This is a genomic window from Prescottella sp. GW823-FHT02E09 (assembly GCF_058797375.1).
Map to the genome: position 1 here is coordinate 1 of NZ_JBXAJP010000013.1, position 57,179 is coordinate 57,179.

General features: G+C 68.1%; 53 protein-coding genes, 1 tRNA gene and 1 pseudogene (1 of these 55 running past the window's edge). 18 read left to right on the forward strand and 37 right to left on the reverse strand.

Translation table 11 applies throughout. From position 1 onward, the window contains the following. Window positions 1-419 precede the first annotated feature (419 nt). Window positions 420-1,682 carry a UDP-N-acetylglucosamine 1-carboxyvinyltransferase gene (gene murA, locus AC1RIF_RS24705; protein ID WP_492604024.1) on the reverse strand — a complete coding sequence of 421 codons (1,263 nt, stop codon included), beginning with the start codon at window positions 1,680-1,682 and terminating at the stop codon, window positions 420-422. 55 nt (window positions 1,683-1,737) lie between these two features. Here murA and AC1RIF_RS24710 point away from each other — a divergent pair, with 55 nt between their 5' ends. After that, a complete protein-coding gene (locus AC1RIF_RS24710; RefSeq protein WP_492604025.1) occupies window positions 1,738-2,316 on the forward strand; it encodes a cob(I)yrinic acid a,c-diamide adenosyltransferase in 579 nt (192 codons plus the stop codon). A gap of 97 nt (window positions 2,317-2,413) precedes the next feature. Here the strand turns inward: AC1RIF_RS24710 and AC1RIF_RS24715 are convergent, their stop codons facing one another. From AC1RIF_RS24715 to prmC, 13 genes are all read right to left on the reverse strand, one after another. Beyond that, window positions 2,414-2,836, reverse strand: a complete 423-nt coding sequence (locus AC1RIF_RS24715) for a DUF2550 domain-containing protein (RefSeq protein WP_492604159.1) — start codon at window positions 2,834-2,836, stop codon at window positions 2,414-2,416. Window positions 2,837-2,884: 48 nt separating this feature from the next. After that, window positions 2,885-3,253 carry a F0F1 ATP synthase subunit epsilon gene (locus AC1RIF_RS24720; RefSeq protein ID WP_420164554.1) on the reverse strand — a complete coding sequence of 123 codons (369 nt, stop codon included), beginning with the start codon at window positions 3,251-3,253 and terminating at the stop codon, window positions 2,885-2,887. A gap of 6 nt (window positions 3,254-3,259) precedes the next feature. After that, window positions 3,260-4,708, reverse strand: a complete 1,449-nt coding sequence (gene atpD, locus AC1RIF_RS24725) for a F0F1 ATP synthase subunit beta (RefSeq protein WP_225023291.1) — start codon at window positions 4,706-4,708, stop codon at window positions 3,260-3,262. Window positions 4,709-4,711: 3 nt separating this feature from the next. Then, the gene (locus AC1RIF_RS24730; protein WP_492604026.1) at window positions 4,712-5,692 is read right to left on the reverse strand and encodes a F0F1 ATP synthase subunit gamma; all 981 of its coding nucleotides are present in this window, start codon (window positions 5,690-5,692) and stop codon (window positions 4,712-4,714) included. Between the two features lie 48 nt (window positions 5,693-5,740). Further along, entirely contained in the window at window positions 5,741-7,384 is a 1,644-nt protein-coding gene (atpA, locus tag AC1RIF_RS24735; protein WP_492604027.1) for a F0F1 ATP synthase subunit alpha, read from the reverse strand. Between the two features lie 61 nt (window positions 7,385-7,445). Continuing rightward, window positions 7,446-8,270, reverse strand: a complete 825-nt coding sequence (locus AC1RIF_RS24740; protein WP_492604028.1) for a F0F1 ATP synthase subunit delta — start codon at window positions 8,268-8,270, stop codon at window positions 7,446-7,448. A 5-nt stretch (window positions 8,271-8,275) separates the two neighbouring features. Beyond that, complete coding sequence (locus tag AC1RIF_RS24745; protein WP_492604029.1) at window positions 8,276-8,833, reverse strand: F0F1 ATP synthase subunit B; 558 nt, start codon at window positions 8,831-8,833, stop codon at window positions 8,276-8,278. A 6-nt stretch (window positions 8,834-8,839) separates the two neighbouring features. Continuing rightward, complete coding sequence (locus AC1RIF_RS24750; RefSeq protein WP_131580124.1) at window positions 8,840-9,082, reverse strand: ATP synthase F0 subunit C; 243 nt, start codon at window positions 9,080-9,082, stop codon at window positions 8,840-8,842. A 70-nt stretch (window positions 9,083-9,152) separates the two neighbouring features. Continuing rightward, entirely contained in the window at window positions 9,153-10,001 is an 849-nt protein-coding gene (gene atpB / locus AC1RIF_RS24755; protein WP_492604030.1) for a F0F1 ATP synthase subunit A, read from the reverse strand. Between the two features lie 342 nt (window positions 10,002-10,343). Next, window positions 10,344-10,808, reverse strand: a complete 465-nt coding sequence (locus AC1RIF_RS24760; protein ID WP_492604160.1) for a Cg1360 family ATP-synthase-associated protein — start codon at window positions 10,806-10,808, stop codon at window positions 10,344-10,346. Window positions 10,809-10,848: 40 nt separating this feature from the next. Further along, the gene (locus tag AC1RIF_RS24765; RefSeq protein ID WP_492604031.1) at window positions 10,849-12,027 is read right to left on the reverse strand and encodes a glycosyltransferase family 4 protein; all 1,179 of its coding nucleotides are present in this window, start codon (window positions 12,025-12,027) and stop codon (window positions 10,849-10,851) included. Window positions 12,028-12,090: 63 nt separating this feature from the next. Then, complete coding sequence (locus AC1RIF_RS24770) at window positions 12,091-12,753, reverse strand: L-threonylcarbamoyladenylate synthase (RefSeq protein WP_492604032.1); 663 nt, start codon at window positions 12,751-12,753, stop codon at window positions 12,091-12,093. A gap of 33 nt (window positions 12,754-12,786) precedes the next feature. After that, entirely contained in the window at window positions 12,787-13,677 is an 891-nt protein-coding gene (gene prmC, locus AC1RIF_RS24775) for a peptide chain release factor N(5)-glutamine methyltransferase (protein WP_492604033.1), read from the reverse strand. Between the two features lie 141 nt (window positions 13,678-13,818). Here prmC and AC1RIF_RS24780 point away from each other — a divergent pair, with 141 nt between their 5' ends. Continuing rightward, entirely contained in the window at window positions 13,819-14,226 is a 408-nt protein-coding gene (locus tag AC1RIF_RS24780; RefSeq protein WP_492604034.1) for an amidohydrolase, read from the forward strand. 9 nt (window positions 14,227-14,235) lie between these two features. Here the strand turns inward: AC1RIF_RS24780 and prfA are convergent, their stop codons facing one another. The 8 genes from prfA to argS form a co-directional block, all read right to left on the reverse strand. Next, a complete protein-coding gene (prfA, locus tag AC1RIF_RS24785; protein WP_492604035.1) occupies window positions 14,236-15,315 on the reverse strand; it encodes a peptide chain release factor 1 in 1,080 nt (359 codons plus the stop codon). A gap of 162 nt (window positions 15,316-15,477) precedes the next feature. Beyond that, complete coding sequence (gene rpmE / locus AC1RIF_RS24790) at window positions 15,478-15,711, reverse strand: 50S ribosomal protein L31 (RefSeq protein ID WP_031938367.1); 234 nt, start codon at window positions 15,709-15,711, stop codon at window positions 15,478-15,480. Between the two features lie 215 nt (window positions 15,712-15,926). Then, a complete protein-coding gene (rho, locus tag AC1RIF_RS24795; RefSeq protein WP_492604036.1) occupies window positions 15,927-17,936 on the reverse strand; it encodes a transcription termination factor Rho in 2,010 nt (669 codons plus the stop codon). Between the two features lie 332 nt (window positions 17,937-18,268). Beyond that, window positions 18,269-19,198, reverse strand: a complete 930-nt coding sequence (thrB, locus tag AC1RIF_RS24800; protein ID WP_492604037.1) for a homoserine kinase — start codon at window positions 19,196-19,198, stop codon at window positions 18,269-18,271. A 77-nt stretch (window positions 19,199-19,275) separates the two neighbouring features. Next, a complete protein-coding gene (gene thrC, locus AC1RIF_RS24805; protein WP_114722186.1) occupies window positions 19,276-20,379 on the reverse strand; it encodes a threonine synthase in 1,104 nt (367 codons plus the stop codon). Continuing rightward, entirely contained in the window at window positions 20,376-21,689 is a 1,314-nt protein-coding gene (locus AC1RIF_RS24810; RefSeq protein WP_492604038.1) for a homoserine dehydrogenase, read from the reverse strand. Before AC1RIF_RS24810 ends, thrC begins: the two co-directional genes overlap by 4 nt. Continuing rightward, window positions 21,686-23,107, reverse strand: a complete 1,422-nt coding sequence (lysA, locus tag AC1RIF_RS24815; RefSeq protein WP_492604039.1) for a diaminopimelate decarboxylase — start codon at window positions 23,105-23,107, stop codon at window positions 21,686-21,688. Before lysA ends, AC1RIF_RS24810 begins: the two co-directional genes overlap by 4 nt. Further along, window positions 23,104-24,756 (reverse strand): arginine--tRNA ligase, encoded by a 1,653-nt coding sequence (gene argS, locus AC1RIF_RS24820; protein ID WP_492604040.1) that lies wholly within the window; start codon window positions 24,754-24,756, stop codon window positions 23,104-23,106. Before argS ends, lysA begins: the two co-directional genes overlap by 4 nt. Before the next feature lie 166 nt (window positions 24,757-24,922). Here argS and AC1RIF_RS24825 point away from each other — a divergent pair, with 166 nt between their 5' ends. The 3 genes from AC1RIF_RS24825 (at window position 24,923) to AC1RIF_RS24835 (ending at window position 26,787) form a co-directional block, all read left to right on the forward strand. Beyond that, the gene (locus tag AC1RIF_RS24825) at window positions 24,923-25,825 is read left to right on the forward strand and encodes a thioredoxin-like domain-containing protein (RefSeq protein ID WP_492604041.1); all 903 of its coding nucleotides are present in this window, start codon (window positions 24,923-24,925) and stop codon (window positions 25,823-25,825) included. An 8-nt stretch (window positions 25,826-25,833) separates the two neighbouring features. Then, window positions 25,834-26,553, forward strand: a complete 720-nt coding sequence (locus AC1RIF_RS24830; RefSeq protein ID WP_492604042.1) for a DUF305 domain-containing protein — start codon at window positions 25,834-25,836, stop codon at window positions 26,551-26,553. 161 nt (window positions 26,554-26,714) lie between these two features. After that, a tRNA-Arg gene (locus AC1RIF_RS24835) sits at window positions 26,715-26,787 on the forward strand. A gap of 63 nt (window positions 26,788-26,850) precedes the next feature. On the opposite strand, the gene AC1RIF_RS24840 is transcribed toward AC1RIF_RS24835, so the two are convergent. Both AC1RIF_RS24840 and AC1RIF_RS24845 read right to left on the reverse strand, forming a co-directional pair. Further along, window positions 26,851-28,140 carry a hypothetical protein gene (locus AC1RIF_RS24840; RefSeq protein ID WP_492604043.1) on the reverse strand — a complete coding sequence of 430 codons (1,290 nt, stop codon included), beginning with the start codon at window positions 28,138-28,140 and terminating at the stop codon, window positions 26,851-26,853. Between the two features lie 36 nt (window positions 28,141-28,176). Then, window positions 28,177-29,202: a TIGR03617 family F420-dependent LLM class oxidoreductase gene (locus AC1RIF_RS24845; RefSeq protein ID WP_492604044.1), complete on the reverse strand. Its 1,026-nt coding sequence runs from the start codon at window positions 29,200-29,202 to the stop codon at window positions 28,177-28,179. A gap of 90 nt (window positions 29,203-29,292) precedes the next feature. Between AC1RIF_RS24845 and AC1RIF_RS24850 the strand changes: the two genes are divergently transcribed. Next, window positions 29,293-32,586 (forward strand): arabinosyltransferase domain-containing protein, encoded by a 3,294-nt coding sequence (locus AC1RIF_RS24850; RefSeq protein WP_492604045.1) that lies wholly within the window; start codon window positions 29,293-29,295, stop codon window positions 32,584-32,586. A gap of 12 nt (window positions 32,587-32,598) precedes the next feature. Here the strand turns inward: AC1RIF_RS24850 and AC1RIF_RS24855 are convergent, their stop codons facing one another. The 5 genes from AC1RIF_RS24855 to AC1RIF_RS24875 form a co-directional block, all read right to left on the reverse strand. Next, window positions 32,599-32,838 (reverse strand): Rossmann-fold NAD(P)-binding domain-containing protein, encoded by a 240-nt coding sequence (locus AC1RIF_RS24855; RefSeq protein WP_492604046.1) that lies wholly within the window; start codon window positions 32,836-32,838, stop codon window positions 32,599-32,601. Between the two features lie 29 nt (window positions 32,839-32,867). Continuing rightward, window positions 32,868-33,983 (reverse strand): 3'(2'),5'-bisphosphate nucleotidase CysQ, encoded by a 1,116-nt coding sequence (locus tag AC1RIF_RS24860; protein WP_492604047.1) that lies wholly within the window; start codon window positions 33,981-33,983, stop codon window positions 32,868-32,870. Beyond that, window positions 33,980-35,833 (reverse strand): adenylyl-sulfate kinase, encoded by a 1,854-nt coding sequence (gene cysC / locus AC1RIF_RS24865; protein WP_492604048.1) that lies wholly within the window; start codon window positions 35,831-35,833, stop codon window positions 33,980-33,982. Before cysC ends, AC1RIF_RS24860 begins: the two co-directional genes overlap by 4 nt. Beyond that, window positions 35,833-36,759: a sulfate adenylyltransferase subunit CysD gene (gene cysD, locus AC1RIF_RS24870; protein ID WP_492604049.1), complete on the reverse strand. Its 927-nt coding sequence runs from the start codon at window positions 36,757-36,759 to the stop codon at window positions 35,833-35,835. The genes cysC and cysD overlap by 1 nt, the downstream gene beginning before the upstream one ends. 160 nt (window positions 36,760-36,919) lie before the next feature. Continuing rightward, complete coding sequence (locus AC1RIF_RS24875) at window positions 36,920-37,888, reverse strand: IclR family transcriptional regulator (RefSeq protein ID WP_492604050.1); 969 nt, start codon at window positions 37,886-37,888, stop codon at window positions 36,920-36,922. Between the two features lie 92 nt (window positions 37,889-37,980). Between AC1RIF_RS24875 and AC1RIF_RS24880 the strand changes: the two genes are divergently transcribed. The 5 genes from AC1RIF_RS24880 (at window position 37,981) to AC1RIF_RS24900 (ending at window position 44,366) form a co-directional block, all read left to right on the forward strand. Then, window positions 37,981-39,147: a hypothetical protein gene (locus AC1RIF_RS24880; protein ID WP_492604051.1), complete on the forward strand. Its 1,167-nt coding sequence runs from the start codon at window positions 37,981-37,983 to the stop codon at window positions 39,145-39,147. 3 nt (window positions 39,148-39,150) lie between these two features. Beyond that, on the forward strand, window positions 39,151-39,948 hold the full coding sequence (locus AC1RIF_RS24885) for an SDR family oxidoreductase (protein ID WP_492604052.1): 798 nt from the start codon (window positions 39,151-39,153) through the stop codon (window positions 39,946-39,948). A gap of 16 nt (window positions 39,949-39,964) precedes the next feature. Continuing rightward, complete coding sequence (locus AC1RIF_RS24890) at window positions 39,965-41,113, forward strand: sulfotransferase family protein (RefSeq protein WP_492604053.1); 1,149 nt, start codon at window positions 39,965-39,967, stop codon at window positions 41,111-41,113. 115 nt (window positions 41,114-41,228) lie between these two features. Beyond that, window positions 41,229-42,644, forward strand: a complete 1,416-nt coding sequence (locus tag AC1RIF_RS24895) for an alpha/beta hydrolase domain-containing protein (protein WP_492604054.1) — start codon at window positions 41,229-41,231, stop codon at window positions 42,642-42,644. 471 nt (window positions 42,645-43,115) lie between these two features. Then, window positions 43,116-44,366 carry a multidrug effflux MFS transporter gene (locus AC1RIF_RS24900; RefSeq protein ID WP_492604055.1) on the forward strand — a complete coding sequence of 417 codons (1,251 nt, stop codon included), beginning with the start codon at window positions 43,116-43,118 and terminating at the stop codon, window positions 44,364-44,366. Window positions 44,367-44,383: 17 nt separating this feature from the next. Here AC1RIF_RS24900 and AC1RIF_RS24905 read toward each other — a convergent pair. From AC1RIF_RS24905 to AC1RIF_RS24930, 6 genes and pseudogenes are all read right to left on the reverse strand, one after another. Beyond that, a pseudogene (locus tag AC1RIF_RS24905) lies at window positions 44,384-44,780 on the reverse strand (TerD family protein); the annotation flags it as partial. A gap of 244 nt (window positions 44,781-45,024) precedes the next feature. Continuing rightward, complete coding sequence (locus AC1RIF_RS24910) at window positions 45,025-45,897, reverse strand: HAD family hydrolase (RefSeq protein WP_492604056.1); 873 nt, start codon at window positions 45,895-45,897, stop codon at window positions 45,025-45,027. Continuing rightward, the gene (locus tag AC1RIF_RS24915; protein WP_492604057.1) at window positions 45,894-47,003 is read right to left on the reverse strand and encodes a cysteine protease StiP family protein; all 1,110 of its coding nucleotides are present in this window, start codon (window positions 47,001-47,003) and stop codon (window positions 45,894-45,896) included. Before AC1RIF_RS24915 ends, AC1RIF_RS24910 begins: the two co-directional genes overlap by 4 nt. Next, window positions 47,000-48,307, reverse strand: a complete 1,308-nt coding sequence (locus tag AC1RIF_RS24920; protein WP_492604058.1) for a phosphoribosyltransferase domain-containing protein — start codon at window positions 48,305-48,307, stop codon at window positions 47,000-47,002. The genes AC1RIF_RS24915 and AC1RIF_RS24920 overlap by 4 nt, the downstream gene beginning before the upstream one ends. Beyond that, the gene (locus AC1RIF_RS24925; RefSeq protein ID WP_492604059.1) at window positions 48,304-49,461 is read right to left on the reverse strand and encodes an HpcH/HpaI aldolase/citrate lyase family protein; all 1,158 of its coding nucleotides are present in this window, start codon (window positions 49,459-49,461) and stop codon (window positions 48,304-48,306) included. The genes AC1RIF_RS24920 and AC1RIF_RS24925 overlap by 4 nt, the downstream gene beginning before the upstream one ends. A gap of 29 nt (window positions 49,462-49,490) precedes the next feature. Then, window positions 49,491-50,678: a hypothetical protein gene (locus tag AC1RIF_RS24930; protein ID WP_492604060.1), complete on the reverse strand. Its 1,188-nt coding sequence runs from the start codon at window positions 50,676-50,678 to the stop codon at window positions 49,491-49,493. A 164-nt stretch (window positions 50,679-50,842) separates the two neighbouring features. Here AC1RIF_RS24930 and AC1RIF_RS24935 point away from each other — a divergent pair, with 164 nt between their 5' ends. The 6 genes from AC1RIF_RS24935 (at window position 50,843) to AC1RIF_RS24960 (ending at window position 55,882) form a co-directional block, all read left to right on the forward strand. Beyond that, window positions 50,843-51,418 (forward strand): TerD family protein, encoded by a 576-nt coding sequence (locus AC1RIF_RS24935; protein WP_492604061.1) that lies wholly within the window; start codon window positions 50,843-50,845, stop codon window positions 51,416-51,418. A 186-nt stretch (window positions 51,419-51,604) separates the two neighbouring features. Next, window positions 51,605-52,183 (forward strand): TerD family protein, encoded by a 579-nt coding sequence (locus AC1RIF_RS24940; RefSeq protein WP_492604062.1) that lies wholly within the window; start codon window positions 51,605-51,607, stop codon window positions 52,181-52,183. 61 nt (window positions 52,184-52,244) lie between these two features. Further along, entirely contained in the window at window positions 52,245-53,363 is a 1,119-nt protein-coding gene (locus AC1RIF_RS24945; protein WP_492604063.1) for a DUF475 domain-containing protein, read from the forward strand. 26 nt (window positions 53,364-53,389) lie between these two features. Then, window positions 53,390-54,070, forward strand: a complete 681-nt coding sequence (locus tag AC1RIF_RS24950; RefSeq protein WP_492604064.1) for a TerD family protein — start codon at window positions 53,390-53,392, stop codon at window positions 54,068-54,070. Window positions 54,071-54,189: 119 nt separating this feature from the next. Continuing rightward, window positions 54,190-54,801 carry a TerD family protein gene (locus tag AC1RIF_RS24955; protein WP_492604065.1) on the forward strand — a complete coding sequence of 204 codons (612 nt, stop codon included), beginning with the start codon at window positions 54,190-54,192 and terminating at the stop codon, window positions 54,799-54,801. A 10-nt stretch (window positions 54,802-54,811) separates the two neighbouring features. Further along, window positions 54,812-55,882: a DUF4236 domain-containing protein gene (locus AC1RIF_RS24960; protein ID WP_492604066.1), complete on the forward strand. Its 1,071-nt coding sequence runs from the start codon at window positions 54,812-54,814 to the stop codon at window positions 55,880-55,882. Between the two features lie 63 nt (window positions 55,883-55,945). Here AC1RIF_RS24960 and AC1RIF_RS24965 read toward each other — a convergent pair whose 3' ends face one another. Together AC1RIF_RS24965 and AC1RIF_RS24970 are read right to left on the reverse strand one after the other, a co-directional pair. Then, window positions 55,946-56,104 carry a hypothetical protein gene (locus tag AC1RIF_RS24965; protein ID WP_492604067.1) on the reverse strand — a complete coding sequence of 53 codons (159 nt, stop codon included), beginning with the start codon at window positions 56,102-56,104 and terminating at the stop codon, window positions 55,946-55,948. Window positions 56,105-56,186: 82 nt separating this feature from the next. Continuing rightward, window positions 56,187-56,642 carry a tellurite resistance TerB family protein gene (locus AC1RIF_RS24970; protein ID WP_031938397.1) on the reverse strand — a complete coding sequence of 152 codons (456 nt, stop codon included), beginning with the start codon at window positions 56,640-56,642 and terminating at the stop codon, window positions 56,187-56,189. Between the two features lie 166 nt (window positions 56,643-56,808). Here AC1RIF_RS24970 and AC1RIF_RS24975 point away from each other — a divergent pair, with 166 nt between their 5' ends. Further along, on the forward strand, window positions 56,809-57,179 hold the 5' portion of the coding sequence (locus tag AC1RIF_RS24975; protein ID WP_492604068.1) for a MarR family winged helix-turn-helix transcriptional regulator. 166 nt of this gene lie beyond the right edge of the window; only the first 371 of its 537 coding nucleotides appear in the window; its start codon is at window positions 56,809-56,811; its stop codon lies off the right edge, out of view.

A 57,179-nucleotide genomic window follows, 5' to 3' on the forward strand; every position in this document is an offset into this window, starting at 1 on the left:
GACACACTGTTGAGTTCTCAAAGAACACGCACACACCATCACCAGAAACCCAAAGGCTCCTCGTTCCGGGGCAACCGATCCAGCCTAACCGAACCAAGCCTCGGACGCAAATCCTCAACTTCTCCGGCCACCCGAACGCGCACCACAACCCTACAGGAAGTGCCACACTCGGATTTTCAGGCGCTCTCCGTACAACCTCGTTTTCCCAGTCCCTCAGGTCCGGGTCGGTGTCCGTGTCGCTCTGACCTGGATTAAGTTACGCGAGCCGGCGATGGGCGTCAAACCCCCTGGTCGGAGAAGTGCAGACCGGACTTTCCGCAGGTCACACCGCCCGAATTGTCACACTGACGAACAAACGTCCAGTTGTGACGCCGAGCACAGACCTTGGCGAGGCGCCGGACCACTCCCCTGAGCGGCCCCTACTCGTCGTCCACCACTCGCCGGATGTCGCCACCCAGTCCCGACAGGTCCTCGACGAAGCGCGGATAGCCCCGATCGATGTGGTAGACGTCGTGCACCTCGGTGACGCCGTCCGCGACCAGTCCGGCGAGGACCAGCCCCGCCCCGGCCCGAATGTCCGACGACCACACCGGGGCACTGGACAGCTCGGGAACGCCACGCACCACTGCATGGTGGCCGTCGGTCCGGGCATCGGCGCCGAGCCTGATCATCTCTTCCACGAACCGGAATCGTGCCTCGAAGACATTCTCGGTGATCATCGACGTGCCCTCCGCGATCGCAGCCAGCCCGATAGCCATGGGCTGCAGATCCGTGGGAAAGCCCGGATACGGCAACGTAGCGAAGTTGACTGCCTGCGGACGATCCGCCTGCACCACGCGGAACCCGTCGGCCTCCGCCGTCACCTCGGCGCCGGCCGCCCGCAACTTGTCGAGTACCAGAGTCAGATGCTTCGGATTCACCCCGCGCACCAGGACGTCACCCCGAGTCATGGCCGCCGCGATACCCCACGTCGCCGCTACGATGCGGTCCCCGATCACGCGGTGCGTGGTCGGCTGCAGCTTCTCCACTCCCCGAATGGTCAGTGTCGTCGACCCGGCGCCACTGATCCTCGCGCCCATCCTCGTCAACATGTTGCACAGGTCGACGATCTCGGGCTCTCGCGCCGCATTGTCGATGACGGTTTCGCCCTTCGCGAGGACAGCGGCCATCAAGATGTTCTCGGTCGCACCGACCGACGGGAAAGCCAATCGAATGTTCGCACCGTGCAGGTCGTCTGCCTCCGCGACAACGCATCCGTGCTCGATCTCGCTGTGAGCTCCGAGCAATCGAAGCCCCGACTGATGCATGTCCAGGGGCCGCGAGCCGATCGCATCGCCTCCCGGCAGCGCTACGACCGCCTTGCGGCACCGTGCGACCAACGGACCGAGCACGCACACCGACGCCCGGAACTGGCGCACGGCGGCGAAGTCCGCGTGGTACTTCGGCTGCGCCGGCGTCGTGATGGTCGCGACGGAACCGTCCAGGACGACCTCGCAACCGAGGCCCCGGAGCACCTCGGCCATCAGCGGCACATCGAGGATGTCGGGGCAGTTGCTGATCACGCTGGTTCCCTCGGCCAACAACGCCGCGGCCATCAGCTTCAGGACGCTGTTCTTCGCCCCACCCACCGGCACCTCACCGACAAGTCGGTTTCCACCGGTGACAAGAAAGCGTTCACTCACAGTGGCACAGCCTAGCCAGCACGGTCACAGACCTGCTGAGCGGTACCGTTGGCCCATGGCTGTTCACTTGACGCGGATCTACACCCGGACCGGGGACGACGGCACCACCGGGCTCAGCGATTTCTCTCGCGTGTCGAAGAACGATCCCCGACTGATCGCGTACGCGGATTGCGACGAAACGAACGCGAGCATCGGGGTCGCGCTCGCTCTAGGCGGACCACCGGAGGAGATCGTCGACGTACTTCGACAGATCCAGAACGATCTCTTCGACGCCGGCGCCGACCTCTCGACGCCCGTCGTCCCGGATCCGAAGTACCCGCCTCTGCGCGTGACGCAGCCCTACATCGACCGTGTCGAGGGCTGGTGCGACGAGTTCAACGAGCGCCTCGAACCGCTGCACTCGTTCATCCTCCCCGGTGGTACGCCCCTCGGAGCACTGCTCCACTCCGCCCGAACGATCGCCCGGCGCGCAGAGCGCTCGGCCTGGGCTGCCGTCGAAGCCAGCCCGGAAGACACCAGCGTCCTTCCGGCGAAGTACCTCAACCGACTGTCGGACCTACTGTTCATCGTGAGCCGGCTGGCCAACCCGGGCGGAGACGTGCTCTGGAAGCCCGGTGCGGGTGGCGGCGACTGACAGTCGTCGAACAACGCGAAAGGGAGGCCCGCGGGCCTCCCTTTCGCGTTGACTGTCGTTGCCGTGTCGCGGCCTTGTCCCTGCCGTCTCGGCTCGATCAGGCCGGACGCCCGCGCATCGAGCGCCCCGACGGCCTCGATTCGACCCATGAGAGGAAGGCGGTCAACGCGCCCCGGTCCAGCGCGATCTCGTACGTCCGGTCGACGTCCGTCACCTCGAGGATCACGATCTCGTCGGTCATGATGTCGTACTCGTTGCCGACCGGGCCGCGACGAGCACCGACCTCGATGCCCTGACGGCTCATCCGCGTGTCCGGTCCCGGCCGCAGGCTCGACAGCTTGAAGAAAACCAGCGAGCCCTCGCCGTACCGCACCACGCCGTGCCGCCACCCGCTCCCGCCCGGAGCCGGTGTGACACGGAGGATCGCGGCGGTCCCGCCACGACGCAATACCGTCAGCCGATACACGAAAGCCGCGACGAAGACCGCGAGCAGCACAACCAGAATGATGAGAACAACCATCCCGATCGTCACAGCTCGTCGGCTCCGTCGCGGCTCGTCGTGAACTGACTAGGCGCGCTCGACCGCACGCAGCTGACCCTTGGCGACCGCAATCGCCTCGAGGTCTTCGGTGGTCTCGGCCAGGACGGCCTTGGCCGCCTCGACGTCGACATCCTGTGCCATGTCCGCGGACTCGGCCAGGATCGTCACCGTGGTGGCGGTCACCGAGAGGAAGCCACCGTGCACGGCCGCGACCACACGCTCGCCGTCGACGGTCGTGATCGCAACCACGCCGCCCTCCACCAGCTGACCGAGAACCGGCTCATGCCCGGGCATGACACCGATTTCGCCCTCGGTCGTCTGGGCGCTGACGAGCGTCGCCGATCCCGACCAGAGTCGCTGCTCGACGGCAACGAGTTCAACGGTCATCTCAGCCATGTCGGTCTACTTTCCGGCGATCTTCTTGGCAGCGGCCTCGACGTCGTCGAGTCCACCGCAGCTGTTGAACGCCTGCTCCGGCAGGTGGTCGAACTCGCCCTTGCAGACGCGGTCGAACGCCTCGATGGTGTCGCGCAGCGGCACGACCGAGCCCGGCTCACCGGTGAACTTCTCGGCAACGATGAAGTTCTGGCCGAGGAACTTCTGGATACGGCGCGCACGGCCGACCAGGACCTTGTCCTCTTCCTGGAGCTCGTCCATACCGAGGATGGCGATGATGTCCTGCAGCTCCTTGTACTTCTGCAGGATCCGCTTGACCTCGTTCGCGACGCGGAAGTGCTCGGCACCGACGATGCCGGGCTCCAGGATGCGCGAGGTCGACGTCAGCGGGTCCACAGCGGGGTAGATACCCATCTGCGAAATCGGACGCGAGAGCTCGGTGGTCGCATCGAGGTGCGCGAAGGTCGTTGCCGGCGCCGGGTCGGTGTAGTCGTCGGCGGGGACGTAGATCGCCTGCAGCGAGGTGATCGAGCGGCCACGGGTCGAGGTGATGCGCTCCTGGAGCTCACCCATCTCGTCCGCCAGCGTGGGCTGGTAGCCGACGGCCGAAGGCATACGACCCAGCAGGGTCGAGACCTCGGAACCGGCCTGCGTGAAGCGGAAGATGTTGTCGATGAACAGCAGAACGTCCTGGCCCTGGACATCGCGGAAGTACTCCGCCATGGTCAGCGCCGACAGGGCGACGCGCATACGCGTTCCCGGCGGCTCGTCCATCTGGCCGAAGACGAGGGCGGTGTCCTGGAGGACGCCCATCTCTTCCATCTCGAGGTGAAGGTCGGTGCCCTCACGGGTGCGCTCACCGACGCCTGCGAACACCGAAGTTCCGGAGAACTCGCGGGCGATACGGGTGATCATTTCCTGGATCAGAACGGTCTTGCCGACGCCGGCGCCACCGAACAGACCGATCTTGCCGCCCTTGACGTACGGGGTCAGCAGGTCGATGACCTTGATGCCGGTCTCGAGGATCTCGGTCTTGCCCTCGAGCTGATCGAAGGCCGGGGGCTTGCGGTGGATGCCCCACTGCTCGCCGTCGCGACCGGTGCCCGGAGCGTCGAGGCAGTCACCGAGGGCGTTGAACACGTGGCCCTTGACGACGTCGCCGACGGGGACCGAGATCGGCTTGCCCGAGTCGACGACAGCCGCGCCACGGACCAGGCCGTCGGTGGGCTGCATCGATATGGTGCGCACCAGGTTGTCGCCCAGGTGCTGCGCAACCTCGAGGGTCAGCGTCTTGGCCACCGACGGGAGGGTGACCTCCGAGTGCAGGGCGTTGAACAGGTCGGGAACATGGCCGCGCGGGAACTCAACGTCCACAACGGGACCGATGACCCGCACGACCCGGCCGGACGTGGTGTCCGCGCCGTTCGCGTTGGTTTGGGTTACTGCTGCGGTCATGTGCTAGTCACTTCCTGCGCTCGAGGCCAGCGCATTCGCGCCACCGACGATCTCGCTGATTTCCTGGGTGATCTGGGCCTGGCGAGCCTGGTTTGCCTGACGGCTCAGGGTGTTCACCAGTTCGTTCGCATTATCCGTCGCAGCCTTCATGGCCGTACGACGGGCGGCAGACTCCGAGGCGGCGGAGTCCAGCAGAGCCGAGTAGATACGCGTGCTGACGTACTTCGGCAGCAGTGCCGACAGAAGCGTCGACGCCTCGGGCTCGAAGTTGTACACCGCGCTCGGACCCGACTTGCCGTCGTGCTGACCGTTGGACAGCATGTCCTCGCCCAGCTCGATGTGATCATCGGTGTAGTCGACCTCGAGCGGAGCCATCCGCCGGACTTCCGGCTTCTGGGTGAGCATCGAAACGAAGCGGGTGTAGACGATGTGGAGTTCGTCGACGCCCTCGATCGTGCCTTCGCCGTTCGGGGCCTCCACCTCCGCACCAGAGCCGGCCATGAACAGCTCGACCAGGTGACGGCTCGCCTTGGCGGCATCCGCGTAACCGGGCTCCTGGGAGAAGCCGGTCCACGATCCGCCGACCTCACGGCCGCGGAAGGTGTAGTAGCCGAGACCCTTGGCACCGAGCACGTAGATCACCGGCTCCTTGCCCTCGGAGCGCAGCAGCTGGAACAGCTCCTCCGCTTCCTTGAGAGCGTTGGAGTTGTAACCGCCACACATACCGCGGTCACTGGTGACCACCAGAACGGCCGCACGCTTCGGGTTGGTGCGCTCGTTCAGCAGTGGATGATCGAGCGACGCCGAAGCACTCGCCAGCTCGGAGAGCACCTTGGTGATCTCCTCCGCGTACGGCTTGGAAGCCGCGACCCGGGCCTGCGCCTTCGTGATCCGCGAAGTGGCGATCAGTTCCTGCGCCTTGGTGATCTTCTTGGTCGAGTTGGTCGCCTTGATGCGAGAACGCAGTTCGCGAATGCTTGCCATCGGTCGATCACTCTCCCTTCGGGTGACGCTGTGTCATGAGGCCCACGCTCACTTGCTGACAGTGGTGCGCTTGACGGTGACCTTCTCCTGGCCGACCTCGGAAGCGTCGAGAGCCACGGCCTCGGCCTCGTTCACGACACGGCTGCCGTCGGAGGCCAGGAAGCCGGACTTGAACTTGTCGGTCGCAGCCATCAGGGCCGTGATCGAATCCGCGTCGAGAGCCTTGCCGCCCTTGATCGACTCGTAGACGCCGGCCGCGTTGCGGTGCAGGTCCTCGAGGAGTTCGGACTCGAAGCGACGCACGTCACCGACGGGCACCGAGTCGAACACGCCCTCACCGGCGAGGTAGATCGAGATGATCTGGTCCTCGACCGCGATCGGCGAGTACTGGTCCTGCTTGAGCAGCTCGACCAGACGCTGGCCGCGCTCGAGCTGAGCCTTCGAGGCAGCATCCAGGTCCGAGGCGAAGGCCGAGAAGGCCTCGAGCTCACGGAACTGGGCCAGCTCCAGACGCAGCGAACCGGAGACCTTCTTCATGCCCTTGGTCTGCGCGGCGCCACCGACTCGGGAAACCGAGATACCGACGTTGATCGCGGGGCGGATGCCCTTGTTGAACAGGTCGGACTCGAGGAAGACCTGGCCGTCGGTGATCGAGATGACGTTGGTCGGAATGTACGCCGACACGTCGTTGGCCTTGGTCTCGACGATCGGCAGAGCCGTCAGCGAACCGCCACCGAGCTCGTCGGACAGCTTCGCCGAACGCTCCAGCAGACGAGAGTGCAGGTAGAAGACGTCACCCGGGTAGGCCTCACGTCCCGGCGGACGACGCAGCAGCAGCGAGATGGCGCGGTACGCCTCGGCCTGCTTGGTCAGGTCGTCGAACACGATGAGGACGTGCTTGCCCTGGTACATCCAGTGCTGGCCGATGGCCGAACCGGTGTACGGGGCCAGCCACTTGAAGCCGGCGGAATCGGACGCCGGGGCAGCGACGATGGTGGTGTACTCCATCGCGCCCTGCTCCTCGAGCGCCTGCTTGACGCCGGCGATGGTGGAGCCCTTCTGGCCGATCGCGACGTAGATGCAGCGGACCTGCTGCTTCGGGTCGCCGGTCGCCCAGTTTGCCTTCTGGTTCAGGATGGCGTCGACGCAGACCGCGGTCTTGCCGGTCTTGCGGTCGCCGATGACGAGCTGACGCTGGCCGCGGCCGATCGGGGTCATGGCATCGATGGCCTTGATACCCGTCTGCAGCGGCTCCTCGACGGGCTGACGCTCCAGCACCGTGGCGGCCTGCAGCTCGAGCGCGCGGGTCTCGGTGGTCTCGATGTCGCCGAGGCCGTCGATCGGACGACCCAGCGGGTCCACGACACGACCCAGGTAGCCGTCGCCGACCGGCACCGACAGAACGTCGCCGGTCCGCTTGACTTCCTGGCCCTCTTCGATGTGCTCGTAGTCGCCCAGGATGACCGCGCCGATCTCGGTGGCGTCCAAGTTCAGCGCCACGCCGAGCACGCCGCCCGGGAACTCCAGCAGCTCGTTGGCCATCGCCGACGGAAGGCCGGTGATGTGAGCGATGCCGTCGCTGGTGTCGGACACCGTTCCGACCTCCTCGCGGGAGGCCTCCGGTGAGTAGCTCGCGGTGTAGTTCTCGATCGCGCTACGGATCTCGTCGGAGGAGATCGTCAGCTCCGCCATGTTTTTCCTGCTCTCGGTATCTGGTCTTCGAAAAGATCGGGAGTATGTGTTCGGTCGTCGGCTACTTGAAGGTCTTCCGCAGGGCAGCGAGGCGACCGGCCGCGCTCCCGTCGATGACCTCGTGGCCCACCCGGACGACCATGCCGCTGAGGAGGGCGGGTTCGACCTCCACGTGCACGGTGACGGGCTTTCCGTAGGTGCGGGTCAGCGTCGCCGCAAGCCGATCTACCTGCTCGCTCGACAACGCCGAGGCGCTGCGCACGTGCGCAACAGCCTTGTTCCGCTGGGCCGCAGCCAGGGTCGACAGCTCGTCGAACGCGTCAGCGGGAGCGGTCCGAAGGCGACCCACGGCCTGGATGGAGAGGGCCTCCGTGATCGCGGTGACCTTGCCGTACAGCAGCTTCGACAGCAGCTCGCGCTTGCCGGCGACGGGCGTCGAACGATCCGAAAGGACCTGCTCCAGCTGCGGATTACCGGCAACGATGCGGCCGAGGCGGAAAAGCTCGTCCTCGACCGTGTCGCTCTGGTTCTGGTCCGCCGCTGCCCGGAGCAGGGATTCACGTCCAACCGTGACCAGCGAGTTCAGCAGGTCCGCCGAGGTCGACCAGTCCTGGCCCGCGGCGGCCTCGAGGGCTGCCAGCGCCTCGGCGCCGACCTTCCCCGAGAACACCTGGCGGGCCAGGCCCTGTCGACCAGCGGCAGGCGTGGACGCGTCGGCGAGCGCACTCCGCAGAGTGCGCTGGCCGTCGAGAACCTCGACCACCGAGAACAGCTCGGATCCAGCCTGCGCCGCGGCCGCGGTGGCCGCGCCGGGAGAGACGGAATCCAACGCCGCGGTGAGCGCAGCACGGGTCTGCGTCAGGGCTTCACGGCTCGCTGCGTACATGGTGCTCACTTCCCTGCTGCGGAATCGGCGCTGACTGCGTCCAGCTCGTTGAGGAAGCGATCAACCGTTCCGGCGCGCTTGACGTCGTCGGCGAGAGACTCTCCGATGACCTTCTCGGCCAGGTCGACCGCGGTCTTGCCGAGGTCTCCCCGCAGCTCGGCGACGATCTGCTGCCGCTGCGCGACGAGCTGGCTGTGACCTGCGGCGACGATGCGGTCGCTCTCTTCCTGAGCCTGTGCCTTCATCTCGGCGATGATCTGCTGGCCCTGGGTGCGCGCTTCCTCACGGATCTGCGCAGCCTCGGTACGAGCCTCGGCGAGCTGGGCATGGTACTGCTCCAGCGCGGCCTTGGCCTCGGCCTGAGCCTCTTCGGCACGCTTGATGCCGCCGTCGATCTGCTCCGTGCGCTCGGCGAGAACCTTCTGGAACTTAGGAAGGACAAACTTCCAGAAGACGAACCCGACGACCGCCAGCGCGACGATCGACCAAGTGATGTCATATGTCGCGGGTAGGAGGGGGTTGTGCTCCTCCTCGGCCGCGAGCAACGCGATGGTGGCTGACATGGCGTCTTAGAAGATGAAGCCGGCGACGAGGCCGATCAGCGCGAGGGCCTCGGTGAACGCGATACCGAGGAACATCGTGGTACGGACCTGGCCGGCCATCTCGGGCTGACGGACCATACCCTCGATCGCCTTGCCGACAACGATACCCACGCCGATGCCGGGGCCGATCGCCGCAAGACCGTAGCCGATGGCTCCGTAGCCGCGAGCCTTGGTCTCGGCAACTTCCTGAGCGATGTATGCGAGGCTCATGGTTTGTTCGTTCCCTTTCTGTTGCCCACTGCCGGGCGGCACGTGGGTCAGGACTATCGATTTAGGTGGATCAGTGCGAGTCGGCGTGGAGCGCCAAGTCGATGTACACCGCGGTCAGCAGGGCGAAGACGTACGCCTGCAGGAAGATCACCAACAACTCGAAGAAGGTGAAGGCGATGCCGGCGGCCAGCGAGGCCACGCCGAAGATTGCCTGGAACCCTCCCGAGGCGAAGAAGAAGTACTGCGTGGCACTGAAGAACAGCACCAGGAGGATGTGGCCGGCAAGCAGGTTGGCCATGAGTCGCACCATCAGCGTGAACGGCCGGAGCACGAATGTCGAGATGAACTCGATCGGGACCAACAGGAAGTGCAGCGGCAACGGAACGCCGGGCACGACGATGCTGGACTTGACGTACTTGAAGAAGCCGAACTTCTTGATGCCCACATAGTTGAAGACGATGTAGGCCAGCGCGGCGAGCACGAGCGGCATGCCGATTCGTGCGTTCGGCGAGATGTTCAGGAACGGCGTGATGCCGGCGAAGTTGCTGGCGAGCACAAGGAAGAAGATGGTCACGATGATCGGCAGGAAACGCTTTCCCTGCTCCTTGCCGAGGATCTCTTCCGCGATATTGATCCGGACGAAATCGAGAGCGATCTCGCCGATGTTCTGGATACCGCGCGGAACGATCTTCGGGCTACGCATCGCGATGATGAAGAACAAAGCCACCAACGCCGACATCACGATGCGGATGAGCATCAGTCGGTCGAGCTCGAAGGGGGTGCCCTCGAACAGCAGTGCGGGCGGGTAGAAATCATCGAGTGACGGCGGATTGTATTCCTCCGCGGCCATGAAGGTGACGCTCAGCGGTCTCTCCCGTAGTCGGCCGCAGGCATCACTGTCTGCGGTTCGATCGGACATTGACGATCTAACAAGTCGACCAGGTCGGCTCGCGTATTCGTCAGCAGCTGGAGACTCGGGTGAACCGGTCCTGGCGTCTGTCGGTGTCGGCGACGGTCGTCGACTCGGCAACTCGAGGGCAGTTCCACCCGAATCAGAAATTCGGACAACTCCGGCTACCTCTGCTGCCTGCAAGCGCGGGCCGATCCACAGGCTTTATGGACTTTCCCGTAGTCAGCGCACTCGCTTGAGGCAGAGACTATCAAGACATCTACGACGTTGTGTAGATGGGGTACCCATTTGAACTCGGGATGGCCCTCGAGGGGATTCCCGGAAGCCGTCCGAAGGCCACTCGGCAACGGACTAGTCGGTACTCGCGTCGTCGTCGGACTCGGCCGGCGAGACGTACGGGACCTTCGTCTGCAGCACACCGTACGTCTCGGCACCGAGCACGATGACGAGCGACAGGACGATGACGATGACCATGGCCTGGCGGTTGTAGAAGTCCAGCGGGTCCAGGATCGCGAGGACGGTGATCGCCAGGATCATCTTCAGCAGCCAACTGCCCAGCAGCACGGCACCGGCGGTCACGGCCGGAAGCTTCGCCGTCAGCAACACCGCGAGGGCGGTGCACAGGATGAATCCGCCACCGACGGCGGCGCCGAGGAGCGCCCCCCACAGACCCTCGACACCGGCGAACAGGCTAGCGATGATCGCGCCTCCTACAGCGAGGACGAGCAGTCCGAGCAGTCCGAATCGGACGCCTCGGCGGAGGGCAGCGGTGGGATCGTCAGAGTACGGCGCGGGGGTCGAAGTCACGGCACCCAGGTTAGAGGAGTCCGCAGGACGCCCTCTGCCCCTGCCCTCGCTACCGGCGGCGATCCTGCTGTAATCCCCGCCACGACGGCACCGCGGTGACCACCAGCGCGAACACCAAGCCTCCGGCCACCAACAGGACCACCACACGCCGATCGATCAGGGCCGATCCGACCGCCCCGAATGCGAGAATCGCGACCCACAAATAGATCAGCAGCACCACCCGACGGTGGGAGTGACCGATCTGCAGCAACCGGTGGTGCAGGTGCATCTTGTCCGGGCTGAACGGACTGACACCTGCGCGCGTGCGCCGGACGATGGCCAGCAGCAGATCGAGGATCGGAATGAACATGACCGCACCGACCAGCAGGAGCGGTGAGAGCAGGCCGACCAGATCCCGGGACCCGTACGCGCTCAGACTGATCCGGCCGGAAGCGCTTGTCGAGACCGCCGCCAGGGTCAGACCGATCAGCATGGAACCGGAGTCGCCCATGAAGATTCGTGCGGGCTGGAAGTTGTGCGGCAGGAAGCCCAGACAAGCGCCGGCGAGAGCAGCCGCGATCATCGCCGGCGGGTACGCGCTGACATCGCCGCCCTGGTCGTGCAGCAGTCCCACCGAGAACGCGCAGATCGCGAGCGAGGCGATCAGACCGAGGCCCGCAGCGAGACCGTCGAGACCGTCGACGAAGTTCATCGCATTGATCATCACGACCGTCACGGCGACCGTGACGAGTCCCGCCTGGAGCTGGTCGAGGATGACCGTGGTGTCACCGAAGGGCTGATAGATGATGTACCAGCTCACCCCCATCACGGCGAGGATCCCGGCCGCGGTGACCTGGCCGACGAACTTGGTGAGCGCGTCGAGACCCCAGCGATCGTCGATCACACCGACCAGCACGATCACGAATCCGGCGACCAGGACCGCACTGATGTCGGTCGAGAACTCGAAACCGCGTGTCAGCGCCGGCAATTGCTGCGCGAACAGCAGCGCGACGAACATTCCGATGTACATACCGACACCACCGAGTCGTGGTGTGGGCTGCACGTGGACGTCGCGGTCGCGCGGCACTGCGACCGCGCCGAAGCGGATCGCCAGCACCCGGACCCCGCCCGTCCCCAGGAACGTGACGACGGCCGCGGTGAACAGCACCAGGAGTAGCTCACGCAGCGGCACACCCGCCCCGTTGCCACCCTGGGCGAGCGCCAGCAGCGCCGTATCCGCAGGACTCACCTGGACGACGCTACCGGCAGACCGGCCGACGGCCGGGATTGTGCACGACGAGTCCCGTCACGACTACGCCCCTCCCGGCAGCAGACTCTCCGCGGTGACACCGAGCACCTCGGCGACGTCGGCAGTCGATACCGCCCCCTCGCGAAGGATGCGCGGCTCGTCGCCGGTGAGATCGACGATCGTCGACGCGACGGCGTGCTCGGCCGGTCCTCCGTCGAGGTACACACTGGCCGCCCCACCCAGCTGGTCGCGGGCCTCGTCGACGGTGGTCGCCGGCGGACGCCCGGAGATGTTGGCGCTGGAGACCGCGAGCGGCCCCACCTCACGCAGGAGGTCGAGCGCGACCGGGTGCAGCGGCATCCGGAGCATGACCGTCCCCCGGCTGTCGCCGAGATCCCATGCGAGCGAAGGTGCCTGCTGCACAACGAGACTCAGACCACCGGGCCAGAAGGCCTTGATGAGGTCACGTGCCTGCGGGCGCACCGAGTAGACGAGTCCGTCGATCGTGCTCCACGACCCCACCAGTACCGGCACCGGCATGTCCCGACCGCGCCCCTTGGCCCTGAGCAGGCTCGCGACGGCGTCGCCGTCGAACGCGTCGGCGCCCAGGCCGTACAGGGTGTCGGTCGGCAGCACGACCAGTCGGCCGGCCCGCAGTGCGTTCTTGGCGGCGGTCAGTCCCGCTTCTCGGTTGTCGGGTTGCTTGCAGTCGTAGACGGTGCTCACTCCCCCATCCTTTCACTCACGCTCGGAGCGCCGTCATCGTGCCGCCTCGACATCGGTCGCGACACGGTGCGCGACGACGAATCGGGGCCGGCCCGCGAGATCCGGATGTTCGACGACGTGATCGAACACCCTGCGGGAGCGGAACAACTCGGCGACCTGCACACCGTTGGTGTCGTCGTGCTCGACGCCCACCGCGCCGCCGATACGCAGCCACCGGGCGATGTTGTTGACCATAGGCTTGATCACGGACAACCCGTCCACTCCACCGAACAGCGCGGTGTGCGGATCGTGATCGGCCACTTCGGGGTCCAGCACGGCCCCTTCGGGGATGTACGGCGGATTGGAGACGACGAGGTCGACGCCACCCTCGAGTTCGGTGAGCAGTGCCCGATCGGTGACGTCGCCCTGAACGAGGCGGATCGGTGTGTCACCGGCCTCACGCCGGCGATCGGAGTTGCGGCGGGCCCACGCCAACGCGTCCGGTTGGAGTTCCACCGCGTGGACGACGGCATCGGGCCGGGCGTGCGCGATCGCCAGCGCGAGCGCGCCGGACCCGGTGCACAGGTCCATCACGACGGGCGCACGGCGACCGGACGCCTCGAGATGCGCGAGTGCCCACGCCAACAGGAGTTCGGTCTCCGGCCGCGGAACGAACACGCCGGGCCCGACCTCGAGTGAAATGCTGCCCATCGCAGTCGATCCCGTGATGTATTGCAGCGGAATGCGTTCCGCACGGCGCGCCACGAGCTTGCGGTACTCGTCGATCACGGGCGGGTCCACCAGCGGCACCAGGCCGAGTCGCGTCCGTTCGACGCCCAGCAGGTGCGCGGCGAGGAGTTCGGCATCCACCCGCGCCGAGGGGACCCCGGCTCTCTCCAACTCGGCGGCTGCCTCGATGATGGCCAGGCGGATGGGTTGTCTCACGGGTACAGACTGCCACGTCGGTCACGGACGCAGCACGGATAGGTGCCGGACAGCTTGCGGCGGCGCTGCAGCGGCCCTCCCGGCGATAGAATACGACCGGTCTGGACACCGTCAGACCGAGGCCGGACGAAGGTACATCCCATGTTCTCCGCCACAGCGGCGCGCCTACTGACCGCCGCCGCATTCACCACAGTCACCGTCGCGATCGGGCCCGCTCTCGCGCACGCCACCGCGTTCGACGTACAGCCGGCACCGGCGATCTGCCCCAACGGGATGGGCGTCGCGGACGCCACCGCTCTGCCCGGTGGGCGACTCGCAATCAGCGTCGACGAGCCTCCACCGGCCGGCGGGGGCAGAGTTGTATGGGTCAACGACTCCACCGGCGCGAACGGCATCGCCACACTGACGAACACCGGGACCCGCGCCGAATTCGTCGCCGACACCGGCCCCGGTGTCGTCACCACCGTACTCGACGGCGTGTACACCAACGGTGCCGGTCAGCCGTGCGTACTCGCGCAGGGCGGCGTCACCACCACCGTCGTGAGCTGACGCGGGCGACTACTCGGCAGCGAGGCGCGCCTCGCGGTCAGCCTTGCCGAGGGCGTCGAGCAGCGCTTCCATGTCGCCGTCGAGGACCGCGTCGAGGTTGTGCGCCTTGAAGCCGATCCGATGATCGGTGATGCGGTTCTCGGGGAAGTTGTAGGTGCGGATGCGCTCGGAACGGTCCACCGTGCGGACCTGGCTCTGGCGGCCCGCTGACGCCTCGGCGTCCGCCGCCTCCTCCGCGGCAGCCTGCAGACGTGCCGCGAGGACCTGCATCGCACGAGCCTTGTTCTGCAGCTGCGAACGCTCGTTCTGGCAGGTCACGACAATGCCCGTGGGCAGGTGGGTGATCCGCACCGCGGAGTCGGTGGTGTTGACGCCCTGGCCACCCTTGCCGGACGAGCGGTAGACGTCGATGCGCAGATCGGTCTCGTCGATCTGCACTTCCTCGACCTCTTCGGGTTCGGGGTAGATGAGCACACCGGCGGCCGAGGTGTGGACGCGTCCCTGCGACTCGGTCACCGGCACACGCTGCACGCGATGCACACCGCCCTCGAACTTCAGGCGCGACCAGACACCGTCGCGGACATCGCCCTTCGACTTGATCGAAATGGTCGCATCCTTGTATCCGCCGAGGTCGGACACCGTCGCGTCGAGGATCTCGACCTTCCAGCCGGCCCGTTCGGCATGCCGGACGTACATGCGAGCGAGGTCGGAGGCGAACAGAGCCGACTCCTCGCCACCCTCGCCGGACTTGAGCTCGAGGACCACGTCGTCGCCGTCGTGCGGATCCCGTGGGGCCAGCAGGTCGGTGAGTGTCTTGTCGAGCTCGGTCACCGTCTCCTCGAGCGCAGGGATCTCGGCCGCGAACGCGGAATCGTCGGCCGCGAGCTCACGCGCGGCCTCGAGATCGTCCTGGGCCGCCACGAGCTTCGTGTACGTGGCCATGACGGGCGCGAGCTCGGCGAAGCGCTTGCCGGCCTTGCGTGCCGCCGCCGGATCGTTGTGCAGTGCCGGATCCGCCAGCTGCTGCTCCAAACCTGCGTGCTCGGCCAGGATGTCGTCGATCGCCGACGGCTGCGTCGTCCCTGCCATGGTGGGCTCCTGTTATCGCGTCTCGCGCACTTGTCGGGGTTTTCGAAGCCTCCGGACCGCGGCAAGCGCGCCACACGCGGTTCGGGGGACGGCACAACTGTCGGGCCGGAAAAAGACCGACGCCCGGCCTGCAGAATCGCAGGACGGGCGTCGGCGGGACAGCTACTGGTCGGCAGCGGCCTTCTTGTCGGCACGCTTGCCGTAGCGAGCCTCGAAGCGAGCCACGCGGCCGCCGGTGTCGAGGATCTTCTGCTTGCCGGTGTAGAACGGGTGGCACTGCGAGCAGACCTCGACGTTGATACGTCCGCTGGTCGCGGTGCTGTGGGTCTCGAACGTGTTACCGCAACCGCACACGACGGTGGTGGCAACGTACTCGGGGTGGATTCCAGCCTTCATGGTGTCCCTTTCGATGGTCGCCGGGTCGACCTCGCCGTTCGAGGTCGTGAACCGGAACCGGACATGATTGTCACGCGACCGCCCATTCTGCCAGAGGCGGGCGCATCCTCATAAACGCGGCCCCACGCAGATTGATTCCCGCCCGATACGACCTCGTCCCCGCTGCGCGAGGCACACGGGGACGAGGTCGTCGATCAGGTTCGGGCCTGTGGAGGTCAGTCCCCCAGCGCGCCCGGAGCGGTCTTCGAGACCTGCATCAGGAACTCGATGTTGCTCTTGCTCTTCTTGAGGCGGTCGACGAGCAGGTCGATGGCCTGGTGCGAATCGAGACCGGAGAGCACACGCCGCAGCTTGTGTACGACGGCGAACTCGTCGGGGCTCATCAGCAGCTCGTCCTTGCGGGTGCTGGACAGGTTGACGTCCACCGCCGGGAAGACGCGCCGCTCGGCGATCTTGCGGTCGAGCTTGATCTCGGCGTTGCCGGTGCCTTTGAACTCCTCGAAGATCACGGTGTCACCGGTCGAACCGGTCTCCACCAGCGCCGACGCGATGATGGTCAGCGAGCCGCCGTTCTCGATGTTGCGAGCGGCGCCGAGGAATCGCTTCGGCGGGTACAGCGCGGTCGAATCGACACCACCGGACAGGATGCGTCCCGACGCCGGCGACGAGTTGTTGTACGCGCGGCCCAGTCGGGTGATCGAGTCGAGCAGCACCACGACGTCGCGTCCGGCCTCGACGAGGCGCTTCGCGCGCTCGATCGCGAGCTCGGCAACCGAGGTGTGATCGGCCGGCGGACGGTCGAACGTCGAGGCGATGACCTCGCCGTTCACCGAGCGCTGCATGTCGGTGACCTCTTCGGGACGCTCGTCGACGAGGACGACCATGAGGTAGCACTCGGGGTTGTTGACCGTGATCGCGTTCGCAATGTCCTGCAGAACGGTGGTCTTACCGGCCTTCGGCGGCGAGACGATGAGGGCACGCTGACCCTTACCGATCGGCATGATCAGGTCGATGACACGCGTGGTGAGGATGTTCGGCGTGGTCTCGAGGCGCAGCCGCTGGTTCGGGTAGAGCGGCGTGAGCTTGTTGAACTCCGGACGCTTGCGCGCCGCCTCGACGTCGCCGCCGTTGACGGTGTCCAGGCGCACCAGCGGGTTGAACTTCTGCCGCTGGCTGCTCTGCTGCTCGCCTTCACGGGGAACGCGGACCGCACCGGTGATCGCGTCACCGCGACGCAGACCGTTCTTGCGAACCAGGTTCATCGAGACGTAGACGTCGTTCGGGCCGGCGAGGTAGCCGGAGGTGCGCACGAACGCGTAGTTGTCGAGCACGTCCAGGATGCCTGCGACCGGCTGCAGGACGTCGTCCTCGCGGATCTCGGGCTCGCGGCCCTCCCCGGCCTCGCCACGGTCGCGTCCGCGACGGCGCTCACGGAAGCGGCGTCCGCGACGTCCGCGACCGCCCTCTTCGTCGTCACCGTCACGACGTTCGCCGCGACCTTCACCACGAGGTCCGTTGCCGCCCTGGGAGCGATCGCCGCCCTGACCGCGCTCGCCACGCTCGCCACGGTCACCGCCCTGAGCACGCTCGCCGCGCTCACGACGTCCACCGCGCTCGCCGCGCTCGTCGGACTGCTGGTCCCGGCCCTGCTCCGGCTTGGAGTCGGCGGTCTTGGGCTCGGCCACGGCGGTGTCGGTCTGCGTGTTCTCGGCCTCGGCGCCCTCGGGCGAACCCGCACGACGCGACGCGCCGCGACGCTGACGGCCACGACGGCTGCCCTGCTCGGCGTCGGCGCCGTCCTGCTGCGCATCTGCGGCCGCCGGTGCCGACGCCTCGGTGCTCTCCTTCTCCTTGCGGGGCGCGGGCGCCTCCGCGGCGGGAGCAGCATCGGCCGGAGCGGCATCGGCGGGAGCCGCCGCCTTGGCGGGAGCAGCCTTGGCGGCACCCGAGCTGCCCTGACGCTCCTTGATCGCGGCGATCAGGTCACCCTTACGCATACCCGAGGTGCCCTTGATGCCGAGTTCGCCCGCGAGCGAACGAAGCTCGGCGAGCACCATTCCGGAAAGCCCGGCCCCGCGCCGGGCCTCGGCGCGCTTGGTGGACGCGGCGACCGCGCCCTCGCGCGGTGCAGCGTCAGAAGTCTGTGGAGAATGACCCGCCCGGGCACCCGCGGCCTCTGCCGGGGAATCTTGAACAGGCGTGGCAATCAGGTCCGTATCGGTCACGGAGGTCCTTTCCTTCCCTCGCTCGCGCTGCGCAAAGCCGAGGGTTCGTCCCGCAGTTCAGTCGACAACTGAACTCGGATGTGCCGTATCCGCTGGATGGAATGTCGGCCTTGTCCCCCATCACATCACCCGAGAAGGCGGGTGCTGTCGATCGATCCACGCAGAAGAAATCGCGTAGGAATCGCGCCAGGATTACCCCGAGGAAATGGAGTGATTGCCCTGGTGAAGCACCGGCGTCTGAAGCGCACGATGTACGGACACGCTCAGGATAGCGGCGAATGCCCTACTCGGCAAGAACCAGTCCTGAGCGCGTCCCATCGGTCCGTATGGACTCAGTCGACCCGAACGCCGTCGGCGATATCGAGCTCGAGCACCCGCAGGCCCTCACTCTCGGCCTCTCCCCGCAGCGCCTCCGGGAACGGCCGGTCGGACAGCGCCAGCACGGTGGGGCCGGCGCCGGAGACGGTGGCAGCGATCCCCACCTCACGCAACTTCGCAATCCACCGTGTCGTCAGCGGCAGCGCCGGGGCCCGCTGCGTCTGGTGGAGCTTGTCCTCGGTCGCGGTCATCAACAGATCCGGTCGCTGGGTGAGCGCGACGACCGCGAGTGCGCCGCGGCTGACGTTGAACGCCGCATCGCGGTGCGGAACCGTCTCCGGTAGCAGTCCGCGGGTGAGCGCGGTCGACGAGCGCTCGGACGGCACCAGCACGACGACGCGAACGTCGGGGTGCACCGGCAACCGCACCGCGTGGTAGTCACGCTGCGCGTCGTCGCCCGTGCTCTCGCTCCACGACACCACCGCCCCGCCCAGCACGCTGGCGGCAGCATTGTCGGGGTGTCCCTCGAACTCGGACGACAACTGCACCAGCTGCGCGTCGGTCAGCTCGAGTTCGGGAGCGGCCTTGCGGGCGAGCCCGTTGGCCGCGGCCAGGCCACCGACAGCGGCCGAGGCCGACGAACCAAGACCCCGCGAGTGCGGAATGGCGTTCCGGCACACCACATCCAGGCCGTCGGCCCACACGCCCGCCGCTTCGAGACCCCGCTCGATTGCGCGGACGACGAGGTGGGACGGACCCCACGGCACGTCGTCGGCACCCTCACCCTCGACCCGAACGGCCAGGCCCGACTCGGTGGTGGTGACCGTGATCTCGTCGTACAGACCCAGCGCCAGCCCCAGCGTGTCGAATCCCGGACCGAGGTTCGCACTGGACGCGGGGACACGCGCGGTCACCGTGAGTCCGATGGGAAGGGTCTGTGTCATCGTCTGGTTCCGAGTCGTGGTCCGGGTCGTCTCGTCCTGGTTCACCGGCGTCGCTGCCGTGTCCCTGGCCGCGGTCACTACGCCAGCTCGAGGGCGGAGGCGACAGCCACGGGGTCGACCGGGATCGGCTGCACCGCGGGCATGCCCGCGAGCGCGGTGTCGGGATCCTTGAGGCCGTTTCCGGTAACGGTGCAGACCACGGTCAGGCCGGAATCGAGCCAACCCTCCTTGCGCGCGGCGAGCAGACCCGCGACGCTGGCGGCCGACGCCGGCTCCACGAAGACACCTTCGGTGGCGGCGATCAGGCGGTACGCCTCAAGGATCTCCTCGTCGGTGGCGGCACGGAACGCACCGTTCGACTCCTCCTTGGCGGCGACGGCACCGTCCCACGACGCGGGTGCGCCGATGCGGATCGCGGTCGCGATGGTCTCGGGGTCCTTGACCGGGGCGCCATGCACCAGCGGTGCGGCACCGGCGGCCTGGACACCGAGCATGCGCGGGCGCACCGAGGTGATGCCGTCGGCGAAGTACTCCGAGTAGCCGCGCCAGTAGGCGGTGATGTTGCCGGCGTTGCCGACGGGCAGCGCGTGCACGTCGGGGGCCTTGCCGAGGGCGTCGCAGATCTCGAACGCGGCGGTCTTCTGACCCTCGATACGCACCGGGTTGACCGAGTTGACCAGGCCGATCGTCGGGAACTCCGCGGTGGTCTTGCGGGCCAGCTCGAGGCAGTCGTCGAAGTTGCCCTGCACCTGGATGATTCGTGCGCCGTGCATGACGGCCTGCGCGAGCTTGCCCATCGCGATCTTGCCCTGCGGAACCAGGACGGCACATCCCATACCGGCCTTGGCGGCGTACGCGGCGGCGGAGGCGGACGTGTTACCGGTGGAGGCGCACAGCACGGCCTGCTGGCCACGGGCGAGGGCGTCGGTGACGGCCATCGTCATGCCGCGGTCCTTGAAGGAACCGGTCGGGTTGAGACCCTCGACCTTGAGGTACACGTCGCAGCCGGTGAGCTCCGACAGGTGCCCGGCGGGCAGCAGCGGCGTGCCGCCCTCGCGCAACGTGACGGTCTTCCAGTTCGGTCCGATCGCGAGCCGGTCGCGGTAGGCCTCGATCAGTCCCGGCCACGGGGTGTGGACGGGGGTGGTCTTGGTATCGGCCTTGGGGTTGGCGCCGGTCATTCGGAGGTACCTTCCAGTCGGAGCACGCTGGTCACAGCGGTTACAGATTCGAGTTCGGCAAGGGCGGCAACCGTTTCCGAGAGTGCCGCGTCGTTCGCGAGGTGAGTGACGACCACCAGGCGCGCGCCGTCACCGGCACCCTCCTGCCGGACTGTGGAAATACTGACGCCGCGCTTGGCGAACTCGGCGGAGACCGCCGAGAGCACACCGGCACGGTCGGCCACCTGCATGTTCACGTAGTACCGGGTGGGGATGTCGCCCATGGGCGCGATCGGCAGATCCGCGTACTTGGACTCGCGGGGTCCACGCCCGCCGTGCACGCGGTTACGTGCGGCCATGACGAGGTCACCCATGACGGCGGACGCGGTGGGAGCGCCACCGGCGCCCTGGCCGTAGAACATCAGGCGGCCCGCGGCAGCGGACTCGACCACCACGGCGTTGTAGGCACCGTTGACGCCGGCGAGGGGGTGCTCACGCGGGACGAGCGCCGGGTAGACGCGGGCGGAGACACGCTCGCCACCGTCCTCGCCGACGATGCGCTCGCAGATCGACAGCAGCTTGATCGTGCAGTCCAGCGACTTGGCCGCGTCGAGGTCGGCCGAGGTGATCTTCGAGATGCCCTCGCGGTAGACGTCGCCGGCGGTGACGCGGGTGTGGAACGCGATCGACGCGAGGATCGCGGCCTTCGACGCCGCGTCGAAGCCCTCGACATCGGCGGTCGGGTCGGCCTCGGCGTAGCCCAGACGACCGGCCTCGGCGAGCGTGTCGGCGTAGTCCGCACCGGTCTCGTCCATCGCGGACAGGATGAAGTTGGTGGTGCCGTTGACGATGCCGAGGACACGGTCCACCCGATCGCCGGCGAGCGACTGCGTGAGCGGACGGATCACCGGGATCGCGCCGGCCACGGCGGCCTCGAAGTACAGGTCCACGCTCTGCCGCTCCGCCGCCTCGGCGAGCTCACCGGTGTACTCGGCGAGCAGCGCCTTGTTCGCCGTCACCACCGACTTGCCCGCATTGAGCGCTGCGAGCACCAGCTTGCGTGGCAACTCGATTCCACCGATCACCTCGACGACCACGTCGACGTCGTCGCGGGTCACCAGGGACTCCGCGTCGGTGGTCAGCAACTCCTGCGGCACGCCGCGATCACCGTCGATGCGGCGCACCGCGACACCGCGCAGTTCCAGTCGCGCACCGACTCGGGCCTCGAGGTCCGTCGAGTGGTCCCGGATGATCCGAGCCACCTCGCTGCCCACGGTCCCGAGGCCGAGAACAGCCACCCCGATGGCGCGCTGCGCCGATTCGCTGGTCACTCCGAAACCTCCAAGCTGAGCAGATCTTCCACAGTTTCCCTACGCAAGATTAGGCGTGAGGCGCCGTCTCGCACTGCCACCACGGCCGGGCGGGTGAGCAGGTTGTACCGGCTGGACATCGAATAGCAGTATGCGCCCGTCGCCGCGACCGCGAGCAAATCTCCGGGACCCAGGTCGTCCGGCATCCACGCGTCGCGGATGACGATGTCACCACTTTCGCAATGCTTGCCGACGACACGCGCGACGACGGGCTCGCCGTCACTGTCCCGTGAGACCAGGCGGGCATCGTATTCCGCCTGGTACAGCGACGTGCGGATGTTGTCACTCATGCCACCGTCGACGCTGACGTACCGCCGCGTCGCGCCGGCGTCGAGGGTGACGTCCTTGATGGTCCCGACCTCGTACAGCGTGATGGTGCCCGGACCGGCGATCGCGCGACCCGGCTCGACCATGAGGGTCGGGACGGGCAGGCCGGCGGCCGCGGACTCGGTGGCCACGATGTGGGCGAGCTTGGCCGCGAGCTGATCCACGGGCGGCGGGGTGTCGCTGGACAGGTACGAGATACCGAGGCCACCGCCGAGGTCGACGATCGACAGCTGCGTGGTCTTCTCCGGCCCGAAGCGGTCGACGATCTGACGCATCAGCCCGATCACGCGGTGCGCGGCGAGTTCGAAGCCGTCGACCTCGAAGATCTGCGAGCCGATGTGGCTGTGCAGACCGATCAGTCGCAGATTGCCGCTGTCGAGGACCCGGGCAACGGCCTCCATGGCCTTGCCCCCGGACAGCGAGAACCCGAACTTCTGGTCCTCGTGCGCGGTCGCGATGAACTCGTGGGTGTGTGCCTCGACGCCGACGGTGATGCGGATCAGCACGTCCTGCACGACGCCGTGCCGAGCCGCGACCTCGTCGAGGCGGTCGATCTCGATCATCGAGTCGAGCACGATGTGCCCGACACCGGCGGTGACCGCGGTGTCGAGTTCAGCGACGGACTTGTTGTTGCCGTGCATCGTGATGCGCTCGGCGGGGAATCCGGCGTGCAGCGCGACGGCGAGTTCGCCGCCCGACGCGACGTCCATCGACAGCCCCTCGTCACGTACCCAGCGGGCGATCTCGGCGGACAGGAACGCCTTGGACGCATAGTGCACGCGTTCGGCACCGCCGAACGCGCGCGCCATCTCGCGGCAGCGGGACCGGAAGTCGTCCTCGTCGACGACGAACAGCGGGGTGCCGTACTTCGCGGCCAGGTCCGTGACCGGGACACCGGCGATCCGGACGACACCGTCGGAGCCGCGCTCGGCGCCGCGCGGCCAGACCTGTGCCGGCAGCGCGGTCATCGCGGACGCCGTGGCCGGACGCGGGGGCAACCCGGGGGCGTGCTGGATCTCGGCGTGCCGGGGCCCGGCGGGATGCGCGTTCACATGCGCTCCGGTGCGGAGACGCCGAGCAGCTCGAGACCGTTGGCCAGCACCTGACGCGACGCGTCGCACAGCGCCAGACGCGCGGTGTGCAGGTCGCCGGCCTCCTCGTCGCCCTGCGGCAGGATGCGGCAGGCGTCGTAGAAGCGGTGGTAAGTGCCCGCGAGTTCCTCGAGGTAGCGCGCGATGCGGTGCGGCTCGCGCAGATCGGCGGCCTTCGCGACGACGCGCGGGTACTCGCCGATGGTGCGGATGAGGTCGCCCTCGCGGTCGTGCGTGAGCAGACCCAGGTTCGGGTTCGCCGAGCTCAGCCCCAGGTCGGCGGCGTTGCGGGCGATCGAGCACAGCCGCGCGTGTGCGTACTGGACGTAGTACACCGGGTTCTCGTTGGTGGTGCTGGCCCACAGCTCGAGGTCGATGTCGATGCTCTGATCCACCGACGAGCGCACCAGCGAGTAGCGGGCGGCGTCGACACCGATCGACTCGACGAGGTCGTCGAGCGTGATGACGGTGCCGGCGCGCTTGCTCATCTTCACGGCGACGCCGCCGCGGACCAGGTTCACCATCTGGCCGATCATTACCTCGACGGTGTCCGGGTCGTCGCCGAACGCGGCCGCGGCGGCCTTGAGACGGCCGATGTAGCCGTGGTGGTCGGCGCCGAGCATGTAGATGCACAGGTCGAAGCCGCGGGCCCGCTTGTCCTGGAAGTAGGCGATGTCACCCGCGATGTAGGCGGCGTTGCCGTCCGACTTGATGACGACGCGGTCCTTGTCGTCGCCGAAGTCGGTGCTCTTGAGCCACCACGCGCCGTCCTCGTGATAGAGGTTGCCGGAGCTCTTGAGGGTCTCGACGGCCGTCTCCACCGCACCCGACTCGAACAGCGAGTTCTCGTGGAAGTAGACGTCGAAGTCGACGCCGAACTCGTGCAGCGTGCGCTTGATGTGGGTGAACATCAGCTCGACGCCGATGGACCGGAAGGTCTCGTGGCTCTCGGCCTCGGGCAGTTCGAGGACACCCGGTGCCTGCTTCTGGACGTCGGCGGCGATGTCGACGATGTACGCGCCGGCGTAGCCGTCCTCGGGTGCGGGTTCCCCCTTGGCGGCGGCCATCAGCGAGCGCGTGAAACGGTCGATCTGGGCGCCGTGGTCGTTGAAGTAGTACTCGCGGGTCACGTCGGCGCCCTGCGTGGCCAGGATGCGGCCCAGCGCGTCGCCGACCGCGGCCCAGCGCGTTCCACCGAGGTGGATGGGCCCGGTGGGGTTCGCGGAGACGAATTCGAGGTTGATCCGCTTCCCGGCGAGCGCGGCACCCGCGCCGTACGCCGCACCGGCCTCGAGCGCCTTGGCGACGATCGCACCCTGCGCGTCGGCAGCGAGGCGAATGTTGAGGAAGCCGGGTCCCGCGACGTCCGCCGAGTCGATACCGTCGGACGCCGTCAGCGCCTCCGCCAACCACGTGGCCAGATCGCGCGGGTTGGCGCCTGCCTTCTTGGCAACCTGCATCGCCACGTTGGTGGCATAGTCGCCGTGCTCGGGGTTTCGGGGACGCTCGACCGTCAACGTCGCGGGCAGTACGGATACGTCGAGTCCGTGCTCGGCGAGCACCTTCGCGGCGGTCCCTCGGAGCAGTTCGGCAAGGTCGGCTGGAGTCACAGGAGTCCATCTTATTGCCTGGACGAGCACACCGATTACCCAGTATCGCCCTCTCAGAGGTTTCACTCAGGGTCGGAACGTACAGTGGTGAAGCCTGAGGGGGATCTCGGAGGCCACATACTCCTCGGAGATGCCCTATGTCCAATCACCGAAAGAGCACTCATCGATGCCCAGCGGTTCGGAAAGTCGCGGTCCCGGCAACAGAAACACAGGGGCCAAGTCAGCCAAGGCGATCAAGGCAGCCAAGAAGCAGGGCGGGGTACCCGCCGCCAAGCGCGGAGGGGGCGCGCCGCGCCAGATTCCGTGGCTGACCATCGGCGCGGTCATCGCGGTCGTCGCCCTGATCGGCGTGCTCGCGATCAACATCTTCCCGAAGTACCAGGATCAGCAGGCGGTGGCGAAGTTCACGCCGTCGGAGTCCAATCAGGATCCGTCGACAGCGATCGACGGCGTCGTCAAGATCGATTATCCGGCCGGTGTGCACGTCGACACGACACAGCGCGTCGCGTACGACCAGACGCCGCCGTTCGGCGGACCGCACGATGCCGTGTGGGCGACCTGTATGGGGACCGTCTACGAGAACCCGATCCGCAGTGAGAACGCCGTCCACTCGCTCGAGCACGGCGCGGTCTGGATCGCGTACAACCCCGACAAGATCGACGACGCCCAGCGTGAGCGGCTCGAGGATCGCGCGAATTCCCGTGACGGCTACCTGCTGATGTCGCCGTACCCGGGCATGGACTCCCCCATCTCACTGCAGTCCTGGGGCCACCAGCTCGAGGTCGACAACGCCGACGACGAGCGCATCGACCAGTTCATCGCGGCGCTGCGCCTCAACCGCTTCGCATACCCCGAGGTCGGCGCGAGCTGCTCGACGATCCCGGGCTCGTTCGATCCGGCCAACCCGCCGCCGTTCGACGCGAGCGCACCGGGACCGGATGCGGTTCCGATGGACGGTGGCGGCATCGCACCGGATGCCGGCGAGATCGGCGCCACCGGCGCGGGCCTGCCCACCGACATCCAGGTCCCGACCGAGCTGCAGCAGCCTGCGACCGGCGGAAACGGCTGACCGACACGATGACCGACAATCGAAGTCAGGTCGAGGCCGAACCGGCGCCGTCCAGCCGCAGTCAGCGGACGGCACTGGCCGTGATCGGGCTGATCGGCGTCCTGGCCATCGGATTCGCACTGGGATTCTTCGTGAATCTGCCACTGAACGACGACACGACCACCGTCCCGAAGGCCGATTCCGTCGATGTCGGGTTCTCACAGGACATGACGGTCCATCACAACCAGGCCATCGACATGTCCACGATCGCGCTGACGAAGTCCGGCGATCAGGCGGTGAAGAACCTCGCGTACGACATCCTGACCACCCAGCAGAACCAGGTCGGCCAGATGCAGGGCTGGCTGGCGCTGTGGGATCAGGCGCCACTGCCCACCGGCGGCTACATGACCTGGATGACCGAGGGTGAGGGTCACGGCCATTCGGGCAACGCCGCGGCATCCACCGCGGAGCCGACGCACGACAGCAGTTCGATGCCGGGCATGGCGAGCCCGGAGGAGATGGCGGCGCTGGGCCAGGCGACCGGACCGGAGCTCGACGTCATGTTCCTGCAGCTCATGCTGCGCCACCATCAGGGCGGGTTGCCGATGATGGAGTACGCCGCGCAGTACGCGGATGTTCCGGTGGTCCGCAACCTCGCGAAGACGATGGTCGCGACACAGCAGGGCGAGTCGACGCTCATCACGAGCATGCTCGCGGAGCGGAACGCAGCACCGCTGCCGATGAACTAGCCGCACACCGTGGACCGGGCGGCGCATCCTCGAACGGATGCGCCGCCCGGTCTCGTTTCCTCGTCGACCGGCCGAAAAACCCCGATCTACCAGGCGATGTGGATGATCGCCGACAATGCGCTACGCTAACTCCGCCCACTGGCACACCGGATTTCCGGTGCGCCCCCGTAGCTCAGGGGATAGAGCGTTCGCCTCCGGAGCGAAAGGCCGCAGGTTCGAATCCTGCCGGGGGCACCGAGAAGGCCCCACTCTTTCGAGAGTGGGGCCTTCGGCCGTTTCCGGGCATGGTCCGCGACGTCAGTACGCTCCCTGGGCTCCCGATCGCAGATCGAGTCCCCACGCGCCCACACCGCACAGCACGATCGCTGCGAGGGCAACCGCGGCGGCGGGCGCCGAGACCGACACGTGCGGTTCGAAGACCGACGCCGACGCGTAGTCGGCGTACCGTTCGGTGATCGTCCAGGCCGCTGCCGCGATGCCCGGGATCCCGAGGGTGAACGGCACCGAGAGTCCGACCGCCGCCGCCGGCGCGGACGTGGGAAGGCAGGACCCGACCACGTACCCCGCGGCGGCGGGCAGCACGAACATCGAGGCGATCGAGCGGAGATCCCACTCGGGTGCCACCAGGGACGCCGCAGCCACCGCCGCCAGGAGCACGAAGCCGGCCACCGGTACCGGCCACCGGAGCCCCACCACGACACCGGCGACGATCAGCGCGACCGGGATCGCGAGGGGCCACCAGTCGGTGCTCGACCACGGCATTGCCCCGGTTGCCGCAGCGAGGACCGCGGCACCGGCGAACACCACCTGCCCGTCCCGTCCGGGTAGCTGCCACGCGGTCCACGCGACGAGCGCCAGCGCCAGACCCGCGTACGGATACCACCACTCGGGCCGCGACCCCGATTCGACCAGGATCCAGTTGACGACGAAGGCCGCGGCGGGCAGTGCGGCAGCGACCGCGAACCACCGGGGCTCGACCCGCGCGGTCCACGACGTCCTCCGGTCGACCAGCGCCGTCAGGACGACGAGCGCCGCTGCCACGGCAGCGGGCCACGGGCCTACGACGCCCTGCTGTTCCACCGACCCTGCCGACGTGAGCGGGGCGTATCCGGTGTAGGCGGTCCAGCCGAAGTCTCCGGCTCCGAATCGCCGCAGCTCGATGACGGTCCCCGACAGCAGGAAGGCCCCGATGACACCCGCGGCGAGCGCGGCCTGCATGTTCCGCTCGCGGGCGGCGAGAGGCGCGATCCCGCCCAGAACCATCCCTGCGGCAACGGAATTCGAGTACAGGAGCACCGCCCGATCGTCGGGGTACTGCAGCAGCTCCGGCAGCGCGAGCAGCAGCAGCCCGGCCACGGCGGCGGCCGTCACCATTGACAGCGAGCGCCGCCGGGTCAGCGCCACCGTCACCAGCAAGGCCACGACGGCGGCACACGCGACCCCCGCCCCGTTCGTGGAGAGGGCGTCGGGCAGCCTACTCGCGCCCGCGACGTAGGCGTCGGGCAGCGGCGACCACAACACCCGACCGGCGAGCACCCCGCACAGCAGCGCGGCCGGCAAGGGCACGATCCGAGCGATACGACTCATCCCACTCCCCTCCACAATTTTCCGGCCTTCCGGGTCCTACGCGGCCTGCAGCTCGGCCACCACGTCGGCCATCCGCCGATCCTGGTCGGGGTTCTCGGGCAGCGCCAGCGTGACACTGCGGGCGACACCGTCGAGTCGGTTCCGGATCGTGTCGGCGAGCGCGTCGTATCGGGCAGTCGGCACGACGGTGGCGAGGACGTCGTCGGTGACGATGTCGCGCAAGCGATCCCAATCCTCGCGACGGACGAGGTCGGCCAACCGCGATTGGAGGTCGGGGTAGCCGTGGCGCTCGAGGGCGCCGCGGTAGGCCGGGGTCGAGTACAGGAACGCGAACAGCCGCCGACGACGTTCACGTTCGGCGGCGACGTCCGCGTCGGTCGCGCCGGTGATCACCTGCAGTCCGGCGACGACGTCGAAGCCGTCGAGCGAGCGGCCTGCCGTCGCCGCACCTTCGGCCAGCGCCGGCAGGCACTCGTCGACGAGGTAGCGCGGATCGGAGTTGGTGGGATGGGTGACGAGGCCGTCCGTGCACTCCCCCGCGACGCGACACATCCGCTGCCCCACGCCGCCCAGGTAGATCGGCGGGGTCGGGGTGTCCGGGTCCGGGCCCGGATTGAAGTACGGCTGCATCCGCGTGAAGCGGTACCGGTCCCCCTCGTACGCGACGAGTTCTCCGGTGCGGAACGTCGCGAACGCGGCCCGCACGACGCCGACGTATTCCCGCATCGCCGCTGCGGGTGTGCTCCACGGCATCGCGTACCGCTCCTCGATGTTCTGCCGGATCTGGCTGCCCAGGCCGAGGTGGAACCGCCCGCCGGACAGCTTCGCCAGGTCCCACGCGGTGTAGGCGGTGAGCAGCGGACTCCGCACGAACGCGAGCGCCACCGAGGTGCGCACCGTGATCCGTTCGGTGGCTTGCAATGCGAGCAGCGCGAGCAGGAACGGATCGTGCACGGTCTCCGAGACGTGGAGGCCGTCGTAGCCGGCGGCCTCCACCCGTCGGGCGAACTCGGCCACCGAGGACAGGCCGATGGCGGGATCGGTTCCGGTGTAGACCTTCATCCGTCAGTTCTACCCGGCGAATTGCCGGATTTCGCAGCGACGCGGTGCGTATGCCCGCGGTTGGTGTGATTGCGGTTACCATCGCTTCTCGTGGTCGACAGCATGGTGGGGGCGGAGCATGCATCCGCGAAAAGTCAGACACGGACAGACGAACGGGCGGGGTCGAAGTGGGGGCTTCGACGCGCACGCCTGATCGCGATCGTTGCAGCGATCGTCGGCATCGTGTCGGCGCTCGCCATCCCGTTGCTGCCCGTGCATCAGGAGCAGGCGACGCTGTCGTGGCCGCAGAACGGCTCGACGCGCAGTGTCGAGGCACCTCTCGTGTCGTACGCGCCGTTGACCTTCGACGCCCGGATCCCGTGTGCGACGGCAGCGAGCCTCGACAACGGCGGTCTCCTGGTCTCGACGATTCCCGCGGGAGCACCGGGAACCGAGCAGTACGGCCTCATCGCCAAGACCGTGGCAGCGGAGTCCGCGCCGACCCGGCTGGAGGTGATCCTCCGTGACAGGTCCCTGATCTCGATGCCGCTGTCGGGGCTGAACGGAGTCGACTGCGCCATCGTCGTCTCGTCCGATCCGACCCGGACCACGGCGTCGATCTCCGGCCCCGGCGGCGAGTTGACGACGAAGACCGTCGAGGGTGACGTCCGCCCCCAGATGGTCGGCGTGTTCAGCGATCTCGACGGAGCCGCCCCAGCCGGTCTACAGGTGACCGCGCCGCTCGACACCCGGTTCTCGACGACACCGACGCTGATCAAGATCGTCGCGATGGTCGTGACGCTGCTGGCGACATTGCTTGCACTGGTCGCGCTGCATCGCCTCGACCTGACGGACGGCCGCCGGGCACGCAGATTCCTGCCCGCTCGGTGGTGGCGCTTCGGAGTCGTGGACGGTGTCGTCATCGGAACGCTGCTGCTGTGGCACTTCATCGGCGCGACCACGGCCGACGACGGCTACCAGTACACGATGGCGCGATCGGCGCAGTCGTCCGGCTACATGTCGAACTACTTCCGCTATTTCGCTGTGCCGGAGACGCCGTTCGGCACGCCCTACTACTACATCTTCGGCCTGCTCGACGACATCTGGAACGCCAGTCCGTGGGTGCGCCTGCCCGCGTTGCTCGCCGGCATCGTCACGTGGATGGTGCTCAGTCGCGAGGTGGTGCCGCGACTCGGTGCCGCCGCGCGCACGAGCCGGATCGCGTTGTGGACGGGCGCCCTGGGCTTCCTGGCGGTGTGGCTGCCGTACAACAACGGCCTGCGTCCGGAACCGATCGTCGCGGCCGGTGTGCTGCTGACGTGGTGCTCGGTGGAGCGGGCGATCGCGACCCGACGCCTTCTGCCGGCGGCGGTCGCGATTCTCGTCGCCGCCGCGACGCTCTCGGTCGGGCCGTCCGGTGTCATCTGTTTCGCGGCGCTGCTCGCCGGATTGCGACCGTTGCTGCGGATCGTGATCGCGCGCGCCAGGACGGTCGGCTTCGCGGCACTGCTGCTACCGCTCCTGGCCTCCGGCACGGCGATTCTCGTCGCGATCTTCGCCGACCAGACACTCGCGGTCGTCCCGGCCATGCAGGATGCGCACGTCGCCGGTGGCCCGAGCGAGAAGTGGTTCAGCGAGAACCTGCGGTACCAATGGTTGCTCAACGACACCGCCGACGGCTCGCTCTCGCGCAGGTTCGGCATCTTCGTGATGTTCCTGGGGATCGCGGTCTGCGTCCTGGCGATCCTGCGCAAGGGGGGACGCATCCCCGGCACGTCGGCCGGTCCGTCGCGCCGCATCATCGGGGTCACGCTCGGCGCTGTCGCACTCATGATGTTCACGCCCACCAAGTGGACGCACCACCTCGGCGTCTTCGCCGGCCTGGCGGGCGCACTCGCCGTGCTCACCGCCGTCGCGGTCAGCACGGCCGTGCTTCGCTCGCCTCGCAACCGTGCCTTGTTCGCGGCCGCGATGCTGTTCCTGCTGGCGTTCACGTTCATCGGGACGAACAACTACTGGTACGTGTCGGCGTGGGGTGTGCCCTGGTGGGACAAGCCGCCGTCACTCGCCGGTACCGGAGCGGCGACCGTGCTGTTCGGTGGCGCGATCGTGATGGTCGGGGTCGCCGCGTGGTGTCACCTGCGCGAGTCCCGTGTCCCCGCAACGGGTTCCCGCACCCGATGGGTGTGGGCGCTGCCCCCGCTGACGATCGCCGCCGCCGCGATGGTGCTGTTCGAAGTGCTCTCACTCGCGAAGAGCACGGTCACCCAGTACCCGGCGTTCTCGGTCGGCAGGTCGAATTTCGACGCGCTGCGCGGACAGAACTGCGGGCTCGCGAACGACGTATTGCTCGAGACCGATCCGAATGCGTCCATGCTGCAACCGCTCTCGGGCGACGCGGCCACCGCACTCGCGGGCACCGAGTCCACCGGCTTCGGACCCAACGGCGTCGCGTCGGATCTCAGCGCCGATGCGGAGACCGCGGCGTCGGGCACCGCGAACATGGTCAACCCCGACTCGACGACCGCCTCGACCGACACCTCGGCCGGAACGGGCGGCGGCGAGGGTTCGGTGGGCATCAACGGCAGCACCGTCGCACTGCCGTACGGGCTGGACCCCGCCACCACACCGGTGCTCGGTAGCTACCGCACCGGGGAGCAGACCCCGGCGTCGCTGGTGAGCGGCTGGTACGGCCTGCCGGCGGTCGGCGACGACGACACCCGCGGCGACGTCGTCTCGATTGCGGTCGCCGGGCGGATCCGTTCGGTGAATTCCGACGGCATCGCGACCTACGGCCAGGACCTGGAACTCGAGTACGGCGTCCGCCGGCCCGACGGCTCCGTGGACGCCCTGGGCCGGGCGTTGCCCTACGACATCGGGCCGGAGCCGTCGTGGCGGAACGTGCGGGTCCCGCTGGACCAGTTGCCGGCCGAGGCCGACGCGGTTCGTCTGGTCGCCGCCGACGAGGACCGGGACCCGGACCAGTGGCTGGCGGTCACGCCTCCGCGCGTCCCGCAGACGCGGACCCTCCAGGAGGTCGTCGGCTCCGACACCCCGGTCCTCGCGGACTGGGCGGTGGGGCTCCAGTTCCCGTGCCAGCAGCCGTTCTCGCACCTCAACGGCGTCGCAGAGGTGCCCGAGTACCGGATCCTTCCCGATCGTCCCGGCGCGGTCTCGACCAACCGGTGGCAGGACCATTTCGGTGGCGGCCCGCTGGGCTGGACCGATCAGCTGTTGTCCGCCGAGACCATCCCGTCGTACCTGAATCACGACTGGCGACGCGACTGGGGTCAGGTGGAGCTTTTCACGCCGCGCAACGAGTCCGCGGTGCCCGCCGAGCTCACGACGGTGTCCGAACGGCGGTCGGGGTTGTGGAACCCGGGTCCGATGGCGCTGCGCTTCTGAGCGCTGGGCCGGTTACGGTCGATCCTGGTTCGCCCGCTCGAGGACCGCGTCGATCGCCGCCCGGGCCTGCGGGCTGTTGCGCCAACAGGTCGACCCGGTGACCGCGGCCCCCTCATCGAGGATGTCGTCGGCGCGAACGGACCGCAGCGCGGCGAAGCTGTCGTGACCCATGTCTTCGAGTCGTCGCACCACGGTGGGACCGACGCCCTTCAATGCCAGTAGAGCCGCTCGCTGTTCGTCGTCGAATGCCACGGGGGCGACCCTACCGGCCGACCCGGACGTCAGTGTCGCGGCTCGATGATCGCGGTGATCGAGTCGATCTCGGCACTCGGGATCGAGAAGTGCTCGGTGACGGCGACAGTGACGGTGTCGCGTCCGAAGGTCATGTCGAGCAGGAATCGGGCGACCACATCGGTGCCCCATTCCCGGAATCCGAGGTCCCGGACGGCGCTGATCGGCCGGTACTGGTCCCCGGTCTCGAGCATGGCGCGGATCTCGTCGCCGGAATCGCCTGTGCGCTGCCCGTTCTCGTAACGGCGGCAGTGCCGGGCAAGCCGGACCTTGCCGGTGTCGTGGGTGACGAGGGAATCGACGTACTCGCGCGCCATCGCCACCCGCGGGGTGTCGGTGGGCCCACCGGTCTCCTCGGCGATCCCGGCGAGCAGCGAGACCGCGAGGTCACGGCGGCAGATGAGCAGGTCGGGCAGGTACGGATGCGGTTCGTTGTAGCGCAGGGGTGTGCCGTCGATCCGGGAACAGTGCAGACCGGCGGACAGCGCGACCCCCACCGGCGCTGCCGAGTCCCACTCCCACTGCCCGCCTGCGTGCACGTACGCGTCGGCCTCACCGCGCAGTACCGCCATGGCCTTCGCTCCCGCCGACCCCATCGGGGCGACGTCGGCGCCGACCCGCCGGGCCAGCGCCTCGACGAACTGCGGGGGCCTGCTGTCGCTCACCAGGATTCGCAGTCGGTCGCGTCCGGAGTCGACGGCGTGCACCGCGCCGCTGACGTACACCTCACCGCGCGCGGGTTGCGCGACGGCTGCCGCCGTGATGCCGCGGCCCCGCTCCCACAGCGCGACATGCACGGCCCAGTCGGCGCGGCCGGCCAGGCCGTACTCGCGGGAGCCGTCGAGCGGGTCGATGATCCAGACCCGCTCGTTGTCGAGGCGGGCCGCGTCGTCGGCCGATTCCTCGGACAGCACGGCGTCGTCCGGCCGCTGGGCAGCGAGCCGCTCGAGCAGCAGCGCGTCGGCCGCCTTGTCGCCGCGTCGGCCCAGCTCCTTCGCGGCGGCCTTGTCGAGCGGGGTCTCCCCCAGCTCCCGGGCCCGGATCTCCAGCAGCAGGTCCCCCGCGCGGGTGGCGAGGTCGGCGGCGAGTTCGGCGTCGGTGCTCACAGGTTCAGATACTCCATGATCTTCGCGGCCTGCGCGACCGGGTCGCCGTCCTCGGGCCGGAGCACCATCTCGGCGTGTTCGGGTGCCTCGTAGGGATCGTCGACGCCGGTGAATCCGGTGATCTCCCCCGCGCGCGCCTTGGCGTACATGCCCTTGGGGTCGCGGGCCTCGCACTGTTCGATCGGGGTGTCGACGAACACCTCCACGAACGGCAGTCCGGCCTCCTCGTGCCGGCGGCGCACCCGGTCGCGGTCCTCGCGGTACGGGCTGATGAGCGAGGCGACCGCCACCGTGCCGGCGTCGGCCAGCAGTTGCGCGACAGCGCCGACGCGACGGACGTTCTCGGCGCGGTCCGCCGCGCTGAACCCGAGGTCGGAGTTCAGTCCGTGCCGCAGATTGTCGCCGTCCAACCGGTACGCCGGCACTCCGGCGGCGACGAGGCGACGCTCGAGTTCGACCGCGACCGTGGACTTCCCGGACGCCGACAGGCCGGTGAGCCACACCGTCGACCCGCGGGTCGCCCGCTCGTCGCGGGACACCGCGGCCGAGTGCCACACCACCTTCGATTCCTTGAGGGTGGGCCCGGTGATCATGCCGGCGGCGACGGTGTTGCCGGTCGCTTCGTCGACGAGGATGAAGCTGCCGGTCACCCGGTTACGTCGATACGGATCGAACAGCAGCGGCTGCTGGGTCCGCAGTTGGATGCGTCCGATCTCGTTGAGCGTCAACGCCTGTGCCGTCTCGTCCCGGTGCAGGGTGTTGACGTCGAGACGGTAGTCCAGCCGCACGACCTGTCCCTTGGTGGTCCGGGTGGTGTGCAGGACCGTGTACCGCGCGTCGGGGTTCAGCGACGACTGCTCGGTGAGCCAGCAAACCATCGCATCGAGTTCCTGGCCGACGAGCGGCCGGTTGTTCGGCCGGCAGAGCGTGTCGCCGCGGCTGACGTCGAGGTCGTCGGCCAACTGCACGCACACGGCGGACGGCGCGAAAGCCTCCTTCACCTCCTCGCCGCCCGGCCCCCAGATCGCGGAGATCGTCGACGTGAAGCCCGACGGCAGTGCGACCACCTCGTCGCCGGGTTTGAAGACGCCGCTGGCCACGGTGCCCGCGTAACCGCGGAAGTCGTGCAGGTCGGCGTCGGTCTGCCGCTGCGGCCGGATCACGTACTGCACGGGCAGGCGCGCGTCGATGAGGTTGCGGTCGGACGCGATGTGCACGTCCTCGAGGTGGTGCAGCAGCGACGAGCCCTCGTACCACGGCATGTTCTCGGTGCGGGTGACGATGTTGTCGCCCTTGAGCGCCGACACCGGGATGAACGTCAGGTCGTGCACGTCGAGTTTGGTCGCGAACTGCCCGAACTCGTCCTTGATCTCCTCGAACCGCTCCTGCGACCAGTCGACGAGATCCATCTTGTTGACGCACAGCACCAGGTGCGGGATCCCCAGCAGCGTCGACAGGAACGCGTGCCGACGGGTCTGCTCGAGCACACCCTTGCGGGCGTCGACGAGGATCAGCGCGAGGTCCGCGGTCGAGGCCCCGGTGACCATGTTGCGGGTGTACTGCTCGTGTCCGGGGGTGTCGGCGATGATGAACTTGCGGTGCGGGGTGGCGAAGTAGCGGTGCGCGACGTCGATCGTGATGCCCTGCTCGCGCTCGGCGCGGAGGCCGTCGGTGAGCAGCGCCAGGTCGGTGTACTCGGTGCCGCGCTCGCGACTGCTGCGCTCGACGGCCTCGAGCTGGTCCTCGAAGATCGACTTCGAGTCGTACAGCAGGCGTCCGATCAGGGTGGACTTGCCGTCGTCGACGCTGCCGGCGGTCGCGACGCGGAGGAGCTGCTGGGTGTGCGCCATCAGAAGTACCCCTCCTTCTTGCGGTCTTCCATGCCGGCCTCGGAGATCCGGTCGTCGGCGCGGGTGGCGCCGCGCTCGGTGATGCGGCTGGCCGCGACCTCGGTGACGACCTCGGCGGCGGTGGCGGCCGACGACTCGACGCAGCCGGTGCAGGTCGCGTCGCCGACGGTGCGGAACCGCACGAGTTCGTCGCGGGACTCTTCTCGGGGCAGCAGTGTCAGGAACCGCGTGTGTGCCAACAGCATTCCGTCGCGCTCGACGACCGGACGGCGGTGCGCGTAGTAGATCGACGGCAGCTCGATCTCCTCTTCGAGGATGTACTGCCAGATGTCGAGTTCGGTCCAGTTCGACAGCGGGAACACCCGGATGTGCTCACCGCGGCGGTGCCGGCCGTTGTAGAGGTTCCACAGTTCAGGGCGCTGCGCCTTGGGATCCCACTGCCCGAACTCGTCACGGAAGCTGAACACCCGTTCCTTGGCGCGGGCCTTCTCCTCGTCGCGGCGGGCACCGCCGAACACCGCGTCGAAGCCGTTCTCCCGGATGCCGCGCAGCAGCGAGTGCGTCTGCAGGCGGTTGCGGCTGGCCCGAGGGCCGGACTCGTCGACCACCCGTCCGGCCGCGATATCGTCCTCGACGCTCGCGACGACCAGTCGCAGGCCGAGCCGTTCGACGGTCCGGTTCCGGAACTCGATCACTTCGTCGAAGTTGTGGCCGGTGTCGACGTGCATCACCGGGAACGGCAGCGGCGCGGGCCAGAACGCCTTGGCGGCGACGTGCAGCATCACCACCGAGTCCTTGCCGCCGGAGAACAGCAGGACCGGCCGTTCGAACGTCGCGGCGACCTCGCGGAAGATATGGACCGCCTCGGCCTCGAGCGCCCCGAGATGGGAGAGCTCGTAGACCGGCGGGGATTGCAGGCCACTCATCTGCAACTCGCTTTCGATCGGTACGTATTTGTACCTGCCTGGTTCGAAATTGAAGTCTCAGCCGAGAATAGAACGCGTTCCAGGCGCGGTCAACGCCTCCCCGCGCTGACCGAATGTCACATACGTTTCGGGTGGACCGAACCGATGTGACATTCGGCCGTCACGGATGGAGGGCACGGACCGGCCGCCCGCCGCCGACCTCCGCCGTGACGGCGTCCGCGGCCGCCGTCAACGCCGTTGCGCGCCGCTCGATCTCCGCGCGCCCGATCGTCGCGCCGACGTACAGCGTCAGGACCAGTGCCTGATTTCCCTCGGCGTCGTACGTGGGCGCGGCGATGAGATTCACCGGATGCTCGCCGCCGTCGTGATCCTCCCGCTCCAGGTAGACGCGCTCACCGAGGCTCGACACCACCTCCCCGAGCAGTTCTCGGATCTCGGGCGGAAGGTCGCGCGTCGCGACGCCGGCCATCAGCGAGTGCAGTCGCTGCCCCACCGTCGTGAGCGTCTCGACCAGGTAGCCGGTTTCCCGGCACTCGTCGACGACGCGGCGCAGGCGCTCGCGATCCGAGCGGACCGGCAGCGCCGGCTCGCGGCGCAGCCACGCCTCCAGAGCTTCGTCACTGGCCCACAGCACATACATCAACCCGACCGGCGGCGCGAACGGGTACACCTGGCCGACCCGGGCCATGGTGGGCGCACCCGGCGGCGCGGTCACCTCGAGCACCGTGATCTGGTCGCCCACCACGGTCGACGCCGTGCACGTGGTGCCGAACTCCGCGGTGAGCTTGTCCAGTTGCGCCCGCGCAATCGGCCCCATCGCGAAACCGTGCTGCGCCGCCCGGCCCGCGGCGATCAACGCGGGACCGAGGCCGTACACCTTCGACTCCGGATCCCGGGTGAGGTACCCGCCACCGACCAGCGCAGTGAGGATACCGAGGCAGGTCGGCTTCGAAATCGTCAGCGCCCGAGAAAGTTCCGAGAGACCGAACCGCTTGTCCGGACGCGCCACGAGGTAGTCGAGCACCTGGACGACACGCTCGGTCGGCGGCGACCGGCGCCCGGCATCTGCCGAACCTTCGTTCGACCGGCCGGCAGCCGACTCCGCCACGCCGGAATCTCGCGAATTCATTGACCACTCCTTGGAACACGTTCTATGGTCGGAATCACATCAGGTCTACCACATGGGTACATATATGTACCACCACACCGAAGGAGCCACTAGTGCTCACCGATCCCCTGGCCGAGGCCATCGCGGAGGCCGAGAAACTGGTCGAGAGCGCCCCGCACATCCGTAGCGAACGGGACCTGCTCGAGGGAATGCAGTACCTCGCGGGCGGCATCCTCGCCACGGTCCATGCGGCGTGGGCGACGGAGAAGACCCACCCGAACTTCATCCAGGGCACCGGGCCGTACATGAAGATGGGACTCGACAATCCCGACACGCTCTACTTCGGCGCCCGGATCAACGACGACGCCGAGTACATCGTGACCGGCACCCGCGGCACCACCGCCGACCTGAGCTTCCAGGTCCTCAGCGGCAACTACACCAACGCGAACGTGCCCGGCAGCGAGATCGCCTTCGACGACCGGGAACTCCACATCGAGGACGACGGCACCTTCGTCGCCACCTTCGGCCCGGGACCGGCCGACGGACGCCGGAACCACTTCACGCTCGCACCGGACTCGTCGCAGTTGGTGGTTCGCGAGGTCTACAGCGACTGGAGCCAGAAGCGCGGCAGCATCCGGATCGAACGCGCCGACCGCATCGGCGTCCCGCCGCCGCCGCTCACGATGGAAGAGACCGAGAAGCGGTTCGCCCGCGCGGGCAAGGCGCTGGTCGGCCGCGTCAAGACGTGGCTGCAGTTCCCGCAGTGGTTCTACGACAACCTGCCGGTCAATACGATGACCGCGCCGCGGCTGACCCCGGGCGGTCTGGCCACCCAGTACTCCTCGGTGGGCCACTACGAACTGGCCGACGACGAGGCGATGATCATCACCGTGCCGAAATCCGATGCGCCGTACCAGGGTTTCCAGCTGGGCAGCCTGTGGTACATCTCGCTGGACTACATCGATCACCAGACGTCGCTGAACAACACCCAGGCGCAGGTCGATCCGGACGGAATGATCCGGATGGTCCTCAGCGAGCAGAATCCGGGCGTGACCAACTGGCTCGAGGCCCTCGGCCATCCGCGCGGCTACCTGCAGTTCCGGTGGCAGCGGACGTCGCGGGAGTTCACACCCGAGGACGGTCCGACCGTCGAGGTGGTCAAGCTCGATCAGGTCGCCGCGAAACTGCCGTTCCACGAACACAACAAGATCACGCCGGAGGACTTCGCCGCCCGCATCGCGGGGCGCCGGGCCGCCGTCGCCAACCGGATGCTGGGGTAGACAATGACAAAGACGCTGCAGTCCGCGCTTCTCGAAAACAAGGTGATCGTCATCTCCGGCGTGGGCCCGGCGCTCGGCCGGACGCTCGCGCTGCGCTGCGCCGAGGCCGGCGCCGACCTGGTGCTGGCTGCGCGCACCCAGGAACGTCTGGACGAGGTCGCGAAGGAGGTCACCGACCTCGGTCGCCGCGCGGTGACGGTGTCGACCGACATCACCGACGACGCCTCGGCCGCCCACCTGCTGGCCGCCACCACCGACGCCTACGGCCGGGTCGACGGCCTGATCAACAACGCGTTCACAGTGCCGTCGATGAAGCCGTTCGGCCGCACCGACTTCCAGCACATCCGTGACGCGATCGAACTGACCGTGCTCGGCGCACTGCGCCTGACCCAACTGTTCACGCCCGCGCTGGCCGAGTCCAAGGGCACCGTCGTCAACGTCAACTCGATGGTGCTCCGCCACTCGCAGGAGCGGTACGGCAGCTACAAGCTCGCCAAGTCGGCCCTGCTCGCGATGTCGCAGTCCCTCGCGACCGAGCTGGGACCACAGGGCATCCGCGTGAACTCCGTTGCCCCCGGATACATCTGGGGAGACACGTTGAAGAAGTACTTCGAGCACCAGGCCCAGAAGTTCGGCATGTCCGTCGAGCAGATCTACGAGCACACCGCCGCGAACAGCGACCTCAAGCGCCTGCCGACCACCGAGGAGGTCGCCGACGCCGTGATCTTCCTGGCCTCGCCGATGGCGAGCGCGATCACCGGCCAGTGCCTCGATGTCAACTGCGGCGAGTTCCATCACTAGAGAAATCCGGAGCACCATGTCTGAACGCACCACCGTCGGCACCGTCGAGGACCTGCACGCGTCCGCGACCAGGATGACCGGTCTCACCGACTTCGGCGTCGACGACTACACCGAGGCCCTCGGCGTGCTCCTCGACTCGTACGCCCGCGACGAGGACCTGACGCCGTTCGGCAGCAAGATCTCCCGCGTCTTCCTGCGCGGCGCGCTGGTGGCGAGGCTGCTGAGCGAGGCGGCCTGGAAGCAGTTCCCCGAACACGCCGACGTGCAGATCGAGCGTCCGATCTTCGTCACCGGGCTTCCCCGCACCGGCACCACCGCGCTGCACCGCCTCCTGACCGTCGACCCCGCGCATCAGGGTCTGGAGATGTGGCTGACGGAGATGCCGCAGCCGCGCCCGCCGCGCGAGACGTGGGACTCCAACCCGGTGTTCCAGGCGATCGAACAGCAGTTCAGCCAGCACCACGTGGACCACCCCGAGTTCATGGGCGTGCACTACATGTCGGCCGGCGAGGTCGAGGAATGCTGGCAGTTGCTGCGTCAGACGTTCAAGTCGGTGTCGTACGAGTGCCTGGCGAACCTGCCGACGTACTCGACATGGTTGCAGGGACAGGACTGGACCAACGCCTACGCCCGACACAAGAAGAACCTGCAACTCATCGGCCTGCCGGACCGCGACCGGCGGTGGGTGCTCAAGAATCCCAGCCACCTGTTCGCGCTCGACGAACTGATGGCGGTGTACCCGGACGCGCTGATCGTGCAGACCCACCGTCCGCCGAGCACGATCATCCCGTCGGTGTGCAGTCTCGCCGAGCACGCCACCGAGGGCTGGTCGAACACGTTCCGCGGCGAGGTCATCGGCCGCGGCCAGTTGGACCTGTGGGCGCGGGGGCTCGAGGACTTCACCGCGGCGCGGGCCAAGTACGACCCCGCCCAGTTCATCGACGTCGACTACCGGGACTTCGTCGCCGACCCCCTGGGAACGGTCGGGAAGATCTACTCCCATTTCTCGATCCCGATGTCCGAGCAGGCGCACCAGGCGATGGAGGACATGCATTCCGAGAGTCGGTCGGGTAGCCGCAAGCCCGCCCACAAGTACACCCTCGAGGAGTACGGGCTCACCGCCGCGGAAGTCGACGCGCGATTCGGGGACTACGCCGGCGGATGAACCGGGAGAGAGTCCCACACAGCGAGACCCCGGTGTGATCGTCGCCACACAAGAGCGTTAGGTTTCACGGAGGGGGCTGCAACGGCGCAGCCCCTGTCAGAGAGGCTCGATCCGCATGTTCCTGCACGCAAGACGATTCGACACCGACCACGGCCGACTGCCCGACGGGATGCACAGCTCGCCGGGGACTGCGACCTCCGTCGACCTGGCGGCCGCCGGCTACACCGAGCAGGAGTTCTTCCTCAGCGGCACCGCCTCGGCATACCGCGAGGACGGGGCGTGGGAATCCGACGGGCGGTGGGGGGTGGCCGAGGCCGGGCAGGCACCGTACCGGACCCGGCTGCTGGTGCGGGCACCGAAGGATCCGAGCCGCTTCAACGGCACCGTCGTCGTCGAGTGGCTCAACGTCAGCGGGAACGTCGATGTGGACGTCGACTTCGGCTACATGCACTCCGAGCTGCTGCAGGGCTACGCCTGGGTGGGCGTCTCCGCCCAGGCGGCCGGTGTCAACAGCACCGGCGGCAGCCCGCTGGGGCCGGACGTCGTCGGGCTCAAGGCGTGGGATCCGCAGCGGTACGGCCCACTGCATCATCCCGGCGACGCCTACTCGTACGACATCTTCTCTCAGGCAGGGTCGGCACTGCGCGCACCGCGCGGCGCCGACCCGCTCGCTGGACTGGTGGTCGAAAGACTGATCGCGGCAGGCCAGTCGCAGTCCGGATTCCGGATGCTGACGTACGCCAACGCGATCCAGCCACGTGCACGGGTCTTCGACGGTCTCTTCATCCACAGCCGCGCCGGGTTCGGGGCACCACTCGGTTCCGGCTCCGGTGTCGCCGCGCTCGACGGCCCCGACGGCCCCGCGGTCGTCGCGCCGGCTCGGGTGCGCACGGACCTGGACGTCCCGGTGTTCCAGGTCGTCACCGAGACCGAGCTGTTCGAGCTCGGCGGCGGCCCCGGCCCGAAGTCGTTCGTCGCGGCGCGCCAGCCGGACACCGATCACATCCGGACGTGGGAGATCGCGGGCACCGCGCACTCCGATGCACACGCCCTGCGAATCCTCTACCCGCAGTACACCGCCCAGTTCGGCCAGATCCGGGACCTCAGCACCATGTTCGGGATCGTGAACGACGGCCCTCAGGCATTGGTGGTGTCGGCGGCGCTGCGATCGCTGCGCACCTGGATCTCCGACGGCACCGCACCGGCGACCGCCGAACCCATCGAGACCACAGACTCCGGCATCGTCCGTGACCGTTTCGGTAATGCGCGCGGCGGCGTCCGCACTCCGCACGTCGAGGCGCCGGTCGCGGCGCTGACCGGGGAGACGGTGCGGGTGCCGAACAATGGCGCGACCGTGCCCCTCGACTCGGCCACGCTGTCCTCGCTGTATCCGAGCCAGGACGCCTACGTGTCCCGGGTGGCCGAGGCCACCGATCGCTCGGTCGCGGCCGGGTTCTTGCGGTTCGAGGATGGCCGAGCCCTCGTCGCCGCCGCCCGCGCCACCGACGTCAGGGGTGAACAGCCACGCTGATCGACAGCGAGGGTTCGGTAGCCGCGCGCATGCAGCAGCGGTGCCAGGTTGGTCCCACGACCGGGAATCCTGCGGGCCACGGACCCGTCAACGGTCCACACTATTGGACAAACGTCCAAGAGTTTCGGTCAAGTTCACCCATATCCGACAAACGCCTGCTAACTTCTAGACCCAGTGGCGTCGGGCCACATCCACCAGCTACTCCAGAGGACTAACAATGGGTTCTTCCACGCTCAGCGCCGTCATCGACGTCGTCAAGACCATCCTGCCGCTGATCCAGCAGCTCGGCGCGCTCAGCTGATCGTCGTCGGTAAGGAAGGGCCGGGTTCCTCAGGGAGCCCGGCCCTTCCGGCATCTTCGGGCGGCTGATCGGCCGCCGAATCCGGCGCGTCGGCCTCCCGGTGCCGGTCCGAGTTCCACCCCGCGGGAGGGAACTCGCGTGACCGGGCACACATCCGTCATGGTCTGCGTATGACTGCCGACGACTCGCTACGAACCACGCCCGGACCCGATCCGGGCGTCGAGGGCGCCGCCACGAGCGAGGGGCGGGGGCCGCGAGTCGGCACGATCGTGGCACTCGGTTCCATGACCGCCCTGGGGCCCTTCACGATCGACATGTATCTGCCGGCCCTGCCGGACATCGCGTCGGCGCTGGACTCGACACCGTCGGGCGCGCAGCTCACCCTCACCGGGACCCTGATCGGTCTGGCGCTGGGTCAACTCGTGGTGGGTCCGCTGTCGGACAGCCTGGGCCGGAAGCGGCCCCTCGTCGCGGGTATCGCGCTGCACATCGCGAGTTCGCTCCTCGCGGTGTTCGCGACCGGCATCGCGATGCTCGGCGCCCTGCGGGTGTTCCAGGGCATGGGTGCCGCGGCCGCGGCGGTCGTCACGATGGCGATGGTCCGGGACCTGTTCTCCGGCAAGTCCGTCGCCGTCGTGATGTCTCGACTGATGTTGATCCTCGGGGTTGCGCCGGTGCTCGCTCCCAGCGTCGGTGGCGCGCTACTGGTGGCGTTGGATTGGCGTGGGATCTTCGTCGTCCTCGCGCTCATCGGCGTGGCCGTCGCGGCGATCGCGGTCTTCGCACTGCCGGAGACGCTCCCACCCGAGCGGTGGCGGCCCGGAGGTCTCGGATCCGTCCTGGGCACCTACCGGATGCTGCTGCGGGACCACGCATTCGTTGCGTTGACACTCGTCTCGAGTGTCGTGATGGCCTCGCTCTTCGCCTACGTGTCCGGGGCATCCTTCGTGTACCAGGACCAGTTCGGGCTCGACCAGCAGCAGTTCGCGCTCGTGTTCAGCGCCGGCGCCTTCTCGATGATCGGGGCGACCCAGGTCAATGTCCGCCTGCTGCGCCGATGGTCCCCACTGCAGATCGTGCGCGCGTCGCTCACCGTCGCGTTGGGTGTCGGACTGGTTGCGATCGTCGTCGCGCACTTCGAGTTCGGCGGTCTCGCCGGGCTGGTCGCCGCGCTGTGGATCATGCTCGCCGCGATCTGTTTCGTGTTGCCGAACGCTCCCGCTCTCGCGCTGTCCCGGCACGGCGAGGCCGCCGGAAGCGCTGCGGCCCTGCTCGGTTCGATGCAGTACGCGGTCGGCGCCCTCGTCGCACCGGCCGTGGGCCTGCTCGGCAACACCGCCGTGGCACTCGTCCTCAGCATGACCGCGTGCGTCGCGCTCGCCCTCGCCGTAATGATCGGAACCGCGCGCCGACAGCGGTGACGCCCGTCGCCGGCGGGTCAGTCGTTCAGGAAGCGGAGGTGATGCGGAACGGCCTTCTGTGCGGTCTTCGCGTCGAAGCCCTCGCCGATCGCCTGTAGCTTCCACTCGCCGCCGCGCCGGTAGACCTTCGCCATCGCGACCGCGGTGAAGGGCATTCCGCCCTGCAGTGTGAACCGCGCCAGTTCGGTTCCCTGCGGGGCGTCGACCAGTCGGCAGACGGCGTTCGCGATCTGGTCGAAGGTGGGGCCCCGGAAGGAGGTGACGGTGAAGATGCTGACGGAATCCCAGCCCACCCCACCCCCATCCGGATCTGAGTCGGTGCGACGCGCCGTCCTTGCGGAGCGTGACCTTCTGCCCCTTGCTCAGGTTCACCCGCTTCTTCTCGGTGACGCCGACTTCGGTGCGCGGCCGGGGCCGGCGGTGGGGTCGTGTCGTCGACGGCACGCACCTTCCACGAGCCCTGGCGGCTGGTCGAAGTACACGAAGTCGTTGTCGGAGCGGACCTTTCCTTCCCCGGTGACCAGCAGCGCCGACAGGTCCGCCGCCGCGATGAGGACGATCGAGACGACGACGTGTCGTTCCCCGACAGGGCCGCGTTCCGGCCCTTGGTGAGCTGCTGGGGCCCTGCGATCATCCGTCGCTGGTGGACGGGTCTCGGTCAGGTGTGCGGGGCGACGGCGTCCGGCCGAGGGCGCCCGGTCACTGCGGCCGCCCCGACATGGAGGAGGAACCAGCGCAGGATCTCCTCGCCCGCGGCGATCCCACGTCCGGCCGTGACGGTCAGGTGCGGGTGCTGCCAGGCGAGGGATTCGAGCTCGCCGTGCCGGGGCCGGATCGCGGCATCGGCGGCGGCGAGCATGTCGGCGTCGAGCGCGCCGTCCCCGGCCGCGAGCGTCGACGCGTCGGCGGCGATGGAGCCGTCGGCGATCAGACGTCGGCGGACCTCGGCCACCGCGGAACTCTTCGACACCGCGTTCGGCATCGTGTAGACCTTCCGACCCTGGCGGGAGACGTTCCAGCCGCGCGCGCTGCACCACGCACCCCACTCGGCGAGGAAGGTGTCCGGCATCGCGGCGAGATCGACCACCAGGTAGCAGAAGAGCTGGTCCGCGACCCGACAGTTGCGGACCCAGTCGTCGCTGATCCGCGAATGCAGTGCGGCGGTGACCTCGTCGAGGCCGGCCCCCGCGCGTTGCGTGTCGTCGTCGATACCGTTTCGCCACCCCGTATCCGGGATGCCGTCGACGAGGATGTTCCCGCCGTTGCTGGTGATGGCGTATCGCCAGGGGCCGCCGGGCAGAGTGATGCGTCGGAACTGCTCGATCGTGCGGGTCGTGGTCGGGACCAGCACCGCGGTCCGCGCCACGGCCTGCAGGAGCGTCGCACCCGTCTCGGTGACGAACGACAGCGGTGCGCCGTCGTAGTGCTCGACGCACCGCAGGTCCGACTCGGCGGCCGTCGGGTCGAGGTCCATCGCGGCCCGCGAGTAGATCATCGTCCGATCGAGATCGGTGGCGACGAGAACGGTCATGTCACATCCTTGATCAGGCCCATGCAGGAGTACGCGAGGTCGGGCACCACCTCGACCGGGACGCCCCGGGCCGCCGCGAGCAGGCGGATGTGGGCATGTTCGGGCGCGTCGAGATCCCGCACCAGCACCGTCCACGGGACACGACGTAGCAGCACCCGGGTGGTCTCCCCCACGCCGGGCTTGACGTAGTTGACCGTCGAGATGTCGTACCGTGCGCGGATTTCCTCGACGGAGGCCCAGCCGGCCCAGGTCGGCGTGCGGTCGCCGGATCGGAGCGCGGCGACATCCGCCGCGACGCTCGCCTGCACGTCGGTGAACCACGCACCGATCGCGTCGAGCAGATCGTTGGAGACGTCGGCGGCGGCGAGCTCGCGGTAGAACTTGGCGCCGTGGAACTCTCCGGGCGCGATCAGCGCATCGTTGAGGACCGTGCGCGACACGAGTCCGGAGACCGTGGAGTTGAGGCACGCCGACGCGATGAGGAAGTCGTCGCGGGTGCCGTAGGTGCGCGCACACGAACCCGGATCGGCCAGGACCGCGAGATCGGGATCGAACACGGCCCCGCCCGCCGCGGCGTAGGCCGCCAGCGCGGCATCGAGCTCCCGCGTGATGGCACCCTTGCCGGTCCACCCGTCGACGAAAACGACCGACGCCGGATCGTGATGAGCCGCAAGATAGTCCAGCGCCGCGATATCGATCCCGCGGTCACGGACGATCGACACCGCGTAGTGCGGCAGATCGAGGCCGTGCAGGTGCATCGCCCATCGGCGCATGAGGATCCCGATCGGGGTCCCGGCACGCGCGAGGGAGACGAGCGTGATGTCGTGGCCCCGCTCGGCGAGGACGAGTTCGGTGACCACGCCCACCGCTCGGGCCAGGCGCTCGGCACTCTCGACCAGGACCTTGTCGAACAGCTCGCGGTACTGCGCGTCCGGCTGGTACTCGATGGGCAGCGATTCCGCGTAGTGAGCGCGGCCCGACTGGATGCGCCGCTCGCGCTCGGCGACGTCGGCCTCGAGATCCACTCCGGACAGATCCTTGAGCAACCAACGGACGTCGGCCGCCGGATACGAGCCGAAGTGGGGACCGGCCAGCGGCGCGGTCATGCCCGATCCTCTCGCATGCGCGCGAGCACCCGGGGGTCCGATGCCGGCACCACAGCGAGCAGGACGTCGTTGCCCGCGCCGGTCAGCACGTCGAGGAGCCCGCCGGGGCAGCGCAGCCGATCGGTGTCGGCGGGAGAATCGGCGACGACGATCAGCAGCGGGCGCACCGCCGGGTCGTCGGGCCAGTGGGCGTTGTACAGATAGCGGGCCGCGGTGTCGTCCGGTTCGGGCGCGACGAACGTGTAGCCGCGGCGCAGGGGGTACCCGGGCTCGTCGAGCACGTATGCCGGTGAGCGCGTGGTGGTCTGGAACCGCGTCGCCAGGCCGCGCTCCGCGAGCGCCGCCGCCAGTCGCAGCGGAAGGTACATCAGCTCTTCGTGACCGATGACGACGGCCGGGCGGTCGGCGTCGACGTGGCCGGCCAACGCCGTCGCGGCCGCCGCGATCGCCGCGTCGAAGCCCGCGGCATCGGCGTGCAGGAATCCGTGCCGACCGCCGTCCGGCACCGTCGCCGGCCACGGCACCTCGACGCGGTCGACCGTGCCGCGGACGCCGGAGATCGGATTGAGGACCGGGTCGGGTAGGGCGACGACCCGCTCGATCAGCCCTTCCGGCAGTGCTGTGCGACCGCTCGCGAGGCTCACGAAGTCGATGGTGGCCCCGAGGTCGGCCGCGGCCGCCGCCGTCTGGTCACGATGCCGTCCGGTCCGCATGTCGACCAGCGACGCGACGATGTAGCGGCTTCGCGGATGATGCGCGTGCAGGGCCCGAATGGCGTCGACCGCCGTGGCACCGGTGGAGATCTCGTCGTCGACGAGCACCATGGGAGCGTCGTCCGCCAGCAGGTCCGGCGACGTGGGTTGCAGGAGGTGGCTCGTCGCGTGGGAGTGCCCCTCCTCGAATCCGGCGAAGGTCTCTGCCCCCGGGACGTCGCGGCGGGTCGAATGCAGATAGCAGCGGGCCCGCATCCGCGTGGCGACGCAGTGCCCGAGACCGGTGGCCGTCTCGGCGAATCCGAGGACGGTGACATTCACCTCGGACTCGTCACCGGCAGGGATCCCCAGCGCGGCGAGGACCAGGTCGCCGAGGCGGTCGCCGGCGGCGATGACGGCGTCGGGTGCGGTGGGCAGGTGCTTACCGAGCACCGTCGACACCAACAGGTGCGCGCGACGCGGATTGCGGCGCAGCCCCGGCTCGACGAGCTGAGGAACGGTGTAGCCGGCCTCCGAGTCGCGGTGGTCGAGTGCCAGCCCGAACTCGCGTGTCGCCCACGGCTCGGCGACCGGAACCTCCGGAGCCGTCACCGGGTCACCAACGCGGTCAACAGGTCGACGAACGTCACACCCTTGTTGGTGACACCGAACACCCTGGCGCGACGCAGCGTCGCCTCGGCCCAGTTCCGGTGCGGGCGAACCTCGTTCATCTTGTTCCGGTATCCCGACGCCTGTACCCCACCGACCGCCTCGCCACCGAGGATGTCGAGCGCGTCGTGGTACTCCTCGTGCGTCACCGCCGAGAGCGCATGGACCGCCGCGACGTGGGACGGGTGGATGACGGTCTTGCCCTGGATGCCGTTGGCCCGATCCAGCGAGATCTCGCGCAGCAGCCCGTCGAGGTCGCGACTGACCAACTGCTGCCGGAACAGCACCGCGTCGTGCTCGGCGAACGGGGTGGCCCGGAGCATCGGCCGGAACATTCGCTCGTGATCGGCGAAGTACTCCCACACCGGGCCGGTGATGACGAACCCGCTCCCGTCCGCACGACCCAGGTAGTTCACGACGTCCGCGATGACGTCGACGACCACCCGGACGTCGTAGATGGTGAGGTCCCGGTCCCGGCGGATCCCGAACGTGCTGCACATGTCGGTCGCGCCCAGCCTGACCGCGAGGACTCGATCGCGGTGGTGCGCAAGCAGTTCACCGACCGCGTGCAGCTCGACGTCGCGGCTCTGCCGGTGCACCAACTCCGGCGACTCGAGGACCGGCATCACGTACAGATGCTTGCCGAGACGGTCGGACGCCTCCGCGATCTCGTCGAGGAAGGCGCCGCTCGCGCTGGTGAACTTCGGGACCACGAAGCCGGTCAACGCGACGACTCCGGTGGTGAGCGCGTCCGCGATCGCCCGGATGCCGCCCGGCGTGCGGACCCTTACGAACAGCAGCATGTTCGCCGCAACGGTTCCGGCTAGCTCGTCCAGCGTCGCGACCACGTTGGCCATGCCCGCCTCGACCTCGTCGTCCGCGACGGCATCCTCGAGGTCGAGGACCATCGAGCAGACGCCCTCGCCGCCGCGGCGCAGGATGGTCGCGGTGAGATCGTCACGTGTGGCCGGCACATACAGCGTCGCACCGAGGGCGACGGCCAGCAGGTCCCGGTCCGCACTGTCGTCGAACGCCTCGGTCGGATGCAGGAACAGCGCATCGGCGGTCGCTGGGTCGAGATGATGGAAATGCCTCATCGCGCACGACTCGGTAGTGGTCCCCCATGTCATGGTGTGGCGCTCTGCCCTCTCATGCGTTGCACAATTCCAGCGACGAAACTCGACACGGCGTCGAGGTCGGTGATGTAGGCCCAATAGTCCGGATGTGTTCCGGTCAGGCGGTCGGCGGCACGGTCGATCCGGTCCACCTGAGCGTCCAGCGCGGAACCCCACTCCGCGGCCAGCCCCGAATTGACGGCGAGCACCTGGGCGTCTCGAAGCCGAAAGCGTACGGCATCGACCTTCGCACGCGGGTCGGCGCGTACCTCGCGCAGGAGCCGGAGCCGATCGGTGACGGCGTCGACGAGGCCCTCCGCATCCGCCAGCGTTGCACGCACTCTCGCGGTCAGCTCCAATGCGAGGTCGGGGTCACCGGCGGCGAGCGCGGACTCGGCCTCGGAGAACAGCGCCTGGGACTGGTCGATCAGACGCACGCTCTCGCGATCGTTGCCGACCAGGTCGTCCGAGCTCGCGGCATTGAACTCGCGCAGGATCGACGAGTACGCCGGACCGAGGTCGCCGGCCCGGTGCCGCACCGCAGCGATCCGGGTCGTCACCGAGGAAAGCGCATTTCGCGCCTGGCGTTCCCGGTCCGGAGCAGCCGTCAACGCGGATCTCAGCTCGGCCACCGCATCGTTGAGGCGCGCGGCCGCGTCGCGGACCCGACGGATGTCGTCGCCGGTGCCGGCAAGCAGCAGCGACGCCTCGTCGATCGCGGCGACGCCGTCCCGGACCGAGGAGTACCCGGCGAACGGGCCCTCCGCACTCCGGCGTGCAACCTCGGCGGCGGCCTGCGCCTCCCGGGCGATCCGCGGAATCGCGTCGAGCAACGACGCAGCATGCTCGAGATGCGCGCGGTGGGCGTTGTAGAAATCGTCGACCAGACGCGCCGCGTCGATCAGCGCGCGGGTGGTCGCGTCGACGTCTACGACCGCGACCCGGCCGGTGTCGGCAACGTCACACAGTTCCACGTACCGGCCGCCGACGTCGTAACACGCATCACGGACCGGCTGCCACTGCCGAAGTAGTCCGTTCTCCGGAAAGAGGCGATTCGATGCCGCAACCGACGACTCGGCGATACGCTGACGGCCGTCCAGGTCGAGGAACGCGGCGGTCATCGTTTCACGGGCACGGCGGATCGCCTCGTCCTCGTCGCGGGACTCTCCGAACAGTCGTCCCGACCATCTACCGGCCACCGCTGCATCGTACTGGTCTGCCCGAGCTCGTAGCCTGGAGACCGGCGGCGCAACACGATGTCAGGTCCACCGATTATGGTGTTGCTGCACGATCGCTGTAACACGACATATCGGGCACGTGGCCGAAGGTTGGTGCCTGGATCCCACACCGAAAGGACTCCTCGATGGGTGTCAGCTTGACCAAGGGCGGAAACGTCTCCCTCACGAAAGAGGCGCCGAACCTCACGGCGGTTGCAGTCGGTCTCGGCTGGGACGTGCGAAGCACCACCGGCACGGATTTCGACCTCGATGCCAGCGCGATCGCCGCGGGCGCCGACAAGAAGGTCGTCTCCGACCAGCACTTCATCTTCTTCAACAACCTGCGCTCGCCCGACGGCTCGATCGAGCACGCCGGCGACAACACCACGGGTGAGGGCGACGGCGACGACGAGGTCATCAACGTCGACCTCGCTGCCGTTCCGGCGAACATCGAGAGCATCTTCTTCCCGGTCTCGATCTACGATGCCGACACCCGCGCGCAGTCGTTCGGCCAGGTCCGCAACGCATACATCCGCGTCGTCGACCGCGCCAACGGCAACGAGCTGGCTCGCTACGACCTGTCCGAGGACGCCTCGACCGAGACCGCGATGGTCTTCGGCGAGCTGTACCGCCACGGCGCCGAGTGGAAGTTCCGCGCGGTCGGCCAGGGCTACGCCTCCGGCCTGGCCGGCATCGCCCGCGACTACGGCGTCAACGTCTAGTCGTTCCACCGCTTCACCTACGCGTTCGGCCGCGGGATCCTGAGTTCGGATCCCGCGGCCGCACGCGCCGGGAACCCGAACCTCCGACGCACCCCGCGACCGGACCCGTTGCGCTGGAACGCTTTCCGATCCCCGCGGGCGTCCGCATCATCATGCCCGAGATCCGCCGTCACAGAGGAACAGACCATGAGCGTCACGCTCGCCAAGGGGGGCAACGTCTCCCTCTCGAAGCAGACCGACAATCTCACCACGGTCGCTGTCGGCCTCGGCTGGGACGAACGGGCCTCCACCGGAGTCGCCTACGACCTCGACGCCTCGGCTCTGCTGACCGGCGCGACCGGCAAGGTCCTTTCCGACCAGCATTTCGTCTTCTACAACAATCTGCGATCGCCGGACGGTTCGGTCGAGCACACCGGAGACAACCTCACGGGCGACGGTGACGGCGACGACGAGGTCATCAACGTCGACCTCATCGCCCTGTCGGCGGACGTGACCAGCATCTTCTTCCCGGTGTCGATCCACGAGGCCGATGCGCGCGGGCAGTCCTTCGGCCAGGTCCGCAATGCCTACATCCGCGTCGTCGATCGGAACACCGGAATCGAACTCGCCCGCTACGACCTGTCCGAGGACGCCTCGACCGAGACCGCGATGGTCTTCGGCGAGGTCTACCGCCGCGGCGCGGAGTGGAAGTTCCGCGCGATCGGGCAGGGCTACGCCTCCGGCTTGGCCGGCATCGCCCGCGACTACGGCGTCAACCTCGGCTGACCGAGTTACCCAACTCTGACGCCGGCCGCCGCGGTCGGCGACCCTACAGAACGGCCGCACAATGGTTCTCCGCATTTTCGGCGTCTCCTTAGTCGTCACTGTGCTCTCTCTGATCGTGGCTGGGATCTACGGCGGCCCCGAGGCCGTCTTCCTGGTCGCGATCCTGTCGATCCTCGAAATCTCGCTGTCCTTCGACAACGCCGTGATCAACGCCACCGTCCTGCAGAGGATGAGTGAGTTCTGGCAGAAGATCTTCCTCACGATCGGCATCGTGATCGCGGTGTTCGGCATGCGCCTGGTCTTCCCGCTGGTCATCGTCTGGGTCGCATCCGGCCTGGGCCCGGTCGAGGCGATGCGACTGGCTCTCAATCCGCCCGCCGACGGTGCCTCGCACTTCCCGGACGGCAGCGCCAGCTACGAGACGATCCTCACCGATGCACATCCGCAGATCGCCGCGTTCGGTGGCATGTTCCTGCTGATGCTGTTCCTGAACTTCATCTTCGAATCGCGTGAGATCACCTGGCTCAGTTGGCTGGAGCGGCCGCTTGCCAAGATCGGCAAGCTCGATCAGCTCGAGGTCGTCGTCGCCGGCGCCCTGCTGCTGGCCACCGCGTTCCTGTTCACCGACGACGACAACCGCGGCACGGTCATGGTGGCCGGCGTGGCGGGTCTGATCCTCTACATCGTCGTCAACGGCCTCGGCGAGTTGTTCAACCTGCCCGAGGAGGGCGAGGAGTCCGAACCGTCGCGAGGTCCGTCCAAGCTGGCGAAGGCCACCGGTAAGGCCGGCTTCTTCCTGTTCCTCTACCTCGAGGTTCTCGACGCGTCGTTCTCGTTCGACGGTGTGATCGGCGCGTTCGCGATCACCTCGGATCCGATCATCATCGCCCTCGGCCTCGGCTTCGTCGGCGCGATGTTCGTCCGCTCGATCACGGTGTTCCTGGTGCGTAAGGGCACCCTGTCGGAGTACGTCTACCTCGAGCACGGTGCGCACTGGGCCATCGGCGCCCTCGCGGTGATCCTGCTCGTGTCCATCGGCGTACACGTCAACGAGCTGATCACCGGCCTCGTCGGAATCCTCCTCATCGGGGCCGCATTCATCTCCAGCGTCATCCGCAACCGCAAGGCGGGCAAGGACGGCGACGCTGCCGCCGAGCGCACTCCCGCCGCGGTCGGCTGACCCGACTCGAAACCAAGGAGCCAATGATGGCCATCGACTACACCCGTCGCCCCAGCACTCCCCCGGCCGGCGCCGCGCCGCAGGGCGGTGTGAACCTCAGCAAGATCAGCCTGACCAAGAGCGCACCGTCGGTCAGCCTCACGAAGGCCGGTGAGCGCCAGGGCAAGATGCGCGTGAACCTCAACTGGTCGCAGGGCGCCGAGCCCCAGAAGAAGGGCTTCTTCGCCAAGCTGACCGGAGGCGGCGGGGTCGACCTCGATCTGGGCTGCCTCTACGAGCTGACCGACGGATCCAAGGGGGTGATCCAGGCCCTGGGCAACAGCTTCGGCGCACTCGACACCGCACCGTTCATCCAGCTCGACGGCGACGACCGGAGCGGTGCCGTGTCCGGCGGCGAGAACATGCACGTCAATCTGGACCGGCCGGAGATGTTCCGGCGGGTGCTCATCTTCGCGATGATCTACCAGGGCGCCCCCAACTGGGCGGCCGTCGACGGCGTCGTCACGCTGTTCCCGACGGTGGGTCCGCAGGTCGAGGTCCGCCTCGACTCGGCCGACAACAATGCCCGCATCTGCGCGATCGCGATGCTGGAGAACAACGGCAACGGCATCACCGTCAATCGCCTGGTCCGCTACATCAACGGCAGCCAGTCCGACCTGGATGCCGCATACGGCTGGGGCATGCAGTGGCAGGCAGGGCGTAAGTAGCGCCCTCCGCCGAACGGGAGCGGCAGCGCACGTGGCGATTCCACGTGCGCTGCCGCTGTCGTATGCATGTGCGACCATTCGTCACCGAACCGGCACGTGACGCAGCGAGGGAGTTGAGCATGCAGCTGATCAAGGGACAGAACCTGACCCTCGGCACTTCTGACGTGACGATCACTTGTGCGTGGCCGTCACGCCCCGGCCTCGACGCGGATCTGTCCGCGCTGCTTCTCGCCGGCGGCGCAGTCCGCGACGACCTCGATTTCGTCTTCTACAACCAGGCGCTCTCGCGGGACGAGGCCGTCTGCCACGGCGGTAAGGAACTGCTCCCCGACCGGGTGATCGACCGCATCGACTGCCATCTCGCACAACTGGACCCGCAGATCGACACCGTCGCGGTCGCAATCAGTCTGGACGGCCCGACCGGTCATCGGCTCGCCGAACTCGGCGCCATCGACGCCGCTGTCCGCGCCCCCGGTGGAACGCCGATCGCGGAGTTCGTGGTCACCGCGTCGACGACGGAGACCGCTCTCGTCGCCCTCGAACTGTACCGACGCGACGGCGCCTGGAAGGTGCGGGCGGTCGGGCAAGGCTACGACGACGGTCTTGCCGGATTGGCCCGCGACTTCGGTGTCGACGTCGAGGATTCCGCACCCCACCACATTCCCTCGGCCGCAGGTCCCCCGACGGTCGACTGGACGAACCCCCCGGTACCCGCCGGCTACGAACTGTAGGAGTTCCGACATGGGTTTTCGCGTGCGCAAGAGCATCCAGATCGTGCCGGGTGTTCGGATGAACATCAGCCGCAGCGGAATCGGCTACTCCGTGGGCGGCAAAGGGATGCGCATAACCAAGCACGCGAACGGCCGGATCAGCCGTACCCTCTCGGTACCCGGGACGGGTTTGTCGCACCAGAGGACACTCCGGTCCGGTTCCGCGGCCGCCGCCGCCACACGCACCGCCCGCGCCACGGAGTCCGCCGCCCGGCATGTTCCGGCGACCGCTCCGGCACCGACGGCAGCGCCACCGCCGCGCCGCGCCGCACCAGGACTTCTCGCCTCGACATGGGAGAAGGACCTGTACGCGGTCCTCGAATCTCGCGATCCCGCCGACTTCGTGGCCGTCGCACGCAAACACGGCCGGGCCATGCCGACCGTTCGAGTTCTCGCGGCAGCCCTGGAGGGCTTGCTGCACTTCCAGTTCGGAGCGACCGATCCGGGCGCTCGGGAACGATCCCGAGCGCTCCTCGGATGGGTCGTCCCCCAGCACGCCGGGCTGTCCACGCATCCGTTCGTCACCAAGTACCTGGCTGAACGTGCATGGCCCATCGAGCTGGCACATGGTGTCACCGCCCACCTACGACTCTGCGACGACGTGGTTCTGCTCGCCGCAGCCGAACTCCATCAACGCGCCGGTGATCTACCCGCAGCGATCTGGACCGTCGAACATGCGAATCCGACGGCGCACTCCGCCCTGTCGCTCGTCGAGCTCTACAGCGATGCCGGGCGTGCCCAGGACGTGGTGGACATGACGAATGGCCTCGTGAACGAGGACGATGCGACTGCGTTGATCCTGGCCCTGCGCGGTCGGGCGTTCGCGCAACTCGGGTACAACGAGGCCGCCCGTGAGAACTTCCGGGAGGCGCTACGCATGCGCAGTCGTTCCCCGGAAGTTCGTCACCGCGCGCTCCTGGAACGGGCCCAGGTCGACCTCTCACAGAACCGCAACGCGTCGGCCCGCAAGAGCATCGAGAAGGTTCTGGCAGAAGACCCGGGCTATCCCGGCCTGGCCGAGGCGCTCGCCGCGCTGCCCTGATCCGTGGAGCCCGCGATCGTCGAACTCACTCTCCACGAGTGAGGACTCGCTCCCAGGCCGCCGCTAACGTCTCCCGTACCGACGGGAGGACAGCTCATGTTCGAGTTCGTACGGCAGGCTCACCACGACGTCCGGCAGCTGCGGGGGCCTCGACATCATCACCACCGCCACCTCGGCACGAGCCGACGACGGGCGCTGCTGCGTGCCCGGCTCGAGTACCACTGAGGCGTCCGCCGCGCTCCGCGCAGAGCAATGCCCTCGGCGTTCGCCTATCCGCGAACGCCGAGGGCACGAAGTCAGAGGATCAGAGGTCGAACTCGGCCGGATCGATGCCGACCGCGAAGCAGGCTTCCTTGACGGCCGCCTTCTCGTGCTGGTCGAAGTTGCCGTCGGCGCCGCCGATGATGATGCCGATCTGGATGACCGCGCGCGCCTGCTCCGGCTTGGACTTCAGCTTGCCGATGGTCGCGGTGGCCTCGACCTTGCCGAAGTCGAAGTCACCGGCCAGCTTGTCGCAGTACCAGTCGAACTTCTCCCGCAGCTCGGAGGAGTCGAACACCTGCAGCGACTGGTTGTTCATGATGAGCGCCGCGGTCTTCTGACGCTCGGCCGGGTCGATGCTGCCGTCGGCGGCCGCGATCAACGCGCACATCGCCATGGAACCGTTCGCGAATTCCTTGTTCTTGAACTGCGCGGTCTTCGTCTGAAGCTGTCCGCTCATTTCCTGAGTCTTGGCCTTGAGCTGATCCCAAAATCCCATGAGATTCCTCCTCGTTCACGCTCTGTATCCGCAGGACACGGTCCGGGCCAGCCTAGCGGAATCGGACAGACCGGATGCTGCCGCCGTCCACGCGCGGGGCACGTCCGAGCGTGTTTCGGGGAGGGACAACGGTGGATTCGCAGGCGCAGCATGGGATGATCGACCCATGCCGTCACCGTCACCACTGCCGCTGGATCCGATCGAGGAAGCGCACCGTCAGTGGACGCAGCACGGCTGGGGCGCAGTAGCCGACGGTATGGCGGCGGTGACGTCGCTGATGCGGGCGCAGCAGATCATGATGTCCCGCGTCGAGAGAGCTCTGAAACCGTTCGGGCTCACATTCTCCCGCTACGAACTGCTCACGCTGCTGACGTTCACTCGGTCCGGGGCACTGCCGATGGCGAAGGCCAGCGCCCGACTGCAGGTCCACCCGACGAGTGTCACCAACGCCGTCGACCGTCTCGAGGACGCCGGTCTGGTCCGGCGGGTCCCGCACCCGACGGACCGGCGTGCCACGCTGGTCGAGATCTCGGACGA

Bases quoted from the DNA above. Each gene is read 5' to 3' on its own strand.
- AC1RIF_RS24875 (WP_492604050.1), bottom strand. From the start codon at position 37,888: ATGAATTCGCGAGATTCCGGCGTGGCGGAGTCGGCTGCCGGCCGGTCG.
- atpA (WP_492604027.1), bottom strand. From the start codon at position 7,384: ATGGCGGAGCTGACGATCTCCTCCGACGAGATCCGTAGCGCGATCGAG.
- AC1RIF_RS24830 (WP_492604042.1), top strand. From the start codon at position 25,834: ATGACCGACAATCGAAGTCAGGTCGAGGCCGAACCGGCGCCGTCCAGC.
- AC1RIF_RS24915 (WP_492604057.1), bottom strand. From the start codon at position 47,003: ATGACCGCGCCGCTGGCCGGTCCCCACTTCGGCTCGTATCCGGCGGCC.
- AC1RIF_RS24750 (WP_131580124.1), bottom strand. From the start codon at position 9,082: ATGAGCCTCGCATACATCGCTCAGGAAGTTGCCGAGACCAAGGCTCGC.
- AC1RIF_RS24715 (WP_492604159.1), bottom strand. From the start codon at position 2,836: ATGGTTGTTCTCATCATTCTGGTTGTGCTGCTCGCGGTCTTCGTCGCG.
- cysC (WP_492604048.1), bottom strand. From the start codon at position 35,833: ATGGCGCACACCCAGCAGCTCCTCCGCGTCGCGACCGCCGGCAGCGTC.
- AC1RIF_RS24780 (WP_492604034.1), top strand. From the start codon at position 13,819: ATGTTCTCCGCCACAGCGGCGCGCCTACTGACCGCCGCCGCATTCACC.
- AC1RIF_RS24840 (WP_492604043.1), bottom strand. From the start codon at position 28,140: ATGAGTCGTATCGCTCGGATCGTGCCCTTGCCGGCCGCGCTGCTGTGC.
- thrC (WP_114722186.1), bottom strand. From the start codon at position 20,379: ATGACCGGCGCCAACCCCAAGGCCGATACCAAGACCACCCCCGTCCAC.
- rpmE (WP_031938367.1), bottom strand. From the start codon at position 15,711: ATGAAGGCTGGAATCCACCCCGAGTACGTTGCCACCACCGTCGTGTGC.
- AC1RIF_RS24730 (WP_492604026.1), bottom strand. From the start codon at position 5,692: ATGGCAAGCATTCGCGAACTGCGTTCTCGCATCAAGGCGACCAACTCG.
- AC1RIF_RS24970 (WP_031938397.1), bottom strand. From the start codon at position 56,642: ATGGGATTTTGGGATCAGCTCAAGGCCAAGACTCAGGAAATGAGCGGA.
- AC1RIF_RS24945 (WP_492604063.1), top strand. From the start codon at position 52,245: ATGGTTCTCCGCATTTTCGGCGTCTCCTTAGTCGTCACTGTGCTCTCT.
- AC1RIF_RS24935 (WP_492604061.1), top strand. From the start codon at position 50,843: ATGGGTGTCAGCTTGACCAAGGGCGGAAACGTCTCCCTCACGAAAGAG.
- AC1RIF_RS24910 (WP_492604056.1), bottom strand. From the start codon at position 45,897: ATGACCGTTCTCGTCGCCACCGATCTCGATCGGACGATGATCTACTCG.
- AC1RIF_RS24825 (WP_492604041.1), top strand. From the start codon at position 24,923: ATGCCCAGCGGTTCGGAAAGTCGCGGTCCCGGCAACAGAAACACAGGG.
- AC1RIF_RS24940 (WP_492604062.1), top strand. From the start codon at position 51,605: ATGAGCGTCACGCTCGCCAAGGGGGGCAACGTCTCCCTCTCGAAGCAG.
- cysD (WP_492604049.1), bottom strand. From the start codon at position 36,759: ATGAGTGGCCTGCAATCCCCGCCGGTCTACGAGCTCTCCCATCTCGGG.
- AC1RIF_RS24740 (WP_492604028.1), bottom strand. From the start codon at position 8,270: ATGTACGCAGCGAGCCGTGAAGCCCTGACGCAGACCCGTGCTGCGCTC.
- AC1RIF_RS24900 (WP_492604055.1), top strand. From the start codon at position 43,116: ATGACTGCCGACGACTCGCTACGAACCACGCCCGGACCCGATCCGGGC.
- AC1RIF_RS24745 (WP_492604029.1), bottom strand. From the start codon at position 8,833: ATGTCAGCCACCATCGCGTTGCTCGCGGCCGAGGAGGAGCACAACCCC.
- atpB (WP_492604030.1), bottom strand. From the start codon at position 10,001: ATGTCCGATCGAACCGCAGACAGTGATGCCTGCGGCCGACTACGGGAG.
- AC1RIF_RS24925 (WP_492604059.1), bottom strand. From the start codon at position 49,461: ATGAGGCATTTCCATCATCTCGACCCAGCGACCGCCGATGCGCTGTTC.
- AC1RIF_RS24895 (WP_492604054.1), top strand. From the start codon at position 41,229: ATGTTCCTGCACGCAAGACGATTCGACACCGACCACGGCCGACTGCCC.
- AC1RIF_RS24950 (WP_492604064.1), top strand. From the start codon at position 53,390: ATGGCCATCGACTACACCCGTCGCCCCAGCACTCCCCCGGCCGGCGCC.
- prfA (WP_492604035.1), bottom strand. From the start codon at position 15,315: ATGGCAGGGACGACGCAGCCGTCGGCGATCGACGACATCCTGGCCGAG.
- atpD (WP_225023291.1), bottom strand. From the start codon at position 4,708: ATGACCGCAGCAGTAACCCAAACCAACGCGAACGGCGCGGACACCACG.
- AC1RIF_RS24845 (WP_492604044.1), bottom strand. From the start codon at position 29,202: ATGAAGGTCTACACCGGAACCGATCCCGCCATCGGCCTGTCCTCGGTG.
- AC1RIF_RS24720 (WP_420164554.1), bottom strand. From the start codon at position 3,253: ATGGCTGAGATGACCGTTGAACTCGTTGCCGTCGAGCAGCGACTCTGG.
- AC1RIF_RS24710 (WP_492604025.1), top strand. From the start codon at position 1,738: ATGGCTGTTCACTTGACGCGGATCTACACCCGGACCGGGGACGACGGC.
- AC1RIF_RS24955 (WP_492604065.1), top strand. From the start codon at position 54,190: ATGCAGCTGATCAAGGGACAGAACCTGACCCTCGGCACTTCTGACGTG.
- AC1RIF_RS24890 (WP_492604053.1), top strand. From the start codon at position 39,965: ATGTCTGAACGCACCACCGTCGGCACCGTCGAGGACCTGCACGCGTCC.
- thrB (WP_492604037.1), bottom strand. From the start codon at position 19,198: ATGACACAGACCCTTCCCATCGGACTCACGGTGACCGCGCGTGTCCCC.
- AC1RIF_RS24885 (WP_492604052.1), top strand. From the start codon at position 39,151: ATGACAAAGACGCTGCAGTCCGCGCTTCTCGAAAACAAGGTGATCGTC.
- AC1RIF_RS24960 (WP_492604066.1), top strand. From the start codon at position 54,812: ATGGGTTTTCGCGTGCGCAAGAGCATCCAGATCGTGCCGGGTGTTCGG.